This window comes from Parapedobacter sp. (assembly GCF_053550995.1).
Genome location: NZ_JBMQOC010000072.1, coordinates 1 through 57671, shown reverse-complemented (window position 1 = coordinate 57671; position 57671 = coordinate 1). Strand labels below are relative to the sequence as shown.

Genomic DNA, 57671 nt, shown 5'->3' with positions numbered 1-57671 from the left:
GCGGTGTCACACAACCATCAGTTTGCCGTGCAAACCAAGGCAGATAACTCATCATTCGGTGCGTTTATCAATTATGCTAATATGCAGGGGATTATGCTCCGTAACGATGTGCAACGTATCAATGGTAAGATTGCTTACGATGCGCAGCCGAAAGATTGGTTGTCATTAGGCGTTAATTTGCTGGCAAACTACACCAAGGAGAACGAATTTGAAGAAGGTGGGGGGCACCAGATGCCCCGGCGATCGATGCTTGAGATGGTGCCGATCTTTCCGGTGAAGTTTCCCGACGGGACCTGGTCAAACAGTAGCATGATTACCGACCCATTTGGCTTGGAGGCCATCCCGAACCCCGTACATGTGCTCGAAACGCAGGATCGTCTCCGTAAGCGGCAACAACTGTTTGGAAATGCTTACTTAACTTTCCATATCCTGCCCGGATTGGACCTACGTACACAATTCGGTTTTGATAAACATGACACCAATATCCAGGAATACAGCCCCACTGATTTGATTAACATTTCACAACCATTGGGCCGTGCTTACCTCGAGAACCAACGGTCTTTTTACTGGCAGGAGGAAACCTACCTGAATTACAATAAAGAGATGGGAGACCACCGTATCAATTCCGTACTGGGATTAAGCTGGCAGCAACGTATCTATGAGAATAACTGGGTTTCTGCCGAGGGTTTTGCGGACGACTTTTTCCGCTTCAACGCTATCCAATCGGCCAGCCAACCGGGAGCCCCGGGGTCGTCGTATGATAAATGGGCAATGAACTCTTATTTTTTGCGCGGCAGCTACAGTTACAAAGATCGTTACTTGGTGACCGTGACGGGCCGGATCGACGGTTCTTCCCGGTTCGGTGAGAACAATAAATATGGCATCTTTCCGTCGGCTGGTTTAGGCTGGGTATTGTCAGAAGAGTCATTCCTAAGCGATGTGCAGGCCCTGGATGAGCTTAAAATCCGTTCGAGCTATGGTATAACCGGTAATACCGAAATCCCGACTTATCAATCGCTCGGAACGATTTCCACCGGGACAACACTCATCAACGGGAGCCGGGTGTCACAGAGCTACGTCAACCGCTTGCCGAACCCGAATTTGGAATGGGAAAAGACAAACCAATTCGACGTTGGCTTCGATCTGGCGATGTATAACCGCCGTCTAACCGTGGCATTCGATTATTACTACAAGCTTACGACAGACCTGCTGCTCGATAAGCCGGTGCCTTACTCTACGGGTTTCACCGGCGTACGGGACAACATCGGATCGGTATCCAACCGTGGTGTAGAAGTGCTGTTGAGTGGTATGCCCATAGCAAATGATGTATTTAATTGGCAATCCACACTCAATTTCAGCTTCAACAAGAATCGCATCGAGGAATTGGGCGAGAATGATGAGGATATCTTCCCGGGCCCTAATTGGGTTTCGGGAAGCCAAACCATCCTGCGCGTAGGGGAGCCCCTGAGTTCGTATTGGGGCTACCGCCGCCTAGGGACTTGGGGTACTGACGAGGCCGATGAACCCGCCGCGGTTGGTGCTATTCCGGGCGTTGCCAAGCGCAGTACGGAACGGACCATCATCGGAAATGGCCTGCCTGACTGGGTAGGTAGCTTCGTGAATAACTTTAGCTACAAGAACTTCGACCTTACCGTCGATCTCCAGTTCGTTTGGGGTGTGGATATCCTGCAGCAGTTCACGCATTCCATGGAAGATCGGACCGGATTGTCAAATGGCTTGGCTACAACCTTGTATGACAGCTGGACGGAAACGAATCAAAATACGATGGTTCAACAGATTCGAAACGGTGCTTATTCTGGCCAGAACAGCGAAGTAGACGACCATTGGGTGGCCGACGGCTCGTATCTGCGCGGAAACCTCATCTCGCTTGGCTACAATTTCGGCAGCGTGTCATTGAATAAGATGAACCTGAAAGGCCTGCGGGTGTATGCCAGCGTACAGAACGCGTTCCTGATCGATTCCAAGGAATTCAAAGGGTATGATCCGGAAGCGACGTCGTGGGGCGGTAATCAATGGGGGCAGAATATTTTCTTCTTCCAATACCCAAACCCACGCACCTTTACGATAGGCACCAGTTTCCAATTCTAACCTACAAAACGATTGAAGATGAAAAAGTTAATAGCAATTATAGTTACCGCGGGAGTACTGGCGACCTCCTGCTCGGAATTCTTGACCGAAGAGCCGAAGGATGAAATCGCGCCGAGCCAGTTTTTCAAAAATTCGGAGCATGCCTATAATGCGGTGAACGCGTTATACCGGTCGGGTGCGCCATCGTTGTTTGGCGCTAGCGTTTACGCGGGGTCGAGGTTGATGTTCGGGCCTTACATGTCGGGGTTGGTAGACAATGATTACAAGGGACAGGAAGTGCACGTGCAACATGCCCAAGAACTGACGTTGAATAGTGTGAACATGTCGGGTTACCTCGGTGGGTTTTGGCGCGATATGTATTTGGGCATTTCCCGTGCAAACAATGCCATCAAGTATATTCCAACGACACCGGGGTTATCTGAACCCGAAGCCAATAAATTACTTGCGGAAGCCCGTTATTTCAGGGCGATGAATTATTATTACCTCGTTCGCTTTTTCGGCGGCGTACCCCTCATCACGGAGCCTTATGAAGGGTTGGAGAACCTGTATGTTGAACGTGCTCCCGTAGCGGATGTATACGCGCTTATTGTGGAGGACCTCACGTTTGCCGCTCAAGACGGCGTGCTTTCGGAATCGACGATGAGTGGTAACGGAAACCGGATCACGCAGGGCGCGGCACAATCGATGCTAGCGGAGGCATATCTCACGATGAGCGGATACCCGCTACAGGCCGACCGGTATGCGGATGCTGCGCAAGCGGCCCGCAGTATCATATCCAGCGGTGTGTACAGCCTTACCCAGCATGGAAGAAATGCACAAGGTGAAGTAGTCCCGGCCAACAGTGCCTATAATAAAGCGCGGATTGCGGATAACCTTCCCAACGAGCAGATCTATTATTACGAGTATGAAGTAGGTATTTCCAATTCGGGCTATACGCAGTATGCCTTCCCGGTAAGCATGGCACCGGAATTGGCATACGCCATTTTCAATAACGCTTATCGGCCTACGGCTGATTTGTTACAGGCCTATGATGCTGACGAAGACTTGCGTATCCAGGAAAAGCAATACTTCCATTCGTCGCTGACGAGGGCCAACGGCACGGTAGCCCACTTCGATACGGCACCGTACGTTTGGTTTGATGAGGAGGCTTCGTTAGAGACTGCTACATCCGGTAAGGACCTGCCGATCATGACGTATGCCAATGTTTTATTGGTAGCTGCTGAGGCGATTGCCCAATCAGAAGGCGTTACCACCGAAGCCATTGACTATCTGGCACAGGTAAGAAGCCGGGCTTATTGGAAGCAAACAATGGCGGAAGTTAAAGCGGATCTGGCTGGTCTGAGCCCGCAGCAGTTTATAGAGGAAGTGTGGAAGGAGCGTTTGCGCGAATTGATCTTTGAGTTCCACGTGTGGTCGGATATCCAGCGTACGCGGCAATTCCCCGTAACCGGTGCGGATGGCCGGATCGATTTTGTCGACGTTGTTGGTCACCAGAATAGTTTTGGCGCTACGTATAGTGAAGATAACCTGTTATTTCCTATTCCGGATGATGAATTACAGCGGAACCCTTCGTTGGATCCAAACCCCGGATACGGTAATTAATCGTTAACTGCCAGCAAGTTGTTACATAACTTGTTGGCAATTTTATTATATTAGCAGCGTACGCTTTGTTATGTGCAAGACGTGCGGAAACAGAAAAAGCTAAAACAATTTTATTTACATGTTCAATGGGCCAAGCATGATTCGTTTGATGATGAAAGGTCCCGTCCCGTCTAGGCGGGTAGGTATTGACAACTAAAAGGTAAAAACAAACAGATGAAAAAAAGTAATCAAGCAAAGGCAGGTGCCACGCGAAGGGATTTTCTCAAAACCGGAGCAGCGGCGGCCGCGGGCTTCATGGTGGTACCCCGCCATGTACTGGGCGGCGCGGGTTTTACGGCGCCCAGCGACAAATTGGTGGTAGCAGGCATTGGTGTAGGAGGTAAGGGAAATTCCGACCTCCGTAATTTTCATGAGAGTGGTAAGGCAGAGATTGCCTTCCTTTGTGATGTGGATGACCGCCGCGCAGCGGATTCGGTGAAACGATTCCCAAAAGCCAAATATTACAAAGATTACCGGGAGATGCTCGATAAGGAACACCGCAACATGGATGCTGTGTCCGTATCGACCCCCGATCATAACCACGCCATACAGGCATTGGCCGCCATGCAATTGGGAAAACATGTGTATGTCCAGAAACCGCTTACACACGACGTGTTTGAAGCGCGTGCGCTGACGCAGGCAGCAAAAAAATATAAGGTAGTGACCCAGATGGGTAACCAAGGAGCATCTGGCGATGGTGTCCGTATCATGCGCGAATGGTTTGATGCTGGACTGATTGGCGACGTGCATACCATCTATACCTGGACAGACCGGCCGGTGTGGCCGCAAGGTATCCAATGGCCGGCGCAGAAAGCGGAGGTGCCCAAGGAACTTGATTGGGATCTTTGGCTGGGTACGGCACCTTACAAAGATTATATCGATAAGTTGGTGCCGTTCAACTGGCGCGGTTGGTGGGATTACGGTACAGGTGCACTTGGCGATATGGGATGCCATATCATGGAAGCACCTTTCAGTATCCTGGGACTCCAATATGTGAAAGACGTGCAGGCCAGTATTGGAACTGTCTATGTTGACGAGTTCAAGCGCGGTTATTTCCCCGAGAGCTGTCCGCCGTCGAGCTACGCCGTGCTTACTTTCCCGAAATCTGAAAAGACAGTGGGGGATGTGAAGATCCATTGGATGGACGGCGGCATACAACCGCAACGCCCGGAAGAATTGGGGCCGAATGAGGTCTTTGGCGATGGTGGCAACGGTATTCTCTTCGTGGGTACGAAAGGCAAGATGATGGCAGGCTGCTATGCTGAAAATCCTCGGTTATTGCCTACTTCGTTGACCGAACAGCATAAGTTGCCGGTTAAGTACGAACGGGTGCCGAATGGATCGGGGGGCCACTATGCACAATGGGTAGAAGCTTGTATCGCGGGCCCCGGCAACAAGGAAGTAAGTTCGCCGTTCTCCATTGCGGGTCCGCTAACGGAAGCATTACTCATGGCCAATTTGGCTATCCGTGGTTCGGACTTACGTATTGACAATAAATATCCGGGAAGAAACCTAAAGTTGATTTGGGATAACGACAATATGAAGGTGACCAACTTCGACGAGGTTAACCAATTCGTGAAGCGGAAGTACCGCCAAGGTTGGGATTTGCCGACGGTTTGATAACTAGTACATTTTAAGCAAACGGGGTATGCCGACGGTGTGCCCCGTTTTTTTGTGTCTTAAGATGATCATTGCAATTAATTGCAAATTATTTAGACTTATTATAAACTAGTGTATATATTTGTTCCCGTAAAATAAATAGGCCGCGCAGTTCGCACCTGCACGGCCGGCCCACCAAGGGTGGTTGCTTTTAACATATTGGTATACATTCAAAAGCTATGCAAAATAGACAAATTTTGTTTGCAGTGGCAATTGGCACCTGTAAAATTATCGCTATTATGCCCAACCGGGCCTTCCGAAGACCTTTCCACAATTTTATCTCATCATTTCTAACACATTGACATTATGAAAGTTAAACACGTTGCCGCATTCACCGCATTGCTACCCGGAGTTTTAACATTGATTAACATTTGATATCCAGACAATGAAGTTAAGCAAACAATTAACGATCTTATTTTTATTAATCACCTTCGGTTTTTACCCGGGGTATACACAAGATGGCAAACATGTGGTGGTCACAGGAAGGATTACGACATCCAATGGATCGCCTGCGGGGCACGTATCCGTTCGCGTGAAGGGTACACCATTTGGTAGCCAAACGGACGATGCGGGCGTTTATCGGATTGAACTCGATAAAACAGGACCACTTACGGTGGAAATCAGCGCGCTGGGCACCGCCAACCAGTCGAAAACGATTACCGCCTATCCGGGTGAAACCCATACGCTGGACTTCAACATCGATATGACTAGCCAGCAGTTGGAGGAAGTGTTGGTCAGCGAAAGGCGTGGGAGTTATAATATCCTCGCACCATCCCCCACATTGCGATTGAATGCGCCGCTGATCGAGATTCCACAGAATGTGCAGGTGGTGTCAAACAAATCGCTTTCGGACCAACAGGTCATCAGCATGAGTGACGGGTTGATCAGGAACGTAAGCGGCGCTGTTCGACTGGAGCACTGGGGTAATCTTTATACAAATATCAGTATGCGAGGTACCCAGATACAGGCATTCCGGAATGGCTTTAACGTCGTGGCCTCCTATTGGGGGCCGCTCACGGAAGACATGAGTTTCGTTGATCATATCGAATTTGTGAAGGGTCCCGCCGGGTTTATGTTATCGAATGGCGACCCGTCGGGATCATATAACGTGGTAACGAAGAAGCCGACCGGGGAAACGAAGGGTGAGGCTACGCTTACGATAGGAGAGTACGACCTTTACCGCGCCACACTGGATTTGGATGGCAAACTTAACAAAGGCGGTACGTTATTATATCGCTTCAATGCGTCGGCACAGACCAAAGGGTCGCATCGCGCCAATGAATTTGACAACCGGTATGCAGTGGCACCAGTGATTTCCTATCAAGTGGATGCCAAAACGAAGATAACCGCCGAGTATACGTTGCAATATGCGAACATGTCCGACGTGGGCTCGTACTACGTATTCGGCCCTACGCCCGATGGATACGCCAGCCTTCCGCGCGACTTTACCATGATGCCAGTGGGCTTGGAACCGACGAATATCAAGGACCAGACTTTTCTGTTGAACTTCACGCACGATATCGATACCAACTGGCGATTGACGGCCCAGGGGTATTACCTGCTATATGACCAAGTGGGATCCTCGATGTGGCCTGCGTCTGAAATGACCGACGACGGTAAAATCATCCGGGGCGTGGGCGTGTGGGATGCGTTCAGCGAGACGAGCTTGGCGCAGGTATTCGTTAACGGTAAGCTTACGACGGGCCCCGTGAGACACCGTATCCTGATCGGTATCGATGTTGGCAAGAAGAACTACTTGGCCGACTGGGGGCAGTCGCACGCGCTGGATACCGCTAATGGTGGTGAATTCGACGTGCATAACCCCTACTTGGGTGTGCCGGTAAACGGTTATCCTTCTTTTGACCGTACCACTAGCCTGGAGGCGCGTGCGGCGCTGGCTGGCGGGGCGATGACCCAGCAATACAAAGGGATTTACCTGCAAGATGAACTGGGATTTTTTAATAACCAGCTACGGCTCACCCTGGCGGGACGCTTTACCTCGGTAAGCCAAAGTGCGTGGGGCGGTGCACCTGATAAGGCCAGCCACTTTACACCCCGGGTAGGGTTGAGCTGGAGTGTAAACAAGCATACGGCGCTTTATGCGCTCTATGACCAAGCATTCGTGCCCCAGTCGGGACGCATTTTTGATGGAGGAAAGGTAAGGCCCATCACCGGCAATAACCAAGAGCTTGGTTTGAAACGCAGTTGGGCGAACGGCGCGTGGAACACATCGGTTTCGGCATACCGTATCCTGAAAGAAAATGAATTGACGTCTGATCCGCTGCATAGTACCCCAACTGAAAGTTATAGCATCGTTCTTGGCCAGAAGGTAACGCGCGGTATCGAGTTTGATGTTCATGGGCGGTTAGCCCCGGGGCTCGACCTTATCGCTAATTATGCCTATACCGACGCTGAAGTAACTAAAGTGGCCGAAGGCGTTACCGACTATGAGGTTGGCGACGATCTCTTAGGCTACGTGGCGAATACGGCAAATAGCTGGTTATCCTATCGCATACAGCGTGGTACATTGCGGAACTTAGGAGCGGTGGCTGGGTTTACCTGGTTGTGGGACCGCAAAACAGATAACTGGGATACAAGTGATGTGCGGCTACCGGATTACTTCAAGATGGATGCCGGATTGTTTTGGGAGAATGACGACCTGCGCATCACGGCTAATCTTTTCAATGTATTGGATGACTACCTGTTTACTGGTTCGTACTATTCGTGGAACAATGCGTTTTACTGGCAATCTGAAATGCCACGCAATTTGCGGGTGAGTATCGGATATAAGTTTTGATTGTACGCAGGAATAGGTATGAAAAATAAAAGGGGCTTCAAAGCCCCTTTTTTGTTATGTCGCTGTCTACTTATATAGCGATCGACGTATCCATCACGAAATCTTCGTCGCGGAGATGCACGATTTCTGTGGCTTTTTCATAGTTGGTGGATTTCTTAGAGAAGAAATCATGTTGGGTGGTTTCCACACTGAGCCCGTTCAATACGATTGGATTTACACGTTTTACCTCGAACAGGGGCTCGAAGCCCAAGTTCATCAGCGCCTTATTTGCGTTGTAGCGTACGTATTCTTTTACTTCGGCGGTGAGGCCTACTTCGGTATAGATTTCTTCGGTATACTTGAGCTCATTTTCATACAGTTCGTTGAGCAGCTCCAACAGCTTTTCTTTTGTTTTTTCGGGGTGAGGCAGCGTTTTGTATACATCCTGCGCGAGGAGACCCACAAACACACCGTGGATGGATTCGTCGGCTACGATTTTTTTTATGATGTCTGCGCTGGCTACCATGTGGCCCTGTCCGCAAAGCCACAATGGAATGAAAAAACCACTGTAAAATAGGAAAGACTCTAGGAATACCGATGCACATAAACCCATGAACAGATCCTCCTTGCTGATGTCGGTATCGGCCAGTTTTCGGTAATGCTTGTCGATGGTTGATGCCTTAAACTGCAGGTATTTGTTGTTCTGTACCCATTGGAAGATGTCTTCGATATCGCGGGATGTGGCTACCGTGGTGAAGATGGTTGAGTACGACTTGGCATGGATGGCTTCCATCATACACATGTATGCCAGTACCGATTTGTTCTGTAGCGAATCGATATGGTCCATGATTTTGGGCATGCCCGTGTGGCTTTGTAGGGTGTCTAGTAAGGTCAGGCCTCCCAATGCTTTTTTATAACATTCCCGCATCTCGGGGGAAAGGGCTTTCCAACTGTCGATATCCTTGGAAGGAATGTATTCGGTGTCTATCCAGAATTGTTTGATGTTCTGTTCCCAGAACATCAGCGCGTAGTCATTTTCAGGGTCGTTCCAGTTGACGGCTTTATATTGTTTCATTTGCTTTCTGCTTTTTTGCTCTTTGCTCTTTGCTCTTTGCTCCTTGCTCTTTGTTCCTTGTTCCTTATTCCTTGCTCCTTGCCTGCAAGGCTACGCCGAGCACGATACACACTCATTGATTGATGACTTCCGCGTGCGTGTGTAGTACAACGATTTCAATCCTATTTTATGTCCATAGATATAGTATCTGGCCAAATCGCGGGTGTTATCTTTGGAGTTGGTGTGAAGGATGGTGGATATCCCCTGATCCACATGTCGTTGGATAACGGAAATCAACCGCAACACCTTCATCTGGTCCATGTCGTAAGCCGATTTGTAATAGAAGTAGTTATCATTGGTGAGGTAGGGCATGGGGTAATAGGTGGTGCTATCACCGTACTCCCGTACTTCAATGGTATCTACTATAGGCATCACCGAAGCGGTGGCGTTCATGATGTATGAGGTCGACTGGTTGGGAGCAATGGCGATACGGTAGGCGTGGTATATGCCGTGTTCCTGTACTTGTTGTTTTAATGCCTTCCAATCTTCCATTGAAGGAATATCGACACCTGCGAATAATTCGGTTACCTTGATGGTCGTGGGGAAATAGTCACGGGTAACGTATTTGTCGAAATATGACCCATCGGCATACGCTGTTTTCTCGAAACCCTCGAACGTTTGCTTCCGCTCACGGGCGATCTCCATGGATGCCTGCAGCGAATAATAGTTGACCATCATGAAAAAGACGTTGGCAAAGTCCAGTGCTTCCTCACTTTCGTACATGATGAAATTCTTCGCGAGGAAACCGTGAAGGTTCATCGCACCCAAGCCTACGCTGTGCAATTCGCGGTTGGCCTTTTGGATAGACGGCACCATAGCGATGTCGGTCACATCGGTGACCATAGTGAGGGCGCGCATCGCCGTTTTTACAGACTCCTTAATCCGCTTGTTATCCATTACGGTAGCGATGTTGAGTGAGCCCAGGTTACAGGAGATACCGTATCGGATGGTGTCTTCCTGTCCGTAGATATTGATGTCAGATACCTCGGATACCTGCATGATTTCTGTACAGAGATTGGAAAACTTGACTTTGCCGATACCGTTCAACGCATGTTGTTTATTGGCATTTTCTTTAAAGAAAATGTAGGGATAGCCACTCTCTTTCTGCGTTTGGGCTATTTTGACTAACAGGTGTCGGGCGTTGATTTTGCGTTTCTTAATTTTGGGGTTGGTAACCAGCTCATCATACATTTCGTCCATATCCAGATTGTCGAGGGGCTGGCCATATTCCTGCATCACGGTGTGCGGGTAGATCAAGTAGCACGGCTCGTCTTTGGTGGCCAGTTCCATGAATTTATCGGGCACGATGACGCCAATGGAGAGCGACTTGATGCGGACTTTCTCGTCTACATTGATTTTTTTGCAGTCAAGGAACTCCTCGATATCCGAGTGGAAGATGTTGAGATACACCGCTCCCGCTCCCGGCCTTTGACCCAATTGGTTGGCATAGGAGAAGGTGTCTTCGAGGATCTTCATGATAGGTAGTACACCGCCAGCACGGCCTTCCACACCTTTGATGGCTTCACCACGGGCGCGGATTTTCGAAATATTGAAAGACACACCGCCACCGATTGAAGACAGTTTCATCGCTGAGTCTACCGCATAACCTATTCCATTGAGGTTGTCGCCGATTTCATCGAGGAAGCATGATACTAACTCCCCCGAGCGTTTTTTCCCAGCATTGAGAAACGTGGGGGTGGCTGGTTGGTATTCTTGGTTAATCAACAACTCAGCGTATTCCAAGGCTTGGTCTACCCCGCCGTGGCGGGCAAGGAACAGCGAGACAGCGGCAACGCGGTCCTCGTATCGTTCCAGGAATTTCTCGCCTGAATCATCGCGCAGGGCGTAACTTTGGAAAAACTTGAATGCACTCATGAATGAGGCGAAGCGGAACTTTTTGGAAGCGATGAAATCGTACACCCGTTCCATCTCTTCGAAGGTAAACCACTCATAGAAATTGATGTAGTAATTGTTTTCGATGAGGTAATCTATTTTTTCCTTGAGGGTATAAAAGAATACGGTGTTTTTATTGACATACTCGAGGAAATAAGCGCGCACAGCTTCCTTGTCCTTGTGCAGGCTGAATTCCTCATCGTTCTTGATCATGATTTCGTTATTGAGCAATATCCAGCTCTTTGCTACCTCGTTTGTTACCATGGTTTCTCCTTGCTTTGATGATGGCGATAAATTCATTAATGTCTTCGTTGGTTCCCGATAGCTCAAATTTCAATGCCAATGGGATACCATATTCGGTGGCAATTTTGTTTCCGGCGACGGCGAAATTCTGTCCCCAATTCCGGTTTCCGCTCGACGATACGGATAGGATATACGGACTTGCCCGTTGCAGGAAGTCCTTTGTGGTTTCGGGAATTTCCCCGAACCGTGTAGTGAAGGTCACTAAATGGCCTTCTTGCACGGCTACGGTATCCGGTTGGATTTTGTGTATTTCCCATCCGGTTACTCCAGCCACTTTGTGCATAAAACGTTCTACGTTGCCTGTTTTGCTGTCGTAATATATCCGCTCCATGTTGCAAACCTTCTTAGATGTCAAACCCCCACATGCCGAGGGGGTCTAATTTTTATTGTGATGACGCCTTACTGCACGGGCATTGTGCAGACCTGCTGGGCTTGGCAGGTTATTGTACGCTCAAGGCCGATAGCTCCTCGGGCTTAAACCCAATGATGCGTTGGGTCTCTTGATTTTGGTTCAGTACGATGACAGTGGGGACCGTACGGACCTTATACTGGATGGCTAATTCCGGCTTGTCAAACGGATTCACTTTTTCATAGGAAATACCTCTGCGGTCGAGAAACTCCGACACTTGGTTGCAGGGCGCACAATCGTTTTTTTCAAACTTAATAATCCGTGTCATACGCTGTAAAATTTTTATGTTCAACTTCTGCCGGAGGCCAATCGTCTTTCACGGTAGCTTCCGACTATCTTCTGCCATGCGGTTGGTAAGTTGTAGCCTTTGAACAAATATCAGCTATTTAATTCCAGGTAGGTAGCAATTGTTATCAACAGATGTGGAATTATACACATTGTGGATAATTGAGGTGGATAGGGGTAGGTTTAATACGTTGGTTATTAGGTTTGTGGTGTCTTTTGAGTTGTTTTGAAGGTTGCCGTTGTGGAGAATTGACTGCCGTTTTCGGTATGTTTATTGATACACCAATATATTCAGTCAATCACAGTTTCCGCCTCGGTCATATCAAATATTCAAATAATGTAGGGTCGTTGTTTACTTCCTTAAAATCGAAACGGTTCTTACGCATGCTGTTCACCAATGCCGTGTAATCGGCGGCGTTTTGCAACTCGATACCTACCAGTGCTGGCCCGCGTTCGCGCTGCGTTTTTTTGATGAATTCGAAACGGGTAATATCATCGTGAGGGCCGAGAACTTCGTTGACGAATAGCTTAAGCGCACCTGGGCGTTGAGGAAAACGGACAATAAAATAATGCTTAAGCCCTTCATAGAGCAAGGATAGCTCCTTGATTTCTGCCATGCGGTCGATGTCATTATTACCACCGCTCACAATGCACACTACTTTTTTACCCCTGATCTGTTCAGCATAGGCATCGAGTGCTGCGACGGAGAGTGCGCCTGCGGGCTCGGCTACAATCGCATCCTTGTTATACAGTTCGAGGATGGTCGTACAGATCTTGCCTTCAGGAATCAGTTGTACATCGCCCAACAGCATGCTTCCGTACCGATAGGTTAGGTCTCCGATACGTTTCACCGCAGCACCATCGACAAAGCGATTGATTTCGTCGAGGGTTATCGGTCCGCCGTTTGCCAAGGCGGCTTTCATGGAAGGGGCACCTTCCGGTTCGGCTCCAAGGATGGCGATTTCCGGTTTCGTTTCCTTGAAATAATTCCCTATGCCAGCAACCAAGCCCCCGCCGCCGATGGGAACGATAACCATATCGGTGTCGGGCTGGTCATGTAGGATTTCAACGCCTACGGTACCTTGGCCCTCGATGATATCGGGGTCGTCGAAGGGGTGGATGAAGGTAAGGCCGTGTTGGGCGCCGTATGCGGTAGCGGCTTGTTGGCAGTCGTCGAAAGTGTCGCCGGTAAGGATGATCTCGATGCGGTCGCCTCCAAACATCTCCGTTTGGCTAATTTTTTGCCGTGGAGTGGGGCCGGGCATGAATATGACGCCATTGATGCCGAGCCGTTTGCATGAAAAGGCCACACCCTGCGCGTGGTTGCCGGCACTTGCGCACACCACGCCTTTAGCACGCTCGGTCGCGGTAAGTTTGCTGATTTTGTTATAGGCACCCCGTAGTTTATAGGAACGGACCACCTGTAGATCCTCGCGCTTAAGGTAAACGGTTGCGGCATGTTTCTCCGACAGCCGTTGGCTATATTGAAGCGGGGTGTGATAAACCACACCCGCCAATCGTTCAGCTGCCGTTACCGTGCGATGTTTCATGAAGCGGGAGTTTCCACTGCTTCGGCCAGCTTCACCTGGGCCGCCAACCAATTACCCACCTCGCTGGTTTTGTACGCCTTGTTTTTACCTGATAGGTCTTCTGTGACGATACCTTCGGCCAACGATTTGTTGACGATGGACCGGATAAGGGCTGCTTCATCAGCAAGGCCAAACACATCCTCCAACAGCATAGCGGCGGATAGTACCGTAGCCAGCGGGTTAGCGATGTCTTTGCCCGCCGCTTGGGGGTAGGACCCATGTATGGGCTCGAATAGCGAGGTGTGTACACCTATGGAGGCCGACGGCATCAGCCCCATGGATCCCGAAATGACGGAGGCTTCGTCGGTGAGGATGTCACCGAAGAGGTTCTCGGTGATCAATACGTCGTACGCACTGGGCCATTGGACCAAACGCATAGCTACTGCATCGACAAATTCGTAGCTTACTTCCACTTCCGGAAAATCCTTCTCCATGTCCTGCACGGTTTCACGCCATAGACGGGAGCTTTCGAGGACATTGGCTTTATCTACGCAACAAAGCTTTTTACGGCGGTTCATTGCCATCTCAAAGCCCAGCTTTGCCAGGCGCCGCACTTCTTCGCGGGTATAGGTACAGGTATCGAATGCGGTGTCCCCACCATCTTTCCGTCCGCGCTCACCAAAATAGATTCCTCCTGTGAGTTCTCGAAGGATAATCAGGTCCGTTCCTTCGATGCGTTCCCTTTTCAAAGGGGAGTTATCGATCAATGAAGGAAATGTAAAGGTTGGCCGCACGTTGGCGAATAGGCCAAGTTTCTTGCGCATTTTCAATAACCCTTGCTCCGGACGCACAGGGGCTTTGGGATCGTTGTCATAACGGGGGTGACCAATGGCTCCGAAGAGCACGGCATCGGCGGCCATGCAGATTTCGTGGGTAGCCTCGGGGTAGGGGTCGCCCACGGCATCAATGGCCGCGGCCCCGGTCAAACCAGACGTCCATTTTACTTGATGTCCGAATTTGTCGGCAATCGCGTCAATCACTTTTACCGCTTGGGCAACTACTTCAGGCCCGATTCCATCGCCGGGCAACTGCGCTATATTTAATTCCATTTTTGTAAATCTAATGTCTTGTGTCTAATGTCTCGCGTTCAATATCCAATTTCATCATCCGTTCCACATCCAGGATAATATTGAGCATCTTCTGGGTAGCCTTGATGGCTGAGACCGTTTGATCCGAGTCTAACCCACGTGTCGAAAATGTTCGTTTCGCCGTCTGCCAGGTAATGGTGGTCTCGCAGAGTGCATCCGAACTGCTTCCCGGTGCGATGCGTACATTATAATCAATTAAGGCCGGCAGCCGGATATCATTCTTTGAATAGGCCATGGTTAGCGCGTTCATGAAGGCATCGAACTGGCCATCTCCCTGTGCATGTTCCTCAAACAATTTACCATGTACGCGAACGGCAATGGTTGCCGATGGGCGGAAGCCTTTGGCATGGGTGAGCACGTAGGATTCGACCAGGATCTGCTGTTCCTGCGCGCCGGTGGTCAGCACGTCGGAAATAATGTATGGCAGGTCTTCGGTAGTTACCGTTTCTTTTTTATCGCCCAGTTCGATGACCCGCTGGGTCACCTTTTTCAGGTCTTCCTCATTCAGCTTGAGTCCCAGCTCCTGCAGGTTCTTTTCGATATTGGCCTTGCCCGAAGTTTTTCCCAATGCATATTTGCGCTTGCGGCCGAAACGTTCAGGCAACAGGTCGTTAAAATAAAGATTGTTCTTGTTGTCGCCGTCTGCGTGGATACCGGCCGTCTGTGTGAAGACGTTATCGCCCACCACCGGTTTGTTGGTAGGTATCCGTATACCCGAAAAGTTTTCTACGAGCTTACTTACCGTGTAAATGGCCGATTCGTTGATGCGTAGCTCGGCGTCGGGCAGCAGGTCATTGATTACCGCCACCGCGCTCGCCAACGGGGCATTGCCGGCCCGTTCACCCATTCCATTAACCGTGAGGTGGAGGCCGTTTATGCCAGCCTTCACCGCTTCCAATACGTTTGCCGTACCGAGGTCGTAATCGTTGTGTGCGTGGAAATCGAAGTGCATCTGCGGATACTTAGCCCGTATAGACGAAATGAACGCGTGGGTATCGGCGGGCGAAAGGATACCGAGGGTATCGGGCAGCATGATCCGCTCGATGGGCTGCGATGTGAGGAAATCGAGGTATTCCCACACATAGTTAGGCGAATGGCGCATACCATTACTCCAATCTTCGAGATACACGTTGGTACGGATGCCGCGCTCGGCAGCTAATTCAATTACGTCGGTAATCTCATCAAAGTGTTGCTGCGGGGTTTTCCGCAATTGATGCGTTAGGTGGTTCAGCGAGCCTTTGGTAAGCAGGTTCTGTACATTGATTCCCGCCTGTTGCATCCAAGTGATCGACTTGCCACCATCTACAAACGAGAGTACTTCCACGCGATCCAAGTAACCGTTATGCGCAGCCCACCCAGCAACGGCCTCCACACATTCAAACTCGCCTTGTGAAACGCGTGCGGAAGCAATCTCCACGCGATCTACCTGCAGTTCCTCCAGGAGTAACTGTGCGATGGTCAGTTTTTCTGAAACCGAGAACGACACACCCGATGTCTGTTCGCCATCGCGTAATGTCGTGTCCATGATTTCAATCGTCCTGCTGGCCATGTGATTACAGTGGAAGTGTCTTAGAAAATGTTTCGATATCGGATTTTATATTGAGTAGGTAATCGATGTCATCGAAACCATTCATCATGTTGCTTTTTTTGTAGCTGTTGATGTCGAAAGACTCTTTTTCGCCTGTTGACTGTATGGTCACGGTTTGCGTGGGCAGATTGACCTCCAACTCGGTTGCTGGATCGGCATAAACGGCAGCGAACACTTTCTCCAGGAATGCGGCACTCACCTGTACGGGCAGTACGCCTACATTCAGGCAATTATTGCGGAAGATATCGGCAAAGAAGCTGGATATCACACATCGGAAACCATAGTCGTAAACAGCCCATGCGGCGTGTTCGCGGGATGAGCCCGAGCCGAAGTTTTTGCCACCGATAAGGATTTTCCCACGGTAGGTGGGATCGTTCAAAACAAAATCCGCTTTTGGTGTATTATCGGGATGGTACCGCCAATCACGGAAGAGGTTATCGCCGAAACCTTTCCGTTCAGTTGCTTTAAGGAATCGCGCCGGTATAATCTGGTCGGTGTCCACATTCTCGATGGGGAGTGGAACCGCTGTACTGGTCAATATATTGAAACTGTCGTATGCCATGGATATTAAATAAGTGTTCTTGGATCAGTTACTTTGCCGGTTACGGCAGCAGCTGCCGCTACCAGGGGGCTCGCAAGTAAGGTGCGGGCACCGGGGCCTTGCCGACCCTCGAAGTTACGGTTCGATGTACTCACCGCATATTTTCCTGCCGGTATTTTATCATCGTTCATCGCCAAGCAAGCCGAGCAACCCGGCTGCCGCAACGTGAAGCCGGCTTCGGTAAGGATGTCGAGGATACCTTCTTCACGAATCTGCTTTTCGACAACGTGCGAACCGGGCACCAGCCACACCGTCACGTCTTCTGCTTTCCGTTTACCTTTAACCAAAGACGCAAAGGCGCGGAAGTCCTCTATCCGGCCGTTGGTGCAACTGCCCAGGAACACATAGTCGATTTTCTTTCCGACCATGGCTTCTCCCTCATGGAAACCCATATAACCGAGTGATTTCTCAAAGGTCGCCTTCGCCGCTTCCACCTGTTGCGCGTCGGGAATATCACGGGTAATCCCGATACCCATACCCGGATTAGTACCGTAGGTAATCATGGGTTCTATTTGCGAACCGTCGAACGCAAGTTCCTTGTCAAATTGGGCGTCCGAATCGGTTTTCAGTGTCTTCCAATAGGCCATCGCTTTGTCCCAATCTGCACCTTTGGGGCTGAACTCGCGGCCTTCGATGTAGTCGAATGTCGTTTGGTCAGGTGCGATCATCCCCCCACGAGCACCCATTTCGATGCTGAGATTACAGACGGTCATGCGCCCTTCCATGCTCATCTGCTCGAATACCGAGCCGGCATATTCGACGAAATACCCGGTAGCACCTGATGTGGTAAGCTGGGAAATAATGAATAAAGCTACATCCTTGGGCAATACACCACGGCCTAATGTACCGTTGATGGTGATGCGCATTTTCTTCGGCTTCGGTTGCATGATGCATTGCGTGGAAAGGACCATTTCCACTTCGGAGGTTCCGATACCAAATGCGATGGCACCGAATGCTCCGTGGGTGGAAGTGTGCGAATCGCCGCATACGATAGTAGCGCCGGGTTGCGTAATACCGTTTTCGGGGCCGATTACATGGACAATACCATTTTTATAGTGGCCCAGTCCCCAATGCGGGATGCCGTATTCCTTCGTATTCTCTTCCAATGCCCTCAATTGATTGGCAGATAATGGGTCTGCCACGGGCTTGTCCTGATTTATTGTCGGCGTATTGTGGTCTGCCGTCGCAAATGTACGCGTTGGATACAGTACACGGATTCCGCGGTTGCGAAGTCCCAGAAAGGCCACCGGACTGGTTACTTCATGGATCAAATGCCGATCAATAAATAACACATCAGGCCCTCCTTCGATCTTATGCACCACGTGCGCATCCCACACTTTGTCAAATAATGTCTTACTCATTTTTATAGTTGTTTCGTTTTTTGCTATTTGCTTTTCGCGCTTCGCTATTTTACTCTCCAGATTAGGATGAGAGGTTTTCGATTTATACCTAAATAAATTTATTCAAAGCATCGAGATAGGCGTTTGCGGAAGCCCTAACAATATCTGTGCTGAATCCGTAGCCCATATAGGATTTGTCTTCATATACGACTCGCATATCCACTTTGCTCACGTCGTCACTGCCACCATGTATCGAGTGGATATTGAATTCCTTGATTTCAATGTGCTTGCCCGTAATTTCCTCAATGGCTTTAATGGTGGCGCTCACCGGACCGTTGCCGTTAGCGGTGGTCGTAAACTCTTCGCCATTGTACGCCAATTTGATGGTGGCCACGGGCGCCCCTTGGTCGCCGGTAGTTACTTGCAGCGCATTAATGGCCAACCCATTCTTGAAATTCTCTTCAGCTTTTGCACCCATCAGTTGAAGCAGGTCATCGTCTTTCAGTTCCTTTTTTACATCCGCCAGTTCCAAGAAACGCTGGTAGACCTGGTCGAGATCGATGCGGTCACTAGCATACCCTAAGCGCACCAAATGATGTTTCAATGCGTGCCTACCGCTCCGGGCGGTCAATATAATTTCCGATTGGTCGATACCGACATCCTCTGGGTTGATGATTTCGTAATTTTCCCGGTGCTTGAGCACCCCATCCTGATGGATGCCCGAACTATGCGCAAATGCATTACGCCCTACAATCGCTTTGTTGGGCTGGACAGGCATGCGCATCATCCGGCTTACTGTACCGCTTAGCGGATACAGTTGTTTGGTATTGATCTCAGTATGCAATCCGAGCGACTGGTGCACTTTCAACGCCATGACGACCTCTTCTAGTGATGTGTTTCCTGCCCGCTCGCCGATACCATTGATGGTACATTCTACCTGCCGGGCGCCGTTTTGCAGGCCGGCTAAGCTGTTTGCGGTCGCTAAACCCAGGTCATTGTGACAGTGGACGGAGATAATGGCTTGGTCGATATTTTTAACATTGTCTTTAAGATATTTGATTTTAGCACCGTATTGCTCTGGAAGACAGTAACCATTGGTGTCGGGTATATTCACTACAGTGGCACCGGCGGCAATTACCGCTTCGATCATGCGGGCGAGGTATTCGTTGTCGGCCCGGCCAGCATCTTCTGCGTAAAACTCGATGTCTTCAACGAAAGTCTTAGCATATTTCACAGCATCCACTGCACGTTCCAAGATAGCTTCACGCGTGCTGTTGAATTTGTATTTGATATGCATGTCTGACGAGCCGATACCGGTGTGGATACGGGGATGCTTAGCATATTTCAGTGCCTCAGCCGCGCGGTCGATATCGCCTTTTACGGCCCGCGTAAGTGCACATACCGTAGGAGACGTCACCAACTTGGATATTTCCACGACGCTGTTAAAGTCGCCGGGACTTGAAATCGGGAAACCAGCTTCGATAATATCTACACCCAATGTCTCCAAGGCTTCTGCGATGATGAGTTTTTCCGGGGTAGTCAATTGTGAGCCCGGCACCTGCTCTCCATCCCGGAGGGTAGTGTCAAAAATATATATGCGGTTAGGATCGTGCAACATAATAAGTTGTTTTTTACGTTTTTGTTATATGTTCTCGTAAGCTGCTTAACATACAAGCTCGTTCATCTCTTCGATTAGTTTCGCTTCTCCTTTTTCAAGTATCATTTTCTTTTCCAAGCAATTGGGTAATTGGGTCTCGTAATGGCCGACATAAATCAACGTTTTACCGAAACCGCATAACTCATCGACTACGGTATTAAATAGGGCCGTTTGTGTATGGTCAAGCCCTTGGCACGGTTCATCCAATATGAGCAATGGTGGGTTTTTGACAATCGTTCGGGCCAATAATACCAAGCGCTGTTGCCCTAAGGGAAGTGTGGTGACCAATCGGTCCTTCACGTCAGTAAGCTCGAAGAACGCTAGCAATTGGTCGATTTTCTGCCGTTTTTCGTAACTGACCTGCTGGAACAGACCGATACTGTCATAAAAGCCGGAAGCTATGGCTTGCCATACGCGCGCGGTTTTGTCGAAATACCAGTGTAATTCGGGCGAGATGATGCCTATACGTTCTTTGATCTCCCAGATACTCTCGCCACTTCCGCGTGGTTGGCCGAAGAGGCTGATATTGTTGGCATATGCCTGCGGATGATCGCCCGTGACCAAGCTCAGCAAGGTGGATTTTCCTGATCCGTTGTGACCTTGAAGCAGCCATTTTTCACCTGCCCGTACGGTCCAATCCACTCCTCTCAGGACTACTTTATCGCCGTAACGGACATGGATATTTTCCATATGGACCATTACGTCTGAAGACGATGCCGGTGCTTCCTTAAGGAACGCGGGAAGCGTTTGCCGCGTACGGTTCACATCCATTGAAAGCGCCTTAATGGTATTTACGGGATTGATTTTACCTTTCTCAATTTCGGCAAACCGATTCATACAATCTGGCAGGTCTGTTTCATTAGTGACGAGTATCAACTGCACCCCACGGGCTGCTAAGTCTTCGAAAAAGCTGTTCAATTTTCGACGTGATGCGTTATCCAACCCTGTGTAGGGCTCGTCCACGATCAGCAATTGAGGTCTTAACCATAGTGCTTTGATCAATTGCAACTTCTTGTGCTCACCACTGGAGAGCTCTATTAGCTGGGTACCTTTCAAATCAGCGAATTCAAAAAGCGCCAGATAGGGTTCAAGGTCCGCTAATGACAGGCCTTCGGATTCAGCATAAGCTGATAATTCGGCATATACCGTCAACGTATCGTTCTTCTGTTGCTTGTTATATCGCTGTTGATAATAAAAATTGCGATCGCCCTCCAAATTGGTGAATTGATACCAATTGGATACGTATAATATGCGTGGTGGCAGCGAGGATTCGTAGTCAAAGTTGATTTGGATGCTACCACTTGTTTTTTCAAGCCCTGCCAACGATTTGGCCAGTGCACTTTTGCCCGAACCGCTTTTGCCGCCGATAAGCCAATGCTCCCCACGGCGTACCTGCCAGTCCAATTGATCCAATACCACTACGCCCGCATACTGCAGGCTCAATTGGTCGATATGGACGACGGGATCAGTCATTGTTATATGCTACAAATTTACGTAAAATGCCTATAATATACAATTATGCCCTCTTTTGGCTTGTTAAACCTATCCGGACCAGCTGTCGTAATTAGTAGCCTTTGCCGATCCGGATAGGACTTGGTTAAACCGTTTTTATCGCTTTCATGGCTGTCATTGCCTTGCGCAGTACCGCCCCCACTTTTTCCACGGGGTGGGTACGTATCGCTTCGTTGACAGTAATCAGTGCTTGGTTGTCAACCGCAAGGTCTTTGCCTTGGTTGAAATCCCTGCCAATGATATCCGTATCCACGGTTTTCATGAAGTCAGCCAATAGCGGCTTACACGCGTGGTCAAATAGGTAACAGCCGTATTCAGCGGTATCTGAAATCACACGGTTCATCTCAAAAAGCTTTTTACGTGCGATGGTATTGGCTATTAGTGGTGTCTCATGCAATGATTCATAATAAGCTGATTCGGGTTTGATGCCGGCTTCAACCATGGTTTCAAATGCGAGTTCAACCCCGGCTTTGATGTAGGCAACCATAAATACTGCGTGGTCAAAATATTCCTGTTCGCCGATTTTTACATCACCGGCAGGTGTTTTTTCAAAGGCGGTTTCGCCGGTAGCAGCACGCCAACCCAAAAGTTGCTTATCACCGTTTGCCCAATCTTCCATCATGGTGCGGCTGAACTCACCACTCATGATGTCGTCCTGGTGCTTTTGAAACAACGGTCGCATAATTGCCTTCAGTTCTTCGGAAACTTCAAAAGCCTTGATTTTAGCTATGTTGCTTAGGCGGTCCATCATCGCCGTAACACCACCCTGTTTCAATGCTTCGGTAATGACCTCAACGCCATACTGCACCAATTTGGATGCGTAGCCCGCATCGATGCCTTTTTCGACCATCTTGTCAAAAGACAGAATGGATCCCGTTTGTAGCAGTCCGCATAAAATCGTTTGTTCGCCCATCAAATCGGATTTGACCTCAGCTACGAACGATGAGCGCAATACGCCGGCCTTATGGCCACCTGTTCCCACGCAATACGCTTTTGCCTCTGCGAGGCCTTTTCCTTGCGGGTCATTTTCGGGGTGAACTGCGATGAGTGTCGGAACGCCAAAACCACGCAAATATTCCGCCCTCACTTCGGAGCCAGGACATTTGGGAGCAATCATGATGACCGTAATGTCCTTACGGATCTGTTTCCCTTCTTCAACGATGTTGAAACCGTGCGAATAGGAGAGTGTAGCACCTTCTTTCATCAACGGCATTACGGCATCGATGACCGACGAGTGTTGTTTGTCGGGGGTCAGGTTGCTGACTAAATCGGCCGTAGGGATAAGCTCTTCGTAAGTGCCCACCGTAAAATGATTATCGGTCGCATTCTTCCACGAGTCGCGCTTTTGTTCGATGGCCTCTTTGCGGAGCGCGTAGGAAACATCCAGTCCGCTGTCTCTTAAATTGAGCCCTTGGTTGAGCCCTTGAGCACCACAGCCCACGATGACGATTTTTTTGCCTTTTAATGCGCTAACGCCGTCATTGAATTCACTGATGTCCATGAATTCGGCAACGCCTAATTGGTTCAATTGTTCTCTAAGGGGTAAGGTGTTGAAATAATTTGCCATTGTTCTATTTATGTAATTGACTTTTTTGTTCGTATACTGCTTTTCTCAATGCGGTAGCATAGCCCAAGTGGAGATTGTCGTGGGCAAGCGTCACCGTAAAGACCTTTTCTATGGTATCCATTTGGAGACCGTAAGTTGCGGTGGCATAGGGGACAATCGAAGCGAACACTCCGTTTTCATAATCGCGCTCGATTTGCAGAATGGTCTCCACAGCTTCTAATTTCAATATTTCGAGCTCTTCTGCATTGATCCAGTTGGTTGGCGCTGTGCCTTTTGCATAAGCCGATAGGAATGGTATTTCCCGATCCGGTTGGACATTGGTCCTGCGATAGCACAGCCCTTGCGTACTCACCACGATATGTCCGAAATTCCAGCCGATGTTATTTCGGAAACCATCGGGGATGGCATTGATTTCATCGATGCCCAGCCCCTCGATTAATTGAGTAAATGTTGCCCGTGTTTGTTTGATGTATTCGAAAATTGCAGCTGTCATCTTGATGGTATCGTTTATTACATCGTAAACACTTTGTCTTGTTTGTTGAGGTAACGGTTCTCTACCACTTCCCCTGCCGGTTCGGCTTCTTCAAACTCCTTCAGTTTTTTATGGAAGCCTTCACTATCTTTAATGATGGCAATTCGGGCACTCCGTACAAACTCAATGAGGTTATATTCAGCCAATGCTTCCGTGAGCGCGTCGATTTCTTCACGGTGTCCTGCAGTTTCGAATACGGTGTAGTCGTTGCGTATCACCACGGCACTCGCGCCGTATTGGCGTAACAGCCGCTCAACGGGTGCTTTTTCGGTAACTACCTCCGTAGGTACCTTATACAAGGCCTGTTCTTGCCAGATGACCTCATCATTGGTATTGTAATACGCCTTCAATACTTCCACCTGCTTTTCGATTTGTCGGCATAATTTACGGACCACTTCTTCGGTTTCATTGATGACGAGGGTAAACCGATGGATGCCTTCGGCTTCCGATGGCGATGTGTTAAGGCTCTCGATGTTGATCTTGCGTCGCGAGAAGATGGTGGATATACGGCCGATCATGCCGATGCTGTTTTCTGTATAAAGCGTTATCGTATATTCCTGCTTTTCCATATTTTTCAAAAGTTAAAAACCAAAAAGTCAAAAAAACAAACTACTTTAACCTTATTTCACTAACGCTGCTACCTTGAGGTACCATGGGAAAGACGTTGTTTTCCTTGCCCACCATCACTTCGAGGAAGTAAGATCCATCATAGTCGATCATCTCCTTCACCGCCTGTTTCAGGTTCCCGCGGTCGCTGATGCTACGACCGGGTATGCCATAGCCTTTGGCAACCGTGACAAAATCGGGACTGGTAATATTGACAAACGAATATCGCTTGTCGTGGAAGAGTTGTTGCCATTGTCGTACCATCCCCAAAAACTCGTTATTGAGGACGAGGATTTTTACCTTGGCTCCGAATTGCATGATGGTACCTAATTCTTGGATGGTCATCTGGATACCTCCATCGCCGATTACGGCAACCACTGTGCGGTCGGGCGTGCCGTACCACGCGCCGATAGCCGCAGGGAGCCCGAATCCCATGGTACCTAACCCACCCGAGGTAACATTGCTCTTGGATCGGTTGAATTTCGCATAGCGGCAAGCCACCATCTGGTGTTGCCCGACGTCTGTAACGATGACCGCATCACCACCGGTAAGTTCGTTGACAGTCTTGATGACTTCGCCCATGGTCATGATATCGGTAGTGGGGTTGAGCTCGCCGTGGATGACTTCCTTTATTTCCTCCTGTTCCAACTCGCGAAAGCGCGCAACCCATTCCTTATGTTCACGTTTGGTGATCAATTCCGTCAGTAATGGCAGGGTCTCTTTACAGTCTCCCCATACGGGAACGGTTGTTTTCACGTTCTTATCGATTTCGGCGGGGTCGATGTCGAGATGGATTACCAGGGCCTGTTTGGCGTATTTGTCCAGCCTGCCCGTTACGCGGTCGTCGAAGCGCATACCGATGGCGATAAGCACATCACACTCGTTGGTAAGTACGTTTGGCGCGTAGTTGCCGTGCATGCCCAACATACCCACATGCAATGGGTGGTCCGTTTCGAGGGCGCTAAGCCCCATTACCGTGGCTGCCGAAGGGATTCCTGCCTTTTCGATGAACGCTTTGAACTCGGCCTCCGCCTTGCCAAGGATAACGCCCTGACCGAACAGAACAAATGGCTTTTTGGCCTCGTTGATCAAATCAGCTGCTTGTTGCACATATTCCCGGCGCACAATGGGCTTCGGGCGGTAACTACGGATGTGGTTACACATTTGATAGCCGGCGTATTCGAACGACTGGATTTGTGCGTTCTTGGTGATGTCGATCAAAACAGGGCCTGGCCGGCCTGTACGGGCCACGTGGAATGCTTTGGCCAATGCCGTGGGTATTTCGCAGGCATCGGTAACTTGATAGTTCCATTTGGTTACGGGGGCGGTGATGTTGATTACATCGGTTTCCTGGAACGCGTCGGTACCGAGAAGGTGTGCAAATACCTGTCCGGTGATGCACACAATGGGGTTGCTATCAATCATGGCATCGGCAAGGCCGGTTACGAGGTTGGTAGCGCCCGGGCCGCTGGTAGCGAAGACCACGCCTACGCGACCCGATGTGCGGGCATAGCCTTGGGCGGCGTGGATGCCGCCCTGTTCGTGGCGCACCAAGATGTGCTTTATCTTTTCATTGTAATCATACAGCGCATCATAGATGGGCATGATGGCACCTCCGGGATAACCGAATACGGTATCCACACCTTCTGCCAACAACGCTTCGAGCACAGCCTGCGAACCACTCAATGGAGTCGTTTCTGTGCCAACGTTCAAATGGCCCTGCGAGTTGTTGTCTTTTGTGATTTCCAATGTGTTCATAGTTTTATTTTTTGTTTTGGCTTGCGCTATATATACTTAAGCTTAAAGCCTTTTGACCAGTGACTAAATCAACATTCGTCCGTTACGCAACCGGAAGCAGCGTCGGCTACCGTTTTTGCATATTTATAAAGTACACCCTTCGTGACTTTCAATGCGGGCTTTTCCCATTTGGCCCGGCGCTCGGCGATGATATCATCGGCTACCAGCAGATTGATGGTGTTGTTTACCGCATCGATAACAATGGTGTCGTTATCTTCGACCAAGCCAATTAGTCCGCCTTCATAAGCTTCCGGCGTAATGTGCCCCACTACAAAGCCATGGGTGCCACCGCTGAATCTCCCATCCGTAATCAATGCTACGCTTTTGCCCAATCCGGCTCCGATGATTGCGGAGGTAGGTTTCAGCATTTCGGGCATACCCGGTGCTCCTTTCGGCCCTTCGTTTTTAATGACCACGACATCGCCAGGTTTTACCCGTTTTGATGCCAGTCCGGCGATTAGGTCTTTCTCGCCGTCAAATACGCGCGCCGGGCCTTCGAAACGCTCTCCCTCTTTGCCCGAAATCTTGGCGACACTGCCTTTTTCCGCAAGGTTGCCATATAATATTTGAAGGTGACCTGTTGGCTTAATGGGGTTGTCCAGCGTTTGGATAATGGGTTGGTCTATTTCATTAATGGGAGTCACTCCGGCTAAGTTTTCGGCTAACGTCTGCCCCGTCACGGTAAGGCAGTCACCATACAGCAACCCTTCATTGAGTAGGTATTTCATCACCGACGGGACACCACCATAGTTGTAAAGGTCTTGCATAAGGTATTTCCCGCTCGGCTTGAAGTCTGCAAGTACCGGCGTGGTGTCGCTCATCCGTTGGAAGTCGTCTTGGGTAATGTTGATACCCACACTTTTGCCAATGGCGATGAAATGTAGTACGGCATTGGTGCTGCCACCAAGGATGATGATAACCCGCAGTGCATTTTCAAATGCTTCGCGCGTCATGATGTCTGATGGTTTGATATCGCGTTCAAGGAGAATACGGATGTATTTACCCGCCTCGCGGCATTCTTGTTTCTTCTCTTCGCTGACAGCCGGATTGGAAGAGGAGTAGGGAAGACTCATACCGAGTGCCTCGATGGCGGCTGCCATGGTGTTGGCGGTATACATACCGCCACATGCACCTGCGCCCGGGCAGGTGTGTTTGACAATGCCGAGGAAATCTTCGTCGGAAAGTTCTCCCGCTATTTTCTGTCCCAAAGCTTCGAAAGCGGATACGATGTTCAGGTCTTGCCCTTTATAATGGCCCGGTGCGATGGTTCCACCATACACCATGATGGATGGGCGGTCCAACCGAGCCATAGCCATGATGGATCCAGGCATGTTTTTATCGCAGCCGGGGATGGTAATGACGCCATCGTAGTATTGGCCGCCGCAGATGGCTTCAATGCTATCGGCAATGATGTCACGGCTCACCAGCGAATAACGCATGCCATCCGTACCATTGCTCATGCCGTCGCTCACACCGATGGTATTGAATACGAGCCCAACAAGGTCGTTCTCCCACACGCCCTCTTTCACTACTTGGGCCAAATCATTGAGGTGCATGTTGCAGGTATTTCCATCGTAGCCCATACTCGCTATACCGACCTGCGCTTTCTGCATGTCGTCATCTGTTAACCCGATACCGTAAAGCATGGCTTGGGCGGCAGGCTGGGTCTTGTCTTGCGTAAATACTTTGCTGTACTTGTTTAGTTCTGTTGTTTGATTAGCTAGCATAATTATATGATCACTTCGTAATTCTCTTTTTCTAATGTTAAATTCTTGTAGGCCCGCTGTATTGTCGCACCAAGTGTGTCGCTCCACTCTTCAGGGAATTTCACGTCGTCCACGGTCGAAATACCCACAATACCTGTGGCCGTGCCCGTGAGGAATGCGCTGTCGGCCGCTTTCAGTTCATCTGTTGTGAGCTGTTTTTCCACCACGCTGATATTAAATATCCCTGCAAGCTCGATGACAGCCTGCCTCGTAATCCCCGGAAAGATATGACCCAACGCAGGCGTGTATAATATGGCATTCTTTTCGATAAACAGGTTGTTGCTCGAGGCCTGCGCCACATAGCCGTCGTGGTCCAATAGGATGGCTTCGTCAAAGCCTCGTTTTGTGGCTTCGGTCGTTGCGAGGATGGAAGATATGTATTGGCCCGCTACCTTGGCTGCCATGGGGACGGAAAGGGGAGATGGTCTCCGGTAAGGGGAAAGTGTGGTCCGGATAAGATCCGTCCCTAAAAATGGACCCCATTCCCATGCGGTGATAACGATGCTGGCGTCCGCTGCCGGAGTAAGATACATGTTGCGCCCCGTGGTAACCAAGGGGCGGACATACGCGCTGCGTAAGTTGTTTCTGTCTAGCAATTCATAGGTCTTGTCTACCAATACATCGGTGTCCCATTGGAAGTCGATGCCGACCTCCTCACAAGAGCGGTGGAGACGGTCGTAATGTTGTTCGGCTTTGAATAGACGCGTACCATTGTGCGTGTTGTATGCCCGAATCCCTTCAATTGCCGACAACCCATAATGGACCGATTGGCTGAACAGGTCAATCCCGGCGGTGTCGGCTTTGACAAACCGACCGTCCAAATAAATCCATGCATTTTTATCGAAGTACTTCATTACCTCTTGACCAAATTGTGCCGATTTCCGTGCCTATTAAGCACTTTGATTTTCGACTTCATCAAGGTAAAACCTTTATTCATTATTGACAATAGCAAAAAGATTTTTTTTGAAACAGAATATAATTTTGTGATATGATAATTAAAAGAATTAATATCTGAAATATTCTCATTAATACGTGTAAAAATTTGACTTATATATACCGAATCCAATTTTGGTATTCGGTTCATTTTTTCCGATGGAATTGACTTTCACTGAAATTCTGCTTAAAATCAGCATTCGCGTCGAAAAAGTTGTTAAAAAACAAGCCCCTCAGCAATGTGTTTACCGAGGGGCTTGTTGTCTTGTATGTATTGTTTTTTTACGGTTCCCTTATCCCTTCGGCAAGTACGGTGACGTCATTGTGGATAACCTCAATGACTCCTCCAATAATATCAAAAATATCTTCCCCTTTTCCGGTGCGGACGACAACCTTGCCACTTTCCAACGTAGATACGATGGGGGCGTGGTTTTCCAATACTTCGAAAGCACCGGCAGTACCGGGTACGGTTACCGATGTGACATTGCCTTCAAAGACCGGTTGGTCTGGGGTAATGATCGTAAGTTTCATTTTTATCAGATTTGAGATTTGAGATTTGAGACTTGAGAATCTTTATGCCCGATTCTTTCTTTCCCATATCTCATATCTAACGTCTCGTATCTATTATACTAAACAGCTTCAGCTAATAATTTCTTGCCTTTTTCAATTGCATCTTCAATGGTGCCTACCAAGTTGAAGGCTGCTTCGGGATATTCATCCACTTCACCATCGATAATCATGTTGAACCCTTTGATGGTATCTTTGATGTCCACCAATACACCTTTTAGTCCGGTGAATTGTTCGGCGACGTGGAATGGTTGCGAGAGGAAGCGCTGTACGCGGCGGGCACGGGCTACCACCAATTTATCCTCTTCGGACAGTTCGTCCATACCAAGAATGGCAATGATGTCTTGGAGTTCTTTATAACGCTGAAGGATTTCCTTCACACGTTGCGCTGTGTTATAGTGTTCATCGCCCAAAATAGCAGGGCTCAAAATCCGGGAGGTCGAATCCAAGGGATCTACCGCAGGATAGATACCCAGTTCGGCGATTTTACGCGAAAGCACAGTCGTTGCATCCAAGTGGGCAAACGTTGTTGCCGGTGCGGGGTCCGTCAAGTCATCCGCCGGTACATATACAGCCTGTACCGAAGTAATCGAACCGCGTTTAGTAGACGTAATCCGTTCTTGCATGAGTCCCATCTCAGTAGCTAAGGTAGGCTGGTAACCAACCGCTGAAGGCATCCGACCCAAGAGCGCGGAAACTTCGGAACCTGCTTGCGTAAACCGGAAAATGTTGTCGATAAAGAACAGGATATCGCGGCCCGTACCATCTCCTTCGCCGTCGCGGAAATATTCAGCGATGGTTAGTCCGGAGAGTGCTACCCGGGCACGTGCCCCAGGAGGCTCGTTCATTTGTCCGAATACAAAGGTCGCCTTAGAATCCTTCATTTCTTCGGTGTCCACTTTTTCCAATGGCCATTCGCCCTTTTCCATGTCTTCGAGAAATGCGTCACCGTATTTGATGATGCCCGATTCGAGCATTTCACGGAGTAGGTCATTTCCCTCACGGGTACGTTCGCCAACGCCCGCGAAGACAGAAAGTCCTGCGTATGCTTTGGCGATATTGTTGATTAATTCCTGAATCAAAACCGTTTTACCGACACCGGCGCCCCCGAACAGGCCAATTTTACCTCCCTTTGCATAGGGCTCCAGGAGATCGATTACCTTAATCCCGGTAAGGAGCACTTCGGTTTCCGTAGATAGGTCCTCGAATTTCGGCGGGTCGTTGTGAATGCTACGGCCACCGGATTTGTCAAGTTCCTGAATACCGTCAATCGCGTCGCCTACCACATTGAATACCCGTCCCTTGATGCTTTCGCCAATAGGCATTTTGATAGGGGCAGCTGTGTCGACCACCTTCATTCCGCGTGTCAGACCCTCGGTAGCATCCATGGCAATGGTGCGTACGCGCTCTTCACCCAAGTGTTGCTGTACCTCTAGAACAATACGCTGACCATTCTCCTTCTCGATTTCCAACGCATCGTAAATTTTCGGAAGGTTGGCGTTTTCAGAGAAACTAACGTCGACCACTGGGCCGATGATTTGGGCAATTTTTCCAATATTGGACATACTATCAGGAACTAAAATTTTATAAACCAATCTAATAAAGGCTAGCAATACGCCTTAATTTTGGTCTGCAAAAATACGCTTTAAAGAATTAAAAGCAAATATAAATTCAAACAATTGTTCGGCTACCTGATGTCATAACCTTTTATTGATTTCGTCCTGCAACTGCCGCTTTAGTCTTTGCTCTTTCTCCATCGCTTTTTTCCGGTGTTGGTCAAATTCATCTTGGAGGTCGGCAATGGCTTTTTGCGTATCTCGGGTCACCACATGGCTTTGGTTGAACTTGTAGATAAAGATCGCCAGCGCGGCGGCTAACAGCATTACGATTCCCCACATGATTAAACTATAGGTCGATTTTTGCAGTGATATACCTATAAAGGAGAAGCTGTCCTTCTCCCGCTGTGCCGTTTGGAGCGATTCCTGCACGAGGCCGAGCGAATCGGTAAGTGCATCCACAGTGGTCATTTGGCTGCCGGATTTCGCCTTTAAATCTGCTATTTCCTGGGTCAACGTACGAATGGAGTCCGTCACATTTTTCCGGATTTGCTCGAGATTTGCCCGACGAACATGCTCGATGCCATTCTGTGTCCGCGAAATCGCATAAAGGTAAACGAATTGACTATCGATGGTGCCGCTAGTGAGCGAGCCTTTTGGAGGTACGCGCGTGGTTGTACTTTGGCCAAAAACGTTGCCACTTGAAAAGACAGTGATCAGGATCGCAAGCATTGTAAAGTTTCTCATGTTTGTCTGTTGTATTATTTTTTTATTTTAAGAACACGATATTACGGGTTTTATTGTCTAAATGAAAATCCAATACACAAAAAGTCAAGGCATGCTTATCAAACATGACAGCTCATAACAGTTCGTGTTTTCATGTTTTCTATCTTGCGCTGTTTTTATAGCTAAATGACCGAAAATTTAACCGTATTGATATGCAAGCACTAGCAGGAGTATTTTTTCATTTCGTTGGCGGATTTGCCTCTGGTAGTTTTTATGTGCCTTATAAAAAGGTGAAAGGCTGGGCGTGGGAAAGCTTCTGGATTGTGGGGGGATTGTTTTCGTGGCTTATCGTTCCACCGTTGGCTGCCTACCTTACCATTCCCGGTTTTGCCGACATCATCCGGCAGGCCGACAGCAGTACGCTGGGTTACTCGTTTTTGTTTGGCTTACTGTGGGGTGTGGGAGGTCTCACCTATGGACTGGGAGTACGGTACCTTGGTGTTTCTTTGGGTAGCAGCATCATATTGGGGCTCACCATGGTGTTTGGCTCGTTGGTGCCATCTATTTACTACTACTTTAGTGGTACGGAGGGGAAAGAAACGATTGATTTATTTTTCACCACCAATTCCGGGCGGACAGTCTTGATTGGTTTGGCGGTCTGTGTTTTTGGGATTTACCTCTGCGGTAAAGCAGGTGTGTTAAAGGAAAGAGAATTGGCCGTAGGTACCGCCGACGCCAGTGGCAATAAGGATTATAAGTTCGGTATCGGGCTGATTGTCGGAATCGTATCCGGCGTACTCAGTGCTTGCTTTAACTTCGGATTGGAAGCCGGGAAACCGATGGCCAACGTGGCCAATGACCTTTGGAAGGCCGCTAATCCAGGGCAGGGTGAGTTTCTCTTTCAAAACAACGTAACCTATGTGGTTGTTCTATGGGGCGGCCTTACCACCAACTTCCTATGGTGTATGTTCCTGAATGCACGCAACAAGACATTCGGCGATTATGTAAATGCCAAAACGCCCATCGCACGCAATATCTTGTTCTGTGCGTTGGCCGGAACGACCTGGTATCTGCAATTTTTCTTTTACGGGATGGGCGAGAGCCGATTGGGCAACGGGCCGAGTTCGTGGATACTGCACATGGCATTTATTATCTTGATTGCCAACGCCTGGGGTGTTATCCTGAAGGAATGGAAAGGAGTGGGAAAGAAAACTTACGCGACCATAATAGGGGGGATCGCAACCATCATCCTTTCTATCATATTGGTGGGTTTTGCAAGAACATTGGATACCTAAGCCAGGAAATTAAAAAGTAAACGGAAGAAAAGGCAAACACAAAAAACGAATAAACAATAAGTAAGATGTCAAATATCATTGAGAAAGACGCATTCAAGCATGTAAGTTATTTATGGGATCACGCTAAGGCCGCCGAACTGGAAGGGGATGAGGTGGCGCTTTTGCTTTACCGGTCTAACCTACTCGGGGCAGATTTGCGCCTTACGAATTATGGGGGCGGCAATACCTCCTGTAAAGCTGTCGCAAAAGACCCGCTTACAGGTGCCGAAACGGAAGTGATGTGGATCAAGGGTTCGGGTGGCGATATTGGTACACTCACGCGCAGCGGCCTCGCGGCGCTGTATGTCGATCGTTTACGGAACCTTAAACAGGTATACCGTGGTATCGAGCATGAAGACGAAATGGTGGAACTTTTCAACCATTGCATTTATGATTTGCAGTCTAAGGCGCCGTCCATAGACACGCCCCTGCATGGTTTCTTGCCATTTAAGCATATCGATCACCTTCATCCCGACGCCGCGATAGCCATTGCTGCCGCGAAGGACGGCCAGCGTATCACTCAAGAACTGTTTAATGGCGAGATCGGCTGGGTAGCGTGGCAACGGCCGGGATTCGATTTGGGATTACAGCTAAAGCAGTGCCTCGATGAAAATCCGGGCATCCGGGGAATTATGCTCGGGTCGCATGGCTTGTTTACCTGGGGGGATACCGCATACGAGAGTTATGTAAATACGTTGACCGTCATCGAGCGTTGCGCCGAATACTTGGAGGCAAACTACGGTAAGAAACGGCCGGTATTCGGTGGTGCCAAGGTAGGGGATGTCGACGTGGATGACCGGAAAAGGCAAGCGGCGGCGTTGGCCCCCATCCTTCGTGGGTTCTGTTCGTCCGAACGACGCATGATAGGGCATTTCACGGATGATCCACGGGTTCTGGAATTCATCAACTCCCAGGATCTTGACCGTTTAGCACCGTTGGGGACCAGCTGCCCAGACCATTTTTTACGCACCAAAATCAGTCCGTTGGTGCTTGATTTGGCACCCGATGCCGATTTGTCGGATGCTGCAGCGCTGAAAGCCAAACTTGAACCGGCCTTTGAAGCTTACCGGGCGATGTATAAAGACTATTATGAGTCTTGCAAGCATCCCAACAGCCCCGCTATGCGTGACCCAAATCCGGTAATTATCCTTTATCCGGGTATTGGCATGTTTTCATTTTCGAAAGATAAACAAACTGCCCGTGTGGCCGCTGAATTTTATACCAATGCCATCAATGTAATGAAAGGGGCCGAAGCCATATCCGAATATACTTCGCTACCTCGACAGGAAGCATTTGATATCGAATATTGGTTGTTGGAAGAAGCTAAATTGCAGCGTATGCCCAAACCCAAGCCCCTGTCGGGGAAGATAGCCTTGGTAACAGGGAGTGCGGGCGGTATTGGCAAGGCCATCGCAAAGAAGTTCGTACAGGAGGGCGCCGTGGTTGTGCTTAACGATCTCAACGGAGGGCGTTTGGAGGAGGCAGGGAAGGAATTCCAAGCCGCTTTCGGCAAAGATGCTTATGCTACGGCGCTATTGGACGTAACCAACGCAGATCAGATACAGCAAGCCTTCGATACAGCAGCATTGGCGTTCGGTGGTGTCGATATCGTCGTAAACAATGCCGGCCTTTCGATATCGAAATCAATTGAAGACCATACCCAAAAAGATTGGGACTTGTTGTACGATGTGCTGGTTAAAGGGCAATTCCTGGTGACACAAGCAGCGGTTACTGTGTTGAAGAAACAGGCAGTCGGTGGCGACATTATCAATATCGTCAGTAAGAATGCACTTGTAAGTGGCCCTAACAATGCTGGTTATGGCTCAGCCAAGGCAGCCCAACTGCATTTGAGCCGACTGAATGCAGCCGAACTCGGGGCAGATCATATCCGCGTGAATGTGGTCAACCCCGACGCCGTGATCAGCGACAGTAACATCTGGGCTGGAGGATGGGCCGAAGGCCGTGCCAAGGCCTATGGTATTACGGTGGAGGAGCTTCCCGCATACTATGCGAAGCGCACATTACTCAATGAAGTCATCCTTCCAGACGATATCGCCAACGCGTGTTTCGCGTTCACCGGTGGCCTGTTGAGCAAGTCCACCGGCAACGTGCTGAATGTCGATGGGGGTGTCGCCATGGCGTTTGTGCGTTAATGATCTTATTTTCGCAGAATTGTCAACTCAGTTGCTCCCTGAAAGCAATGGTTGATGATTCTGCTTACTTTTGTTAAGAAACTATTATGAATATCGATAAAAATCAAATAGCGGAACATAACCAACGGTTGGAAACGGTGCAACAACGCCGATTTGAGCGGTTGGTGGAAGACCTGCCTCATGCGGTAGATATTGTAAACAAATTAGTCGACTTCCAAGTGGCCATACCGAGCTGGGCATTAGGCACGGGAGGTACCCGTTTTGGCCGTTTCTCGGGAGGGGGGGAGCCGCGCAACTTGGAAGAGAAAATAGCGGATATTGGGCTGTTGCATGCCCTGAACCGGTCGAGCGGTGCTATTTCACTGCATATTCCATGGGATATTCCAGCGGATTACGAGGCTATCCGTACACTTGCCAGCCAGCATGGGTTGACATTTGACGCGATGAATTCCAATACCTTCCAAGACCAGCCTGGCCAAACGCACAGTTATAAATTCGGCTCCATGCAGCACGTCGACCGTGCGGTACGTAAGCAGGCGATCGATCATAATATAGAGGTCATCAAACATGGTATCGAACTGGGGTCGAAGTCGTTGACGGTATGGCTGGCGGATGGTTCCAGTTTTCCTGGTCAGCTCAACTTCCGCCGAGCTTTCCAAAATACCCTCGAAAGTTTGCAGGAAGTGTATTCGGCGCTGCCTGCTGATTGGAAAATCTTCGTGGAGTATAAAGCATTTGAACCCAACTTTTACTCGACGACGGTAGGAGATTGGGGGCAATCGCTGCTTTATGCCAGTAAACTGGGCGACAAAGCCTATACATTGGTCGACTTGGGGCATCACTTGCCGAACGCCAATATTGAGCAGATTGTCGCTTTGCTGTTGATGGAAGGTAAACTGGGTGGTTTCCATTTCAACGATTCCAAATATGGCGATGACGACCTCACAACGGGTAGTATCAAACCTTATCAATTATTCCTGATATTCAGTGAACTCGTTGAGGGGATGGATGCTCGTGGTATGGACCATACGAAAGACTTGGGGTGGATGATTGACGCTTCCCATAATCTGAAGGATCCGCTAGAAGATTTAATCCAATCGGTCGAAGCAATTCTGATTGCTTATGCACAGGCGTTGCTTATCGATCGTCCGGCACTGCGTGAGGCCCAGGCCGCAAACGACGTAACCCGAGCGCAGGAAGTGCTACAATTGGCATTCCGTACGGACGTACGTCCGTTGGTTGCGGAAGCGCGGCTGCGCGCAGGTGCAGCGTTGGATCCGATTGAGCTTTACAGGGCCTTGAATGTACGGGGTGAGTTAGTCAAGGAAAGAGGAGCGAAGACGGTAGCGACGGGGTTGTAGATGAAGAAACAAGTCATAGCGATATTCGACGTTGGCAAAACCAACAAAAAGCTCTTTCTATTCGATGAGCGCTATAAAATCGTGTTCGAGCGGTCGGCGCGGTTTACCGAGACGGAAGACGAAGATGGCGATCCTTGTGAGAACTTGGAAAGCCTACGTTTATCGGTGTTCGACTCCTTGCACGAGGTGTTCCGAAGGCCTGAATTTGATGTAAGGGCAATTAATTTTGCGGCCTATGGAGCCAGTTTGGTGTACGTAGACGAGAATGGAAAGCCGCTTGCGCCGTTATACAACTATTTGAAACCCTACCCCGAACAATTGCAGCGGCATTTTTACGAAACCTACGGCGGTGAGGAAAAGGTAGCCTATTCAACGGCCTCACCTGTGCTGGGCAGTCTTAATTCGGGGATGCAGCTCTATCGGATTAAATATGAAAAACCGGCACTTTTCGAACGGATACGCTATGCCCTGCATTTGCCCCAATACCTCAGCTTCTTGGTGTCGGGCCGTATGTACTCCGATATGACAAGCATCGGCTGCCATACGCAGCTTTGGGATTTCAATAAAAACGACTACCACGAGTGGGTACGCAATGAAGACATCGATGAAAAGCTCGCCCCTATTGTGGCGGGCGACGACATCTTCCCTGCCTCTTTTCCGGGGAATGGATATGGTGTAGGCGTGGGCCTACACGATAGCTCGGCGGCCCTGATACCCTACCTTGTGAGTTTCAGCGAGCCGTTTGTGTTGATTTCTACGGGAACTTGGTGCATCAGCCTCAATCCGTTTAACCATACACCGCTTACCAAAGCGGAGCTGGATGCTGATTGCCTCTGCTATATGCAATATCAGGGTACCCCGGTGAAGGCTTCGCGCCTCTTTGCCGGTTATGAACATGAGCAGCAGGTGAAACGTATTGCGGAGCACTTTGGCCAGCCTACGAGCCGTTACAGGAATATGGCGTATAATCCGCGTACCGTGGCGAAGTTGCGCAATGAGACTTCAGGGCCGGTACCTATCGGAAGTAAAGTATCTGCCTTTGCGCAACGTGACTTGTCGGATTACGCCTCATACGAGGAAGCCTACCATCGGCTGATGATGGATTTGATAGACTTGCAGGTGATTTCGACCGGACTTGCCATCAAAGGTTCGGAAGTGAAACGTATTTTTGTGGACGGCGGGTTCAGCAAAAATGCCATTTTCATGAATTTACTGGCCAACGCTTTTCCCGAAATGGAGGTTTTTGCAGCTTCCATGGCGCAGGCAACCGCAGTGGGCGCGGCATTGGCTATTCACGCGGCATGGAATAAGCGTCCGTTGCCGAATGACTTAATAGAATTGCGTTTTTACGCGCATTCGAATATAACCTAATGTATTAGGTTCCATGGGCCCAACGGAGAATGATTTTTTCGTGCGGAGACCATGCTGTGAGTAATATGAATACACCGTTAGCCATTACCACGAAACGTCATCAGCAGATAGATAGAAAACAAAGAAAGCAATGAATCCTGAGCTACTGAAATACAACCCCCAATATCCGTCGGTTCAAGACCTGAAAAGGAAGGCGAAACGACGTATCCCGAAGTTCGCGTTCGACTATCTCGAAGGTGGATGTAACGACGAGCTGAATCTCTGGCGCAATGAAGCGGATTTCCGCGATATACAGCTCATTCCCCGGTATCTCAAAAAACATCGCGGGGTCGATATGCAAACCGAATTGTTCGGGCACGTGTACGATGCGCCTTTTGGCATATCACCCATCGGCCTGCAAGGCCTTATGTGGCCCAACGCACCGGAAATATTGGCCAAAGCTGCATTGAAACATAATGTGCCTTATATTTTGAGTACGGTGTCTACCAGCAGCATCGAGCGTATTGCGGACGTGTCGGAGTCCCGGTTTTGGTTCCAGTTATATCACCCTACCGAGAATAAGCTGCGCGACGATATCCTCCGCCGCCTAGAAGCGGTACGTTGCCCCGTTTTGGTGGTTTTAGTCGATGTGCCGTCATTCGGGATGCGTTATCGCGAAATCAAGGCGGGCCTTTCCATGCCACCCAAGATGACCATTAACAACTTCCTTCAAGCGGCTATCCGACCTGGATGGGCGCTTGAAACGCTGCGGGTGGGAATACCTGAGTTTGCTACGTTGAAACCTTATATGGATAAAAGCCTCAACCTAAGCCAGCTCGGCAAATTTATGAACGCCACCTTTACTGGCAGGGTAGATGTGGATAAAGTAAAAGCTATCCGGGACCTATGGAAAGGCAAGTTAGTTATCAAAGGGGTGGTGTGCGATGAAGATATGGAGGCAAGTATTGGATTGGGGGCAGATGGTGTGATTGTGTCTAATCATGGCGGCCGGCAAATCGATGCCGGGGAATCGACCATTAAACCGCTGAAAGGCCTGGTGGACAAATATGGCAATCAGATCAAGGTGATGATCGATAGTGGCCTGCGGTCCGGTCCGGATATTGGCCGTTCGTTGGCCTGTGGCGCGGACTTTACCTTCATGGGGCGACCATTCATGTATGGTGTTTCGGCATTGGGCAAGCGTGGTGGAGACCACACTATTGCCTTACTCAAGGCCCAGCTGAAGCAGGTCATGGAGCAGGTGTGCTGTGAAAAGATAGGTGATTTCCCCGGGACATTGGCAGGATAGTCGTTATATTTTGCCATTTTTGAGGCTGCGTATTCACACAGCTGATTATGAGCATTGTTCAACTCGTCGCTGTTATTGGGCTGGTGGCCTTCTGTCTACCCGCATTAGTTCGAAACGGTAGACGGATTTGGGATTCATGCGATATGCTAACCATCTGTATCCCTATATTGAACAATATGTGAACGATTGAAAAGCAGCTAGCCATGGGAAAATTACATCGTAGGGAGTTCATCAAATTATCGGCCGCCGCCGGGCTTACGGCTGCGGTATGGGAGCCGTTGTTGCAGCGGGCACTGGCCGTGGAGGCGCATAATACCACACGGTCCATCAACGATGTGGAACACATTGTTATCCTTATGCAAGAAAATCGTTCTTTCGATCATTATTTCGGCGCCATGCGGGGTGTGCGTGGGTTTGGCGATCGGTTCCCCATTCCATTGGCAAGCGGTCAGCGGGCTTTCCACCAGTCCGATGGGAAGCAGATTGTGCCGCCCTATCGGGCAAATAAAAACACCTCGAACGCCGCGTTGATCAACGGCACGCCGCACAATTTCCCGGATACGCAGGCGGCTTGGAACCAAGGGAAGTACGGGTTTTGGCCATTATTCAAGACACCTTATTCCATGGCTTACTATACACGTGAAGAAATCCCATTCCAATATGCAATGGCCGAATATTTTACCATCTGCGATGCCTATCACTGTTCCATAGCCACGGGCACCGATCCCAATCGGATTGTGTTTTGGTCCGGTTCGGTGTGCGACCCCGAAAAGCGGGCGGCAGGTATCAATTGTACCGACGCAGACGCAGAACCGGTCAACTTACGTTGCTGGATCGAGGGACATATGCCCGAACCGGGTTATACCTACCAGGGGAGTGCATTCACTTGGCCCACGATTCCCGATGTATTGCAAGAGGCCGGCGTAAGCTGGCGTATTTATCAGGACCCGAACGATAATTGGACCGGTGCTATGCACGGTTGCCTCGCATTCGAAAGCTTCCGGAATGCCAAGCCGGGATCACCGATCTATGAAAATGGAATGCGTCATTGGTCAATACAAGACCTCACCAATGACGTGAAGAACGGCACGTTGCCCCAGGTGAGTTGGGTTTTACCATCGCAAAGCAATTCGGAGCATCCCGGAGCACCTTCCAGCCCATACCGAGCAGCGGATTTCACGCACGACGTGCTTACGGCCATTACAGCCAATCCCGAAGTGTGGAGCAAAACGGTATTCTTTCTCACATTTGACGAAAATGACGGCCTTTTTGATCATTTGCCAGCACCCGCGGTACCTTCGTACAACCTGGACAATACCCTCGCCGGCAAATCGACGGTCGATGTGGCCGGTATGTATTTTCACAACGATAAAGATAATCTTGAGGACACGGAGGCAGACCGTGTTTATATCGATAAGCGGGATACGATTTCCGGCAACCTACGCCCCTGGGGTATGGGGCCCAGGGTGCCGATGTACATCCTGTCGCCTTGGAGTAAAGGGGGGTGGGTAGACTCCACTGTTGCCGACCATACTTCTGTAGCTCAATTTATCGAGAAACGGTTCGGTGTAACGATCCCGGCCATCTCGCCTTGGCACCGCGCCGTGAGTGGTGATTTGACATCAGCATTTGATTTTGTCACGCCCAACGATCCAAAATTCCCCCGAATGCCCGATACCTCTGGATTCGAAGCGATCGATGCGGCTTCAAAAGCCCTGCCCAAGGCCGTTGCGCCTCAAAAGCCATCACAGCTCTATCAGGAAAAAGGGACTCGGTTATCCCGGGCACTCCCTTACACATTGCATTGTACACTTCATTATTTGCATGATGACGGTCAGGTGCGGCTGCTATTCGAAAATAAAGGGGTAAAGGGCGCTGTATATCATGTGTACGACATGAACCGACTGGAGCGGATACCGCGTCGATACACGGTAGAAGGCGGGAAATCGTTAACCGATGAATGGGATGCAACCGAAACGGGGGGGAGATATGATCTGGAAGTGTATGGCCCTAACGGCTATTTCCGTAAGTTCGCCGGAAACATGCAAACTGTCGAACCGGAGGTGGCGTTGGATTACAACCAACAGGAAGATGGAATTTCAATCCGGTTGCAACACGACGCGCAAATGTCGCTTCAGGTGAGCCTGACCGCTAACGCTTATGGATATCCTGCTTCGGAAGAATTAACGGTTATTGTGGGAAAGCCGTTGGAGAAATATATATCGCTGAAAAACAGTGGTAATTGGTATGACTTCACCGTGCAGACCGCTGATGGGTATTTCTGCCGTTTTGCCGGGCGTGTAGAGACCGGTAAACATGGTGTCAGCGATCCGGCAATGGCCACATCATTGTAATGATTGTCTCAGCGAGCGTTTAGTGCCAAGGATTAAAATGGCGTCGGTTTCCGCTGCCAAAGTCGCCTCTACATAGTTCGGACCGTTGGTTAACAGGGCGGATTCATAGGTGCCCGTCTCGGGATAATACCATTTTGCGATTCTGATCGTTTCGGGGTCGGCATAGCTAATCCGGAACGTTTGGGCTACCGGGGTATAGATAAGCATCGTGCCGTTGATCTCATCGGTAAGCATCATGATGGTGTCGAAGATGCCGTTTTCTCCACTTTGCTCGATGATATCGCCCGGGGTTGGCCTGAAGTTCCACCAGTTGAATTGATTGAAAAATGTATGGAGCCGACCCACCTGAATGCTTGCGGCGCTATTGATGCCGTCTTCCCAATCGTACGCCGTTGGCTCTTTCATTCCGTGGTTGTATGACGTTTCACCTACCCTTAGCCACGGCCATGTACTCCATGCTCCATATCCTACACCTGCCACTGGTGCACTGAACATACTCCACAACGTGCTTTTTCTCACTTCATAGCTGTTTCCGTCATTTCCCTGCCGTTCATAGACCGGCTCGGTATCGATGATGGGGCGGGGGCGTAAGGCACGCCAATCTCGTACTACCGGTCCGTTCGTTTTCCAGCGGACCACGGCTTCGGAATTCGAATGCCCGGTCTGATAAGATACGATGTCTAGCCAGGCCTCGTTTTCGTAGGCTCGAGCATACCATTGCAAACCAGCGGTATGTAGGGTAACCAAGCTCTGTTTTCCATCGCCGAATACCGCGCGTCCTATGCGCTTCCATTTTTCCTCGTTGTTGCCCGTGTAAATGCCATCGCCCCCTAAGTTCCAGATGATATGATAGGCATCGTATCGGGCCTTCAGGTAATGGGCTAGCTTAATTGCACTTGCTATTGGCAAATCAGTGCCTGGGCTGCCACCACCTTTCCATGCCCATAGCATTACCGGAGCCGCTACTAACCCGTGTTGGTTAATCTGCTCGATTTTTCTATCCAGCATTTGGAAAAACGTCGGATTGATGAGCAGTGTATCTGTCCCCCAAAAAGGTACCTCATTTAAGGCGTCCTTAGGAAGCCCCCGCCATGGGGTTGTGACAAACTGGATGGCCGTGTAATTGTTTTCTTGCCGTTGTGCGAGATATGTTTCCCATTCCGCATCGTTTGAACGCAAGGCACCATTCCAAGCCGTACAAACCAAGTAGAAAAAAGGGGTGCCGTCGGCGTATGTTAGGTGGTAACTCCCCGGTTCGCACGTTATTTTCCCGTGGGTATAAATGGCTGATGCAGTTTTTCTTTTCCGACAGGTGAATGTTCCGGTTCGACCGTGCAAGATTTTGTTGGAGGTGTCTGAAGCATATGTGCGATATTGCCACACTCCCGTTTCATTGGGCATGAACCTCAGTTTCCAACAGCTATCCCCATCCCAAAACGCATCAATGGTATATTGTTTCTCGGAGGGTGAGGTAACGATAGCTCCCACCTTGACGTCATAAAGAGGGTTTTTATAAACCATTTCACTGTACATCGTGATTTCGATGGGATGCCAAATGCCAATATACTGCGTTTTCTTTGCTTCGGCCAATTGTGTGGAAAAAAGGAGACCGAGGAACCAACCAGTAAGTGCGTATCTACGAAAAAGAAGCATATAAAATTAGTGTTTACACCGGATCAATAGGTGTTTCCCTCAAAGATAAACTTTTTCAGGATAGCTTGAAACGATAAGGCCCGTAAAATGGGGAGGGTCAGGATGGTTCAGGTTGCCGTAGGGCTGTCTAGTCGTATCTTTGGCCTAGTCGCCGGAGCACGAAAGGCGTCAACCAACTAGTGAGCAATGGTTATCAAGTTATGTTTCGCTTTAAGATTTATTCGCTACCGCGTTCCTTATATAAATGTTGTGCAAACCTTCCCGAAGGAAAATAAATATCAGAAAGATTTTTAATATGATGAAAAGCGCTTTACGTTATGGGCTGGTGTCGGTCATCCTTATTTCATTCATCTCGTGCCAGGAGAAGGCAGAAGTTTGGCCTTTTAAACCTTCCCCTGGGAGCAGTATCGTAATCATCGGCAACTCGTTTGCCGAGGGCCTGCAGCGAAGCAATTATTTCGAGACCTTGCTGCACCGGAGTTTCCCGGAGCACCATCTTCGTGTGCGGAATCTGGGCTGGAGCGCCGACGAGATAGACCTCCGTCCGCGGCCGTTGAATTTCGGCACGTTGCAGGAACACATCCACCGGCAGGGTGCCGACGTGGTCATTGCCTGCTTCGGCATGAACGAGTCGTTCGATGGGCTGGATAGCCTGGCAGCATTCGAGGAGGACCTTAAGGTCTTCCTTACGGGCTTGTTGGCGCATAGCCATGGCAATAAGGAACCCCTACAGATCATATTGGTATCGCCAATAGCGCATGAGGCTCTGGGGGGGTCTCTTCCCGATCCATCCGAACATAACAAGTCACTGAAGGCCTATACCCGCGGCATGCGTCAGGTAGCACATGCACTGGATATCCCCTTCATCGACCTTTATACCCCCACCCGTAAATTGATGGAAGGAGGGAGCGAGCCGTTGACCGGTAATGGTATCCATCTGACGGACAGTGGATACCGCCTCGTGAGCGAATTGATGGCTACATCGCTGGATCTGCCTATTGCCAGCTGGCCCAGCGAAGTGCAAATCGCAGGCTTGAAGGAAGTCGTAGCAGCGAAGAATCAGCATTTCTTCTACCGCCATAGGGCACAGAACGGCGAGTACATTTACGGCCGCCGGCGTGATTGGGCAGGAGGTGGGGCGCTCCCGGAGGAGTTGCATGAACTCGACGGGATGGTGGAGCGCTTGGACAGCCTGGTGTGGGCCGGCGCCGACAGCGGGAGTGTGATAGACCTGCAGGCCCTGGGACGCGTGGTATCCACTGCCGGTGCGGGAAGTGCCCGCACGGCAGCGCCCTCCACAACCGCTGCGGATTTGGAGGCTGCAAGATCGCAGTTCGTCCTGCCGGAAGGGTATGAAATCGAGTTATTCGCCTCGGAAGTAGACTTCCCGCTGGCCAACCCCGTATCGATCACGTTCGACGCGGGTGGGAAGATGTGGGTGGCTACCATGCCATCCTATCCGCACTACACGCCCGGCAGTCCACCCAACGACAAGATCATCGTGCTGGAAGATACCGACGGGGATGGTAAGGCCGATACCCACACCGTATTCGCTGACAGTCTGTATCTGCCGCTGGGCTTCGAACTGGGCGATGGTGGCGTATACCTTACGCAGGCACCCGACTTCGTGTTCCTCCAGGATACCGACGGTGACGGGAAAGCTGACCGGCGGCAGATCTTGCTCTCAGGGTTCGGCACCGAAGACGCCCATCATACGTTGAATACCTATGAGTGGGGCCCCGATGGGGCATTGTATATGCACATGGGCACCTTCCTGCACACGCAGGTGGAAACGCCTTACGGGCCGCGCCGGGGTGCCTACGGAAATACCTGGCGATATGAGCCCCGCACCATGAAGTTCGATGAGTATATATCCTATCCTTATGCCAATCCCTGGGGCAACGTCTTCATGCGTGACGGCACGCACCTGATCGCCGATGTGTCTACTGGAATGAATTATTTCGCCCCGCCACTTACAGTGGCCATAGACTATCCGAAGAAGCACATGGGCATGAAGGATTTCCTGACTTCGCCATCTAAACCTAAGACCTGTGGCATGGAAATCATATCCAGCCGCGCCTTCCCCGACAGCGTGCAAGGAAATGTACTGTTCAATACTTTCTTGGGCTTCCAGGGGATCCGGCAGCACCGGGTGTCCGAATCAGGCAGCGGGATCGTCGGCGAAGAGACTACGCCACTGCTTCAGTCCAAAGACCCCAATTTCCGGCCGGTGGACCTGCAGTTCGGACCCGACGGCGCGCTTTACGTTGTCGACTGGTACGATCCGATTATCCAGCACGGAGAACAGGCCTTCCGCGATCCGCAACGCGATCATATGCGTGGCCGTATCTGGCGGATCACCCATAAGGATAAGCCCACGCTGAATCCGACCGACCTGAGCCGCTTGGATATCCCGGGTTTGCTAGACCAATTGAAAGTGCCGGAAGACAGGACGCGTTACCGTGCACGACGGCAGCTCCGTGAATTCCCCGCCGCTGAGGTGCTGGCCGGCTTGGCGGATTGGGTCGATGCGTTGGATGCCTCGAGCCCTCAGGTCGAATACCACCGGTTGGAAGGCTTGTGGGTGTACCAGCAGTTCAACCAGCCTAACGAAAGGCTTTTGGATGAGTTGTTGGCCAGCGGAGACCACCATGTCCGTGCCGCGGCCACGCGCGTGCTACTATATTGGTCCCACCGTATCCAAGACGGGTACCGCAGGCTCATCGAGATGTCGGTGGATGCCTCTCCCAGAGTACGCCTGGAGGCGATAGCTGCGTTGAGCCATTTTGAGATAAAAGAGACGGTGCTGGCATTATTGGCGACAACGGAATTGCCCGTAGATGATTACATTGGCTATGCACTGGGCGAATCGTTCAAGCACCTTAAGCCGGTGTGGATGGAGATGTTCCGGGAAGACAAGCACTTCTTGGCGGATGAGCCGGAAAAGGTTGACGCGCTGCTCAGGCCATTGGCCTCGGCCCAGGAACTGCAGGTCCCGGGGTTCATCACGGAAGATGCTACGTACCGGCAATACGGCGTGGAGCCACTTTCCGCGGCCGACTTCACGGCGCTGGCTGGCGTGGTCGCCGTTGAGCGGTTCCGCGAGCGCCATCGGGATATTCTAGCGCCACGGGCGGACGCTGCTGCCGGCGGCGGAGCGGCCGGAAAGGAGCTCGGTGAGATCGTGATCCACCTGAAAGCTTTGCCAGGAAAGATGGCGTTCGATCGGGATACACTCACCGCCACGCGGGGAAAATCGGTGTCGCTGCTGTTCGATAACAGCGACCAAATGCCCCACAACATCGTGGTGGCCAAGCCGGGCACCCTGGAAAAGGTGGGCACGGCCGCCGATGCCATGGCCGGCCTGCCGGATGGGTACGAACGGCATTTCGTCCCTGATATGCCGGAAGTGCTATCTGCTACTCCGCTGGTCAATGCCGGAGAGACCTACCAGCTGGACTTCGTGGCACCCGACGCACCGGGTGATTACCCGTTTATCTGCACATTTCCTGGTCACTGGCGGGTTATGCAAGGTGTCTTGGTCGTTAACTGATGAACATTGGCTTGACTGATTATTTTATCAACCCTTAAAATAAGTTTGAATCACCACTAAAGAGACATGAAATTTAATATCGCAAAATGGGTAACGTTGGGTTTATTGGCAGTTCCCTTTGGGCTTGTTGGACAGTCGTTGCCGGCAACGGACGCCTTGGGCAGGAAATTACCTGCATATGATGAGGTGGGTGATGTCCGGACAGATAAGTTCGTAGGTATATTCTATTGGACCTGGCACAATCATTTCGCTGATAGTCCGCCTTACAATGTCTCCGAATTGCAAAAGTTGAACAATGGTATGTTTGCCGACTATGAACATCCGGCTTGGCCCAAAGACGCTTCGTACTATCATTGGGCCGAGCCGTTATTTGGCTATTACCGAAGTACAGACCGTTGGGTACTGCGCCGCCATGCGGAAATGCTCGCTGATGCGGGAGTGGATGTAGTAGTGTTCGATTGCACCAATGGTTCCTACACTTGGGAAGAATCTTATATGACGCTCTGTGAGGTCTTTGCTGAAGCCCGAAGAGCAGGTATAAAGACACCGCAGATTGCATTTATGTTGGGTTTTGCCGCCCACGAGGGAAGTCTTACAGCAATTACCAAGATTTATCAACATTTGTATGCGCGAGGCTTGTATCGCGATCTTTGGTTTCAGTGGAAAGGCAAGCCACTGATCATGGCGTACTTTGAGCATTTGGAAGCAAAAACCGGTAATCAACAAACAGATCGATTGTATAGCGATATCCGACAATTTTTTACGTTTAGGCCCCCACAACCGGTTTATGATAAAGGCCCCCAACGTGATGACCACTGGGGGTGGTTGGAAATCTACCCCCAGCATGGTTTTGCGGCCAAAGACTTAGGAGGCTACGAACAAGTAACCGTGGGCGTAGCGCAAAACTGGACCAAGGAAAATGGATTAAGTGCGATGAACGCGCCGGGAGCGTTTGGCCGAAGCTATACCCACAGCGGTGGGCATGTGGATGATAACAGTCGGATCGCCTATGGGTTGAACTTCCAAGAACAGTGGGGCCGGGCGTTGGAAATCGATCCTGAGTTTGTCTTCGTGACAGGGTGGAACGAATGGGTGGCAGGTAGAGCAAAAGAATGGAGCGGTACGCCCAATGCCTTTCCCGATCTCTTCGACCAAGAGCATAGTCGTGATATTGAACCGATGAAAGGTGGCCATGGTGATGCCTACTACTATCAATTAGCAGCCAACATACGCCGTTTTAAGGGCGTTACCCCCCAACATTATACAGAAAGGGATACCGGTATCCGTATTGATGGCAATATGGCCGATTGGGTGGCTGTCGGGCCGCGATTTGACGCACACCGGGGAAATACCAAACACCGGGAAGAGAAAGGATGGGGCGACCTGTATTACCGGAATACGACGGGTCGGAACGACATCATCGGTGCGAAGTCTACCTTTGACGACCGCTACATTTACTTTTACGTGGAAACGGCAGCGTCTCTTACCGATATCAACAACCCGTTATGGATGAACCTCCTGATTGACATTGACCGTGACTACAACACGGGATGGGAAGGCTATGATTTTATCGTCAACCGGGTAAGCCCCCGAAAGGGGAAGGCGGTGCTTGAGCGAAACAAGGGAGGCTGGAAATGGCGTCGCAGCGGAGCGGTCGAATTTGCCGTAACGGGCAATCAACTCGAGCTACGGATTGATCGGAAAGCATTGGGCATGACCGAAAGTGTGGACATCGAATTCAAGTGGACAGACAACGTACCACAAACCGGTGATATCATGGATTTTTACCAATTCGGCGATGTAGCCCCTTTGGGGCGGTTCAACTACTATTTGACGGCGGTTGGACAGCGATGAACCATTACCTCATGGATTGGCAAAAAAGTGGCGGCAATTAGTAAACGTCGCTGTGTAAGCCGATTAAAACTTGCATATACAGTGTTGTTTCTCTACTTTTGCACGCAAGTAAAAGTCTATATAATTATGGTGTGCCGCCTAAAGACGAATAGCACACCGAATCGAAACAACAAATGAGTTACAACGAGAGTAAAACAACAATCGATATTGGCGGTGGTCGCCAGATCGAGATTTCCACTGGGAAGATGGCCAAGCAGGCAGACGGCTCGGTGGTAGTTAAGCAGGGGAAAACCATGCTATTGGCTACAGTGGTTTCCGCACAGGAACCCAAACCCGGAGCAGACTTCCTGCCTCTTTCGGTAGATTACCAAGAAAAGTATGCTTCTACAGGGCGTATTCCTGGTGGGTTCTTACGCCGCGAGGCCCGGCTGTCGGATTACGAGATTCTTATTTCAAGGTTGGTCGACCGCGCCTTGCGTCCTTTGTTCCCCGAGGATTACCATGCCGATACGCAGGTAATGATATCGCTGATATCAGCCGACAAAGACATCATGCCCGACGCCCTAGCCGGATTGGCAGCTTCGGCAGCCATAGCGGTTTCTGATATCCCATTCAATGGGCCGATATCGGAAGTTCGGGTTGCCAAGATCGACGGTCAGTTGGTCATCAACCCGTTGCTTAGCGAGCTCGAAAACGCAACACTTGAATTTATCGTCGCAGGGTCTGCCAACGACATTGTTATGGTGGAAGGCGAAGCCAAGGAAATTTCTGAATCTGAGATGGTAGAGGCGATCGAGTTTGCCCATCAAACCATTAAAAAGCAGGTGCAGGCACAGGTAGAACTTGCCCAGTTGGTTGGTAAAACGATCAAACGCGAATATAGCCACGAACCGACTAATCCGGAGCTGCGCGACCAGGTATTTGCTGCTACCTATGATAAAGTGTATGCCGTGGCCAAATCCGCTTCTGCCAAACATGAGCGTAGCGAAAAGTTCAGGGAAATCGGTAGCGATTTCGTAGAAGCTACATTTGGAGAAGAGGAGCTTGATGAAGATACGGCATTTTTGGTGAAAAAATATTACCACGATGTTCAATACGAAGCGATCCGCAATTTGGTGTTGGATGAGGGTATCCGACTTGACGGGCGCGATGTGCGGACCGTCCGTCCGATATGGAGTGAAGTGGACTATCTTCCTGCCGCGCATGGATCGGCCGTCTTTACTCGAGGCGAGACCCAATCCCTTACATCGGTGACGCTGGGTGCCAAGGACGACGAACAAATGATTGACGGCGCGTTTATCCATGGCTACAATAAATTCCTTTTACATTATAATTTCCCGGCATTTTCCGTAGGCGAGGTACGTCCCAACAGGGGGCCGGGCCGTCGCGAGGTCGGCCATGGTAACTTGGCCATGCGGTCCTTGAAGCAAGTATTGCCAACGGGCGACGATAACCCCTATACCATCCGGGTGGTATCCGATATCCTCGAATCGAACGGTTCCTCATCTATGGCTACCGTTTGCGCAGGTACCTTGGCGTTGATGGATGCAGGGGTAAAGCTCAAGGCACCCGTATCCGGTATTGCAATGGGCCTGATCACCGATGAAAAGAGTGGTAAATACGCGATATTGAGTGACATTCTAGGTGATGAAGATCACTTGGGCGATATGGACTTTAAAGTAACTGGTACCGAACAAGGTATTGTGGCTTGTCAAATGGACCTGAAAATCAACGGCCTGAAATGGGAGGTTTTGACACAGGCGTTGGAACAGGCGAAGGAAGCGAGGCTCCATATCCTCAACGAGATGAAGAAGACGCTTGCCGAACCACGTGCCGACTACAAACCGCACGCACCGCGCATCATCAGCTTCTCCATCGATAAGGAATTTATAGGTGCAGTTATTGGACCGGGCGGTAAAATCATTCAGGAAATGCAGCGTGAAACCGGGGCCACCATCGCAATCGACGAAGTCGACAATAAAGGGGTGGTTCAAGTATTCGCCGATGATAAAGCATCTATAGATGAAGCAGTGCGCCGTATCAAGGCCATTGCTGCGAAACCGGAAGTGGGTGAAGTTTATGAAGGTAAGGTGAAATCAATCATGCCATTCGGTGCGTTCATCGAGATCATCCCCGGAAAAGATGGCTTGCTCCATATTTCGGAAATCGATTGGAAGCGGTTCGAGAACATGGATGGAATCTTCAACGTGGGCGACATCGTAAAGGTGAAACTGTTGGACATCGATAAGCAAGGTAAATTGAAACTATCCCGGAAAGCATTGATTCCAAGGCCGGAAAGGAAAGAAGAGGTATAAGCCTCATTGGTTTGATAATTTGAGATGCTGATTTGAAAACAGCCTAAGCGGCGTTTTCAAATCAGCTTTTTTTTATCCAAGGGTATATCTTTGCGCCTATTCAATCAGCCTATCAACCCCTGGCCATGTTTCGGGTCTCTTTCCATACTTCTTACTGGACCTTCGTCCCATTTTGAAAACAAGTTCACCACCCTTAAGCATTGTCTTATGGTGAATATAGGTTTTATCATACGGCTCGCCATTTAGTGTGGCCGACTGGATATAACGGTTTTCCATCCCATTGTTTAAAGCGCGGATAGTAAACCGATTGCCATTTGGTAAGGTGAACGTGGTTTCGTCGGCAACGGGACTACCGAATACATATTCACTACTGGCTGGATTTGCTGGGTATAATCCGGCAATGCTCCATACCGCCCAAGCACTCATTTGGCCAGCATCTTCATTCCCCGCATACCCATCCGGCCCATCATGGTACATGGAGTCTACAATCTGGCGTACGTGCTCCTGCGTTTTATGCGCCTGTCCGATATAACTATACATATATGCAATATGGTGGCTTGGCTCGTTGCCGTGGGCGTATTGGCCGATAAAGCCGCTCGCATCGGGCGAGATGTTGTCGCCGTGCATCTCAGAAGGGGCAGCAAACAACTCGTCGAGTTTGGCGCCCAAAGCTTCGTTGCCGCCGTATAGTTCGGCCAGCCCTCGTACATCATGCGGCACGAAGAAGGAATGTTGCCAGGCGTTGCCCTCGATGTAGTGGCTTTTAGCGAATTCGTGTTCAGACCAGAACGGATCGAACGGCGCTACGAATGTGCCATTCGATAATTTTGCACGCATAAAGCCGGTTTGGGGATCGAATAGGTGGATATATGACTTGGCGCGGTTCATGAAGGTGGCATAATCCGCTTTTTTTCCAAGTTTTTTTGCTACTTGGGCAATACACCAATCATCAAAGGCATACTCGAGCGTAATGGTCACACTTCCGCCGGCCTTGTCCTGGGGCAGATAGCCATATTCGATATAATCGGGTACACCACGGATATCCTGGTATGCGCTTTTCAACATAGCTTGGTATGCCCTTTCGGCATCCAACCCCGGCCAATCTTTCAGAATCGCATCAGCTAAGACTGGAATAGCATGATAGCCCGTCATGGTATTGGTTTCCCACGTGCTGAGATCCCACACTGGTAACAAACCATTTTCATCGTAAAAGGCCAGCATACTGTTCAACATGTCTGTATAACGGTCGGTTTGTGTCAATGTAAAGAGCGGTTTCAATGCGCGGAACGTGTCCCATAATGAAAAGAGCGTATAACGGCTACGGCCATCGGCGAACGTATGGACGTCGCCATGGGCATTTTGGTACTCACCATCGGTGTCCGAGTAAAGCGTTGGTGCGATTGCCGTATGATAAAGTGCCGTATAGAAAATTCGTTTCAGTACCGTATCGGTAGATGTGATCTTTATTTTTTGAAGTTCGTGTTCCCATTGGTCGGCGGCCGACTGACGGACATGATTGAAATCCCATCCTTGGATTTCCGCCAATGCTGCCAGCGCCTTCTGATAGCTGGTGGTAGACAACGCCATTTTTAACATAACGGGCTCGTCAGTAGCGTGCTCAAATAGGAGCTGTGCGGCCACGCCGGTGCCCTTATCATACGTTTCGGCCATATCGATCATGTCCGATGCGTTTTCTCCGTCGTGTAGGATGGTCCGCGTAAAGGGTGAATTTGTCCGTGCGGCGAAATAAACCCGCTGGACACCAGCCCAGCCCGAAGAGAAACGGTAACCCACCAGTGTACTGTCGTTGAGGATGCTAATATGGGATTCCGTTGGTGTATCCCAATTTTGGTGGAATGCTAGGTCGAGGCGTACAGTAGGTGTGCTGCCATCGGGAAAGGTGTAGCGGTGTAAGCCACAGCGTGCCGTTGCGGTAAGTTCAGCACAGATGCCGTTATCCAATGTTACCTTGTAATACCCTGGTGAAGCCGTTTCATTGGCGTGTTTGAATGGGGTTTTCGAAGATGTGACCGTGTCAGGAAGCGGAGTGGTGAGTGGCATAACGGAAACATCCAGCCAATCACCTATACCGGTGCCGCTAAGGTGTGTATGGCTGAAACCGGCAATCAGGCTATCGCTGTAATGGTAGCCGCTGCACCAATCCCAGCCGTTTCGGCCGTTATCGGGGCTGAGTTGCACCATTCCAAAGGGTACTGTTGCGCCGGGGAAGGTGTGCCCGTGGCCCCCCGTGCCGATGAAAGGGTCGACATAAGAAACCAGTGCGTCCTGTGACCAACTGAACGTACAAAATAAACTAAGTATAACAGAAATGCTTAAACGCCTTAGCATGTTTACCCCCTGAATTGTTTACCACATTATGTTCCTGTAAAACTAGTTTATTATTCCAAGACGACGAATTTTTAATAAATTATTTTGTCCTACGTCATAAAAAATACATAGGTTTGCGCCGTTGCTAAACATTAAGCTTTTTATGCTAAAATGAAAAAGAAGATACTCATCAGCGACATCGCTAAAGATTTAGGTGTGTCCGTCACCACCATATCATTTATTCTGAACGGTAAAGCCAAGGAGAAACGCATCAGTGAAGGGCTGACGAAGCGGGTGCTGGAACACGTTCAGAAGGTGGGTTATAAACCTAATGAGCTTGCGAAAAGCCTACGCACGGGAAAGACGAAGATTATCGGCTTAGTCATTGAAGATATTTCCAATCCATTCTTTGCTAATATCGCCCGGCTTATCGAAGCTAAGGCATACAGTAGAGGCTATCGTATTATCTACTGCAGCACCGACAACCAACCCGAGAAAGCCACCGAACTCATTCAGCTTTTCCGCGACCGACATGTCGATGGTTATATCATCACACCGTCCGAAGGGGTAAGAGAGAGCATTGCATCGCTGTTGAACAACCAATTGCCGGTGGTATTATTCGATAGGTATATACCCGGCCTAGCGACCAGCCACGTCATTACGGATAATGTACGTGGCGCTTATGACGCCACCGCACACTTGGCGCAGCAGGGCCATCGTCGCATCGCTATGGTAACGTTATATTCATCGCAGACGCAAATGCGGGACCGAATGGATGGGTATATGCGTGCTATCGATACCTATAAACTACAACCCTATGTGAAAAAAGTGAATATGGCTGATGATGAACCGACGGTCATGGCCGATTTCTATGCGTTTATGGAACACCAGCAGCCCGATGCGGTCTTTTTTGCCACCAATTATTTGGCCATCGCCGGCCTGAAAGCTTTGAAACAACACCAATTACCTGTCCCCGCAGTTGTTTCTTACGACGATCATACACTTTTCAAGCTGTTTACACCCACTATTACTGCGGTGTCCCAACCTATCGAAGCCATTGCCAGCGAATTGATTAATATTTTATTAAACCAACTCGATGGGAAGGAAAAAGAATCTAAACAAGTTGTTTTGCCTTCAGAACTGATTATTAGGGAGTCTTCGATGCTACAAACTTCATCGATAGGGAATTGACACAGTGCCGGGTGTTCTTCGGAGTGAATTGCTCCCCAACAAAGACATGGCCCAAATGGCCACCGCACCTCGCGCACAGGATTTCCGTGCGCCGCCCGTCCGCGTCGGGGACGTGTTTTACAGCTCCCTCGATTTCATCGTCAAAACTAGGCCATCCACAATGTGATTCAAATTTGTCTTCCGACCGGTAAAGGGGGGCATCACAACGCTTGCATACGTAAGTGCCGTGTGCTTTGTTGTCGAGCAAAGCTCCCGTAAAAGGCCTTTCCGTTCCTTTATGCAGGATGACGTATTCCTCCTCGGCAGTCAATTCGTTGTACTTTAATGTATCCATTTTGTTAGTAATTTTGGGTGGTTCGTTAGCACCGGACTTCCCACGGTTAATCCGCTCTTGGGAAGTTTGCCCGCAAGCCGTTTGTAACGATAAAAACACTAGTATGAATCCTATGTAACGCATCATAACTCGTTTTCTTTGAACAAGGCAAAACCTAGAACTGCCCATTATGCGAATATACATGATTTATCCCTAACGTGTTTTCATCCAAAAGTCATTATTTGGACCGCTCCATCTGATAATAGAAAATAATTTTTGAATACACAAACTTAGGTGAATTCCCTGCTATTGTTGCCGGTCGGATGAATTCGGGTAAAACAGGTTATACGGGCTTTAATGGCCTATTTCAATCAATTTAGAACGATTATAAATTGTTAAATTCAGTCATCCCATTGTCATCCATACGGCAATAAGTTATACTTTTGTGGCATTATTAAAGGGGTGTAGTTCCATTGATTCAGATTACCCAAATTTTAACATTTATCATTATCAGTATAACGTGCTCGATATGAGACATATCTCGTTAGTTTTTGAAAGAATTGCCAAGCCGGTATCGGTTGCGTTGGTGTTGTTGTTTGCGGTTTCCTCATTGCAAGCGCAGGATCCAAAGGAGGGCGAGACGATTTTTAGAGCCAACTGTACAAGTTGCCACAAAATAGAGACCAAATTTATCGGCCCGGCGTTGACCAAGGTCTATGAACATCGGGAAGAAGAGTGGTTGCTGAAATGGATCCACAATGCGCCTGCAATGATTGCATCGGGTGATCCCATTGCGCTGGAGTTGGAATCGCAGTTCCCGGGTGCTATGTCAGCTTTCCCGCAGCTGACGGAAGATCAAATCAAGAGCGTATTGGCTTACATCAAGTCCGAAGATGAAAAGGCTGCTGCTGCCGCTGTGACTGGTGCCCCTGGTACGGGAGGCGATGCCGCAGGAGCAAGCGGGGACGCCAGCAATTTCATGATCATCGGTCTTGTGGCGGTGATTGTCCTTGCATTTGCGGTCATTTTGGTGCTTAACAAAGTTATCCGTACGTTGGAGCGCGTCATTTCCAGCAACCAAACGTTGATCCCGGAAGAGGCTGAAGCCGAAGATGCTCCAGGTAAAGACTATCTTGGTAAGTTAAAAAAATTGGCTAAAAACAAGAAGCTAGTGTTTTTTACGGTGCTATTGGTTGCTGTTTTCCTGAGTTCGGCCGGGTGGAAAACCCTTTGGAACGTGGGCGTGCATGAAGGGTACAAGCCCGTTCAGCCCATTAAGTTCTCTCATCAGTTGCATGCTGGCGTTAATCAAATTGATTGCCAATACTGCCATGGCGGTGCATATAAATCTAAAAATGCATCGATTCCTTCGGCCAATGTATGTATGAACTGCCATAAGGCCATTACGGCGAGCGATAAATACGATGGTGAACTTTCGCCGGAAATCGCCAAGATTTATCGGGCACTGGATTACGATCCTGAAACGATGGAGTACGGGCCGAATCAGCGCCCTATCGAATGGATACGTATCCATAACCTTCCTGATTTTGCCTATTTCAACCACTCACAGCACGTGGTGGTTGCCGGTGTGGAATGCCAAACATGCCACGGCCCGATTGAGACCATGGCGGAAGTGTATCAGTATTCACCACTCACCATGAAATGGTGTATAGACTGTCATAAGGAAACTGAAGTAAATCATGAGGGCAATGCCTACTATGACCAACTGATTGCTGCGCATGAGCAGCTGAAGAAAGGGGAAAAGGTCACCGCCGCCATGTTGGGCGGATTGGAGTGTGGTAAATGCCATTATTAATAGACAAACTACGTAATCACTAGACTACGCAATCTTATACATAGCTTAAATGGATAGCAACAAGCAATATTGGAAAGGTTTGGAAGAGTTGCAGCAGACACCGGCTTTCGTAGAGAAGAGCAAGGGTGAGTTTGCCGAAACAATTCCTGTTGAAGATGTTTTGAATGAGGCTGGCTTAAGCACCAAGACACCACGCCGGGACTTCCTGAAAGCATTGGGTTTCGGGGTAGGGGCGGTTACCCTGGCTGCTTGCAACCGTACACCGGTACATAAAGCAGTGCCTTATTTGATAAAGCCGGAGGAGATTACGCCCGGTATCCCCAATTTCTACGCATCCAGCTACAAAGGACAAAGCGTATTGGTACGCACCCGTGAAGGACGGCCTATCTTATTGGAAGCGAATCCTGCAGCGGTAGGATTGAATTGCGGCACGGATGCTGCAACGCAGGCGTCCGTACTCGATCTGTATGACCAATCCAAATTGAAGGGCCCGAAGTTCAACGGAGCCGACATATCGTGGGACGAGTTGGATACACATGTCGTTACCGCATTGGGCGCAGCCCAGGCCGCAGGAAAGCAGATCCGCATTGTGTCTTCCACGGTTAATAGTCCATCCACCATTGCCGCTATTGCCCGTTTTACCGAGAAGTACCCATCGGCGAAGCTTGTTGAAGTTGACGCAATTTCCTATAGTGGTATAATCAAGGCGAATGAGGCTAGTTTCGGCAAGGCGGCCGTGCCATATTACCGCTTTGACCATGCCGACGTTATTGTCAGCGTTGCGGCCGATTTCTTGGGTACTTGGATTAGCGGCGAAGAACATACACAACAGTACATCACCAACCGCGATTACAAAAGCCTGAAAAAAGGGAAGATGTCGCGCCATATTCAGTTTGAAGGCGGAATGAGTCTTACCGGTACAAACGCGGACGTCCGTATCGCCATCAAACCTTCTGAAGAAGGTCCATTGTTGATCGCTCTTTATAACGCCGTGGCAGGCGGCAACCTATCAGGCGGATTGAGCACGAATCCGAAAGCACAGACAGCGTTGAAATTGGTGGCCCAAGAACTACTGCAGGCCCGTGGTCGCGCGGTGGTGGTTTCGGGGTCGAACGATGTGGCCATACAGACGTTGACCAACGCAATCAATGTGGCCTTGCAAAGCTATGGCAG

At 49.7% G+C, this 57671-nt stretch carries 39 protein-coding genes (1 of these 39 running past the window's edge); 16 read left to right on the top strand and 23 right to left on the bottom strand.

Features of this window, described 5'->3' with window-relative positions:
* From ACO1NT_RS10505 to ACO1NT_RS10490, 4 genes are all read left to right on the top strand, one after another.
* Positions 1-2109: the 3' portion of a SusC/RagA family TonB-linked outer membrane protein gene (locus ACO1NT_RS10505; protein WP_449048585.1), read on the top strand. 960 nt of this gene lie to the left of the window's left edge; only the last 2109 of its 3069 coding nucleotides appear in the window; its start codon lies beyond the left edge, outside the window; its stop codon occupies positions 2107-2109.
* Positions 2110-2127: 18 nt separating this feature from the next.
* Positions 2128-3711, top strand: a complete 1584-nt coding sequence (locus ACO1NT_RS10500; RefSeq protein WP_449048584.1) for a RagB/SusD family nutrient uptake outer membrane protein — start codon at positions 2128-2130, stop codon at positions 3709-3711.
* Between the two features lie 213 nt (positions 3712-3924).
* Entirely contained in the window at positions 3925-5370 is a 1446-nt protein-coding gene (locus ACO1NT_RS10495) for a Gfo/Idh/MocA family oxidoreductase (protein WP_449048583.1), read from the top strand.
* 424 nt (positions 5371-5794) lie between these two features.
* On the top strand, positions 5795-8206 hold the full coding sequence (locus ACO1NT_RS10490) for a TonB-dependent siderophore receptor (protein WP_449048582.1): 2412 nt from the start codon (positions 5795-5797) through the stop codon (positions 8204-8206).
* Between the two features lie 70 nt (positions 8207-8276).
* Here ACO1NT_RS10490 and nrdF read toward each other — a convergent pair whose 3' ends face one another.
* The 20 genes from nrdF to ACO1NT_RS10390 form a co-directional block, all read right to left on the bottom strand.
* A complete protein-coding gene (nrdF, locus tag ACO1NT_RS10485; RefSeq protein ID WP_449048581.1) occupies positions 8277-9260 on the bottom strand; it encodes a class 1b ribonucleoside-diphosphate reductase subunit beta in 984 nt (327 codons plus the stop codon).
* 90 nt (positions 9261-9350) lie between these two features.
* A complete protein-coding gene (gene nrdE / locus ACO1NT_RS10480) occupies positions 9351-11456 on the bottom strand; it encodes a class 1b ribonucleoside-diphosphate reductase subunit alpha (RefSeq protein ID WP_449048580.1) in 2106 nt (701 codons plus the stop codon).
* The gene (gene nrdI / locus ACO1NT_RS10475) at positions 11413-11826 is read right to left on the bottom strand and encodes a class Ib ribonucleoside-diphosphate reductase assembly flavoprotein NrdI (protein ID WP_449048579.1); all 414 of its coding nucleotides are present in this window, start codon (positions 11824-11826) and stop codon (positions 11413-11415) included. The genes nrdE and nrdI overlap by 44 nt, the downstream gene beginning before the upstream one ends.
* A 109-nt stretch (positions 11827-11935) precedes the next feature.
* Positions 11936-12172 carry a glutaredoxin family protein gene (locus ACO1NT_RS10470; protein ID WP_449048578.1) on the bottom strand — a complete coding sequence of 79 codons (237 nt, stop codon included), beginning with the start codon at positions 12170-12172 and terminating at the stop codon, positions 11936-11938.
* A 334-nt stretch (positions 12173-12506) separates the two neighbouring features.
* Positions 12507-13739 (bottom strand): threonine ammonia-lyase IlvA, encoded by a 1233-nt coding sequence (ilvA, locus tag ACO1NT_RS10465; RefSeq protein ID WP_449048577.1) that lies wholly within the window; start codon positions 13737-13739, stop codon positions 12507-12509.
* Entirely contained in the window at positions 13736-14827 is a 1092-nt protein-coding gene (gene leuB, locus ACO1NT_RS10460) for a 3-isopropylmalate dehydrogenase (protein WP_449048576.1), read from the bottom strand. Before leuB ends, ilvA begins: the two co-directional genes overlap by 4 nt.
* 10 nt (positions 14828-14837) lie before the next feature.
* Complete coding sequence (locus tag ACO1NT_RS10455) at positions 14838-16415, bottom strand: alpha-isopropylmalate synthase regulatory domain-containing protein (protein ID WP_449048575.1); 1578 nt, start codon at positions 16413-16415, stop codon at positions 14838-14840.
* Between the two features lie 4 nt (positions 16416-16419).
* A complete protein-coding gene (gene leuD, locus ACO1NT_RS10450) occupies positions 16420-17016 on the bottom strand; it encodes a 3-isopropylmalate dehydratase small subunit (RefSeq protein WP_449048574.1) in 597 nt (198 codons plus the stop codon).
* A 5-nt stretch (positions 17017-17021) separates the two neighbouring features.
* On the bottom strand, positions 17022-18416 hold the full coding sequence (gene leuC / locus ACO1NT_RS10445; RefSeq protein WP_449048573.1) for a 3-isopropylmalate dehydratase large subunit: 1395 nt from the start codon (positions 18414-18416) through the stop codon (positions 17022-17024).
* Between the two features lie 88 nt (positions 18417-18504).
* Positions 18505-20013 carry a 2-isopropylmalate synthase gene (locus tag ACO1NT_RS10440; protein WP_449048572.1) on the bottom strand — a complete coding sequence of 503 codons (1509 nt, stop codon included), beginning with the start codon at positions 20011-20013 and terminating at the stop codon, positions 18505-18507.
* 45 nt (positions 20014-20058) lie between these two features.
* On the bottom strand, positions 20059-21525 hold the full coding sequence (locus ACO1NT_RS10435; RefSeq protein WP_449048571.1) for an ATP-binding cassette domain-containing protein: 1467 nt from the start codon (positions 21523-21525) through the stop codon (positions 20059-20061).
* A 124-nt stretch (positions 21526-21649) separates the two neighbouring features.
* The gene (gene ilvC, locus ACO1NT_RS10430; RefSeq protein WP_449048570.1) at positions 21650-23131 is read right to left on the bottom strand and encodes a ketol-acid reductoisomerase; all 1482 of its coding nucleotides are present in this window, start codon (positions 23129-23131) and stop codon (positions 21650-21652) included.
* A 4-nt stretch (positions 23132-23135) separates the two neighbouring features.
* On the bottom strand, positions 23136-23624 hold the full coding sequence (locus ACO1NT_RS10425) for a DinB family protein (RefSeq protein WP_449048569.1): 489 nt from the start codon (positions 23622-23624) through the stop codon (positions 23136-23138).
* Between the two features lie 17 nt (positions 23625-23641).
* Entirely contained in the window at positions 23642-24232 is a 591-nt protein-coding gene (gene ilvN / locus ACO1NT_RS10420; protein ID WP_449048568.1) for an acetolactate synthase small subunit, read from the bottom strand.
* Positions 24233-24272: 40 nt separating this feature from the next.
* On the bottom strand, positions 24273-26027 hold the full coding sequence (gene ilvB / locus ACO1NT_RS10415; RefSeq protein ID WP_449048567.1) for a biosynthetic-type acetolactate synthase large subunit: 1755 nt from the start codon (positions 26025-26027) through the stop codon (positions 24273-24275).
* Between the two features lie 68 nt (positions 26028-26095).
* On the bottom strand, positions 26096-27793 hold the full coding sequence (gene ilvD, locus ACO1NT_RS10410; RefSeq protein ID WP_449048566.1) for a dihydroxy-acid dehydratase: 1698 nt from the start codon (positions 27791-27793) through the stop codon (positions 26096-26098).
* Between the two features lie 2 nt (positions 27794-27795).
* Positions 27796-28686 carry a branched-chain-amino-acid transaminase gene (ilvE, locus tag ACO1NT_RS10405; protein ID WP_449048565.1) on the bottom strand — a complete coding sequence of 297 codons (891 nt, stop codon included), beginning with the start codon at positions 28684-28686 and terminating at the stop codon, positions 27796-27798.
* Between the two features lie 361 nt (positions 28687-29047).
* Positions 29048-29296, bottom strand: a complete 249-nt coding sequence (gene atpC / locus ACO1NT_RS10400) for an ATP synthase F1 subunit epsilon (protein ID WP_449048564.1) — start codon at positions 29294-29296, stop codon at positions 29048-29050.
* A 98-nt stretch (positions 29297-29394) separates the two neighbouring features.
* Positions 29395-30897 (bottom strand): F0F1 ATP synthase subunit beta, encoded by a 1503-nt coding sequence (gene atpD, locus ACO1NT_RS10395; protein WP_449048563.1) that lies wholly within the window; start codon positions 30895-30897, stop codon positions 29395-29397.
* 132 nt (positions 30898-31029) lie between these two features.
* Complete coding sequence (locus ACO1NT_RS10390) at positions 31030-31635, bottom strand: hypothetical protein (protein ID WP_449048562.1); 606 nt, start codon at positions 31633-31635, stop codon at positions 31030-31032.
* 191 nt (positions 31636-31826) lie between these two features.
* Between ACO1NT_RS10390 and rhaT the strand changes: the two genes are divergently transcribed.
* From rhaT to ACO1NT_RS10360, 6 genes are all read left to right on the top strand, one after another.
* Positions 31827-32909 (top strand): L-rhamnose/proton symporter RhaT, encoded by a 1083-nt coding sequence (rhaT, locus tag ACO1NT_RS10385; protein ID WP_449048561.1) that lies wholly within the window; start codon positions 31827-31829, stop codon positions 32907-32909.
* 65 nt (positions 32910-32974) lie between these two features.
* Entirely contained in the window at positions 32975-35101 is a 2127-nt protein-coding gene (locus tag ACO1NT_RS10380; RefSeq protein ID WP_449048560.1) for a bifunctional aldolase/short-chain dehydrogenase, read from the top strand.
* A gap of 86 nt (positions 35102-35187) precedes the next feature.
* Entirely contained in the window at positions 35188-36462 is a 1275-nt protein-coding gene (locus tag ACO1NT_RS10375; RefSeq protein WP_449048559.1) for a sugar isomerase, read from the top strand.
* A complete protein-coding gene (locus ACO1NT_RS10370) occupies positions 36463-37833 on the top strand; it encodes an FGGY-family carbohydrate kinase (RefSeq protein WP_449048558.1) in 1371 nt (456 codons plus the stop codon).
* 130 nt (positions 37834-37963) lie between these two features.
* Positions 37964-39121, top strand: coding sequence for an alpha-hydroxy acid oxidase (locus ACO1NT_RS10365; RefSeq protein WP_449048557.1), 1158 nt, complete (start codon positions 37964-37966; stop codon positions 39119-39121).
* Positions 39122-39324: 203 nt separating this feature from the next.
* A complete protein-coding gene (locus ACO1NT_RS10360) occupies positions 39325-41475 on the top strand; it encodes a phosphocholine-specific phospholipase C (RefSeq protein WP_449048556.1) in 2151 nt (716 codons plus the stop codon).
* Here ACO1NT_RS10360 and ACO1NT_RS10355 read toward each other — a convergent pair.
* Positions 41467-43128: an apiosidase-like domain-containing protein gene (locus ACO1NT_RS10355; RefSeq protein ID WP_449048555.1), complete on the bottom strand. Its 1662-nt coding sequence runs from the start codon at positions 43126-43128 to the stop codon at positions 41467-41469. The genes ACO1NT_RS10360 and ACO1NT_RS10355 overlap by 9 nt on opposite strands.
* A 298-nt stretch (positions 43129-43426) precedes the next feature.
* Here ACO1NT_RS10355 and ACO1NT_RS10350 point away from each other — a divergent pair, with 298 nt between their 5' ends.
* From ACO1NT_RS10350 to pnp, 3 genes are all read left to right on the top strand, one after another.
* Positions 43427-46681, top strand: a complete 3255-nt coding sequence (locus ACO1NT_RS10350; protein ID WP_449048554.1) for a PVC-type heme-binding CxxCH protein — start codon at positions 43427-43429, stop codon at positions 46679-46681.
* Positions 46682-46747: 66 nt separating this feature from the next.
* Complete coding sequence (locus tag ACO1NT_RS10345) at positions 46748-48535, top strand: hypothetical protein (protein WP_449048553.1); 1788 nt, start codon at positions 46748-46750, stop codon at positions 48533-48535.
* A gap of 173 nt (positions 48536-48708) precedes the next feature.
* Complete coding sequence (pnp, locus tag ACO1NT_RS10340; protein WP_449048552.1) at positions 48709-50850, top strand: polyribonucleotide nucleotidyltransferase; 2142 nt, start codon at positions 48709-48711, stop codon at positions 50848-50850.
* A 96-nt stretch (positions 50851-50946) separates the two neighbouring features.
* Here pnp and ACO1NT_RS10335 read toward each other — a convergent pair whose 3' ends face one another.
* Entirely contained in the window at positions 50947-53199 is a 2253-nt protein-coding gene (locus tag ACO1NT_RS10335) for a GH92 family glycosyl hydrolase (protein WP_449048551.1), read from the bottom strand.
* 150 nt (positions 53200-53349) lie between these two features.
* Here ACO1NT_RS10335 and ACO1NT_RS10330 point away from each other — a divergent pair, with 150 nt between their 5' ends.
* Positions 53350-54369: a LacI family DNA-binding transcriptional regulator gene (locus ACO1NT_RS10330; protein ID WP_449048550.1), complete on the top strand. Its 1020-nt coding sequence runs from the start codon at positions 53350-53352 to the stop codon at positions 54367-54369.
* Here ACO1NT_RS10330 and ACO1NT_RS10325 read toward each other — a convergent pair.
* Positions 54326-54829, bottom strand: a complete 504-nt coding sequence (locus ACO1NT_RS10325) for a methionine-R-sulfoxide reductase (RefSeq protein WP_449048549.1) — start codon at positions 54827-54829, stop codon at positions 54326-54328. The genes ACO1NT_RS10330 and ACO1NT_RS10325 overlap by 44 nt on opposite strands.
* Before the next feature lie 382 nt (positions 54830-55211).
* Between ACO1NT_RS10325 and ACO1NT_RS10320 the strand changes: the two genes are divergently transcribed.
* Positions 55212-56498 carry a cytochrome c3 family protein gene (locus ACO1NT_RS10320; RefSeq protein ID WP_449048548.1) on the top strand — a complete coding sequence of 429 codons (1287 nt, stop codon included), beginning with the start codon at positions 55212-55214 and terminating at the stop codon, positions 56496-56498.
* 49 nt (positions 56499-56547) lie between these two features.
* Positions 56548-57671, top strand: a 1124-nt coding sequence (locus tag ACO1NT_RS10315; RefSeq protein WP_449048547.1) for a TAT-variant-translocated molybdopterin oxidoreductase, incomplete at its 3' end; no start/stop codon positions are given.

What these genes read in the sequence shown, in the direction of transcription:
- nrdF (WP_449048581.1), bottom strand. Translation starts at nt 9,260, where the DNA reads ATGAAACAATATAAAGCCGTCAACTGGAACGACCCTGAAAATGACTAC.
- leuB (WP_449048576.1), bottom strand. Translation starts at nt 14,827, where the DNA reads ATGGAATTAAATATAGCGCAGTTGCCCGGCGATGGAATCGGGCCTGAA.
- ACO1NT_RS10455 (WP_449048575.1), bottom strand. Translation starts at nt 16,415, where the DNA reads ATGGCCAGCAGGACGATTGAAATCATGGACACGACATTACGCGATGGC.
- ACO1NT_RS10495 (WP_449048583.1), top strand. Translation starts at nt 3,925, where the DNA reads ATGAAAAAAAGTAATCAAGCAAAGGCAGGTGCCACGCGAAGGGATTTT.
- ilvA (WP_449048577.1), bottom strand. Translation starts at nt 13,739, where the DNA reads ATGAAACATCGCACGGTAACGGCAGCTGAACGATTGGCGGGTGTGGTT.
- atpD (WP_449048563.1), bottom strand. Translation starts at nt 30,897, where the DNA reads ATGTCCAATATTGGAAAAATTGCCCAAATCATCGGCCCAGTGGTCGAC.
- ilvN (WP_449048568.1), bottom strand. Translation starts at nt 24,232, where the DNA reads ATGGAAAAGCAGGAATATACGATAACGCTTTATACAGAAAACAGCATC.
- atpC (WP_449048564.1), bottom strand. Translation starts at nt 29,296, where the DNA reads ATGAAACTTACGATCATTACCCCAGACCAACCGGTCTTTGAAGGCAAT.
- ACO1NT_RS10360 (WP_449048556.1), top strand. Translation starts at nt 39,325, where the DNA reads ATGGGAAAATTACATCGTAGGGAGTTCATCAAATTATCGGCCGCCGCC.
- ACO1NT_RS10390 (WP_449048562.1), bottom strand. Translation starts at nt 31,635, where the DNA reads ATGAGAAACTTTACAATGCTTGCGATCCTGATCACTGTCTTTTCAAGT.
- ACO1NT_RS10355 (WP_449048555.1), bottom strand. Translation starts at nt 43,128, where the DNA reads ATGCTTCTTTTTCGTAGATACGCACTTACTGGTTGGTTCCTCGGTCTC.
- ACO1NT_RS10435 (WP_449048571.1), bottom strand. Translation starts at nt 21,525, where the DNA reads ATGACTGATCCCGTCGTCCATATCGACCAATTGAGCCTGCAGTATGCG.
- ACO1NT_RS10335 (WP_449048551.1), bottom strand. Translation starts at nt 53,199, where the DNA reads ATGCTAAGGCGTTTAAGCATTTCTGTTATACTTAGTTTATTTTGTACG.
- ilvD (WP_449048566.1), bottom strand. Translation starts at nt 27,793, where the DNA reads ATGCTAGCTAATCAAACAACAGAACTAAACAAGTACAGCAAAGTATTT.
- ACO1NT_RS10375 (WP_449048559.1), top strand. Translation starts at nt 35,188, where the DNA reads ATGAATATCGATAAAAATCAAATAGCGGAACATAACCAACGGTTGGAA.
- ACO1NT_RS10365 (WP_449048557.1), top strand. Translation starts at nt 37,964, where the DNA reads ATGAATCCTGAGCTACTGAAATACAACCCCCAATATCCGTCGGTTCAA.
- ACO1NT_RS10320 (WP_449048548.1), top strand. Translation starts at nt 55,212, where the DNA reads ATGAGACATATCTCGTTAGTTTTTGAAAGAATTGCCAAGCCGGTATCG.
- nrdI (WP_449048579.1), bottom strand. Translation starts at nt 11,826, where the DNA reads ATGGAGCGGATATATTACGACAGCAAAACAGGCAACGTAGAACGTTTT.
- ilvB (WP_449048567.1), bottom strand. Translation starts at nt 26,027, where the DNA reads ATGAACACATTGGAAATCACAAAAGACAACAACTCGCAGGGCCATTTG.
- ACO1NT_RS10350 (WP_449048554.1), top strand. Translation starts at nt 43,427, where the DNA reads ATGAAAAGCGCTTTACGTTATGGGCTGGTGTCGGTCATCCTTATTTCA.
- ilvC (WP_449048570.1), bottom strand. Translation starts at nt 23,131, where the DNA reads ATGGCAAATTATTTCAACACCTTACCCCTTAGAGAACAATTGAACCAA.
- ACO1NT_RS10330 (WP_449048550.1), top strand. Translation starts at nt 53,350, where the DNA reads ATGAAAAAGAAGATACTCATCAGCGACATCGCTAAAGATTTAGGTGTG.
- leuC (WP_449048573.1), bottom strand. Translation starts at nt 18,416, where the DNA reads ATGAGTAAGACATTATTTGACAAAGTGTGGGATGCGCACGTGGTGCAT.
- nrdE (WP_449048580.1), bottom strand. Translation starts at nt 11,456, where the DNA reads ATGGTAACAAACGAGGTAGCAAAGAGCTGGATATTGCTCAATAACGAA.
- ACO1NT_RS10470 (WP_449048578.1), bottom strand. Translation starts at nt 12,172, where the DNA reads ATGACACGGATTATTAAGTTTGAAAAAAACGATTGTGCGCCCTGCAAC.
- rhaT (WP_449048561.1), top strand. Translation starts at nt 31,827, where the DNA reads ATGCAAGCACTAGCAGGAGTATTTTTTCATTTCGTTGGCGGATTTGCC.
- ACO1NT_RS10370 (WP_449048558.1), top strand. Translation starts at nt 36,463, where the DNA reads ATGAAGAAACAAGTCATAGCGATATTCGACGTTGGCAAAACCAACAAA.
- ilvE (WP_449048565.1), bottom strand. Translation starts at nt 28,686, where the DNA reads ATGAAGTACTTCGATAAAAATGCATGGATTTATTTGGACGGTCGGTTT.
- ACO1NT_RS10325 (WP_449048549.1), bottom strand. Translation starts at nt 54,829, where the DNA reads ATGATGCGTTACATAGGATTCATACTAGTGTTTTTATCGTTACAAACG.
- ACO1NT_RS10425 (WP_449048569.1), bottom strand. Translation starts at nt 23,624, where the DNA reads ATGACAGCTGCAATTTTCGAATACATCAAACAAACACGGGCAACATTT.
- pnp (WP_449048552.1), top strand. Translation starts at nt 48,709, where the DNA reads ATGAGTTACAACGAGAGTAAAACAACAATCGATATTGGCGGTGGTCGC.
- ACO1NT_RS10440 (WP_449048572.1), bottom strand. Translation starts at nt 20,013, where the DNA reads ATGTTGCACGATCCTAACCGCATATATATTTTTGACACTACCCTCCGG.
- ACO1NT_RS10380 (WP_449048560.1), top strand. Translation starts at nt 32,975, where the DNA reads ATGTCAAATATCATTGAGAAAGACGCATTCAAGCATGTAAGTTATTTA.
- leuD (WP_449048574.1), bottom strand. Translation starts at nt 17,016, where the DNA reads ATGGCATACGACAGTTTCAATATATTGACCAGTACAGCGGTTCCACTC.
- ACO1NT_RS10345 (WP_449048553.1), top strand. Translation starts at nt 46,748, where the DNA reads ATGAAATTTAATATCGCAAAATGGGTAACGTTGGGTTTATTGGCAGTT.
- ACO1NT_RS10490 (WP_449048582.1), top strand. Translation starts at nt 5,795, where the DNA reads ATGAAGTTAAGCAAACAATTAACGATCTTATTTTTATTAATCACCTTC.
- ACO1NT_RS10500 (WP_449048584.1), top strand. Translation starts at nt 2,128, where the DNA reads ATGAAAAAGTTAATAGCAATTATAGTTACCGCGGGAGTACTGGCGACC.